This window comes from Arthrobacter sp. P1_B4, from assembly GCF_056406555.1.
Window position 1 is genome coordinate 56799 of sequence record NZ_JBFTZW010000007.1, and the last position, 48564, is coordinate 105362.

Sequence of the window (48564 nt, forward strand, 5' to 3'; positions counted from 1 at the left end):
TTCAGGCCTGCCGCGGCCACGGCGTCCTTGGCGCCGCCGACGTTGGCCAGGAGCGGCACGAGGTGGCCGTCCGCCGTCGTGCCGGTCCCGTCAAAGGCGGCGAGCAGCGAGGCGGTGGCGGCCCAGTGAGCTGCGGCCGCGCGCTGGGACTCGTCCGGGTTCGCGGTGATGAGCCCGGCCGCGCCGTCCACGTACACCTCGGTGCCGTCGGCGAGTTCGTCGACCCCGACTGCGGCGACCACGGCGGGCAGACCCAGTGACCGGGCGATGATCGCGGTGTGGGACTGCGGTCCGCCGCCGGCGGTGACGAGGGCCAGGACCTTTTCCGGATCCAGGGTGGCGGTATCGGCCGGGGCCAGGTCCTCGGCGATGAGGATGAACGGGGTGGCGGACACGGGAATGCCCGGCGCGGGGACTCCGCGCAGTTCCGCCACGATCCGGGAGCGGACATCCAGGACGTCCGTGGCGCGCTCGGCCATGTAGCCGCCCAGGTTGTGCAGCATTTCCGAGACCGAGGCGCCGGCTTCCCAGATCGCCCGCTGCCCGGAGGTGCCGCGGCCGATCAGCTTGGCGGCGGATTTGAGCAGCATGGTGTCAGTGGCCATGAGGGCCGTGGCCTCGAGGACGGCCTTGCCGTCGCCCGAGACGGTCTCGGAGCGGGCCTTCAGTTCGTCGTGGACGGATTTCGCCGCGGCTTTCAGCGCCGCCGTCGCGTCCTCCGCCGTGACGCCGGCGGGAAGCTGCTCTCCGGCGGGCGGTTCGCTGATCGGTTTGGGCATCTGCCGGACGGTGCCGATGATGCGGCCGGGGCTAACGCCTACTCCTGGGAAGTTCTGCACTGAAGGTCCTCATATTCTGTCGTAGGCCAGTGGCCACTAAGCCGGTAAACCAGGTGCCGCAGCGACCCTGCTGATCATTTGCGCCTGCGGCTGACGGCTACGGCAGCGGGCGGGTCACGGCACCTGAAAAAATTGTATGTGATGCAGTTCATATAGCGTTGCTATAGGTGCTAGGGTAGCGGTTATGAGTATCGATGGCCAGCTACCACCCAAAGCCCGGCTGCTGCGTGCGGCCGCCGAGCTGCTGGCCAACTCCGGCGGATCCGCAGTCTCGACCCGCCAGATCACGCAGCTGGCCGGTGTCACGGCACCGACCCTCTACCACCACTTTGGTGACAAAGAAGGGCTGTTCGACGCCGTCGTCGCAGCAGGTTTCGACGAATATGTCGCGGGCGAACGGGACTTCGCGCCCTCTGGCCAGCCTCTGGAGGACATCCGGAGGATGTGGGACAACCATGTCCAGTTCGGGCTGAAACAGCCGGAACTGTACCTCGTCATGTTCGGCAATATCCGCCCTGAGAGCCGCCCGGCCATCGTCGCCGATGCCGAGGCCCTCATGGAGGAAATGCTGAACAAGGCGGCTGTCTCCGGCCAGCTCAACGTCCCGCCCAAGGAGGCGGCCAGGTCCATCCTGGCGGCCAATGTGGGCATGACCCTCATGCTGATCGCGGAAAAGGTGCCGGAGCGGAACCTCGAGCTCTCCGCCATGACCCGCGACGCCATGATCTTTGCGGTGTCCACCGAGCAGGCCCGGGACAACGGTTCTGTGGACAGCGGAAAGTCCTCAGTGGTTGTGGCGGCCATCGCATTGAACGCAGCCCTCCAGGCGTCCCACTCGGACCAGCTCTCCAGCTCGGAACTCAAACTCTTCCTCGAATGGCTCCACCGAATCTCCAACAGCTCCACCAGCTAGCTCGGCGAAATTATCGGACCATCCTGCAATGCAGCGGGAACGACGGTTAGGAACTCACATGGCAACAGAGACAGTTGCGAAACCACGCACCAGCATGCGCGTACACGTCCAGAAATTCGGGACGTTCCTGTCCGGAATGATCATGCCCAACATCGGCGCCTTCATCGCCTGGGGCTTCATCACGGCGCTCTTCATCCCGGCCGGCTTCTTCCCCAATGCGGAGCTCGGCAAGCTTGTCGGGCCCATGATCACGTACATGCTCCCGCTGCTGATCGGCTACACCGGCGGCCGGATGGTCTACGGCGTGCGCGGCGGCGTGGTGGGCGCGGTGGCCACCATGGGCGTCATCGTCGGTACCGACATCCCCATGTTCATCGGCGCCATGATCCTTGGCCCGCTCACTGCCTGGATCATGATGAAGCTGGACAAGATCTGGGAAGGCCGCGTCAAGCCCGGCTTCGAAATGCTGATCGACAACTTCTCGGCAGGCATCGTTGCCGCCGCCATGGCGGTCGTCGGCATGCTGGTGGTCGGCCCGATCGTGAAGGCCTTCAGCAATGGCGCCAGCGCCGTGGTCGAATTCCTGGTCACCAACGGCCTGCTGCCCTTCACTAGCATCTTCATCGAGCCCGCAAAGGTCCTGTTCCTCAACAACGCCGTTAACCACGGCATCCTCACCCCGCTGGGCACGCAGCAGGCGCTCGAGCAGGGCAAGTCCATCCTGTTCCTGCTTGAAGCCAACCCCGGTCCGGGCTTCGGCATCCTGCTCGCCTTTTCCTTCTTCGGCAAGGGCCTGGCCAAGGCGTCCGCGCCGGGCGCAGCCGTGATCCAGTTCGTCGGCGGTATCCATGAGATCTACTTCCCGTACGTCCTGATGAAGCCGATGACGATCTTCGCCGCAATCGGCGGCGGCATGACCGGCATCTTTACGCTCGTGGTCACCGGTGCCGGACTCCGGTCCCCGGCAGCCCCGGGCAGCATCATCGCGGTCTACGCCTCCACGGCACGCGACAGCTACGTCGGCGTGACGCTCTCCGTCCTCTTTGCCACCACCGTGTCCTTCCTGATCGCCTCGGTGGTCCTGAAAGCCAGCAAGGCGCCCGCCGAAGACGACCTCGATCAGGCCACCCACCGGATGGAGGCCCTGAAGGGCAAGAAGAGCTCGGTGTCCGCAGCCCTGATCGGTGAGGGCGTGGGCGCCAGCGGCGTCGCCGTCCTCGCCACCCCGATCAAGAACATCGTCTTTGCCTGCGACGCCGGCATGGGCTCCAGCGCGATGGGCGCCTCGGTGCTCCGCAACAAGATCAAGGCCGCCGGATTCACGGACGTCAAGGTCACCAACTCCGCGATCGCCAACCTGACCGACACGTACGACGTCGTCATCACCCACCAGGACCTGACCGAACGGGCCAAGCCCGCGACCGCCAGCGCCGTACATGTCTCTGTGGACAACTTCATGAACAGCCCGCGGTACGACGAGATCGTGGAACTGGTCGAGGCCAGCAACACGGAAGCCGGCACCACGGACGCGGCCCCTGCCGCGGCCGCCGCCGGCACCGCCCCCGCGGCCGCCGAGGCAGAAGCCGAGGAGGGTCCCGCCGGCATCCTGGTGGCCGAAAGCGTCGTCCTCAACGGCCATGCGACCACGCGGGACGCCGCGATCGACGAGGCCGGGCAGCTTCTGCTGGACCGCGGCGCCGTCGACTCCGGCTACGTGGACGCCATGCACGAACGCGAGGAATCGGTCTCCACGTACATGGGCAGCTTCCTGGCCATCCCGCACGGCACCAATGCCGCGAAGGACCACATCATGAAGTCGGCGGTCTCCGTTATCCGCTACCCGAACGGCATCGACTGGAACGGCAAGGAAGTGAAGTTCGTCGTCGGTGTGGCCGGCGTCAACAACGAACACCTGCACATCCTGTCCTCAATCGCCAAGGTCTTCACCAACAAGGCCCAGGTGGCCCAGCTCGAGGCGGCCACCACGGTTGACGAAGTGCTGGCCCTGTTCGGAAAGGTCAACTCCTAGTGAAGGCTGTTCATTTCGGAGCCGGAAACATCGGGCGCGGCTTCGTGGGCCTGCTGCTGCACGACGCAGGGTACGAGGTGGTGTTCGCCGACGTCGCGGACGCCCTCATCACCGAGCTGGCCGCCGCGGACAGCTACGAGGTCCACGAAGTGGGAGAGAACCCCGCAGTCCGTACCGTCAACAACTTCCGGGCGCTGAACTCCGGCACCCAGGAGGCCGACGTCGTCGCGGAAATCGCGACGGCGGACATCGTCACCACCGCCGTGGGGCCGCACATCCTGAAGTTCGTGGCGCCCGTGATCGCCAAGGGGATTGCTGCCCGTGCCGCCGGGCTGGCGCCGCTGCAGGTGATGGCGTGCGAGAACGCGATCAACGCCACGGACATCCTGAAATCCGAGGTCGTTGCCCAGTGGGATCCGGCCGCGGGCGCCCTGGACGCGGCCGCCGTGTTTGCCAACACGGCGGTGGACCGGATTGTGCCGAACCAGGAGGCCGGGCAGGGCCTGGACGTCACGGTGGAGACGTTCTATGAGTGGGTGATCGACCGTACCCCGTTCGCCGGGAACGAGCCGGTGGTCCCGGGCGCGACGTTCGTGGACGATCTGGAACCGTATATCGAGCGGAAGCTGTTCACCGTCAACACGGGGCATGCGGCGGCGGCCTACTTCGGATTCGAGGCCGGCCTGGGCAAGATTTCCGAGGCCATGGCCGACCAGGACGTCGCGGCCGATGTGCGCGCCGTCCTGGACGAAACCAAGGAGCTGCTGGTGGCCAAGCACGGCTTCAACCGGGCCGAGCAGGAGGCGTACGTGGAAAAAATCCTGGGCCGCTTCTCGAACCCGCACCTGCCGGACACCGTCACCCGGGTGGGCCGTGCCCCGCTGCGCAAACTCAGCCGGCATGAGCGCTTCATCGGTCCCGCTGCCGAGCTGGCCGAACGCGGAATTGTCCCCGAGGCGCTTCTCGGGGCCATCGCCGCGGCCCTGCGCTTCAGTGATCCGGCCGACGCCGAGGCCGTGGAGCTGGCGAAAATCCTCTCCGCGTCCACGCCGGACGAGGCCACGGAGAAGATCACTGGCCTGCCGGCGGACCACCCGCTCTTTGCCGCCGTGTCCTCCCTCATCGAGGAGGCCAAAGCGGTCGTCTAGCCGCTCCAGCCCAACGACGCTCCCTCAGATCGCGCGGGTTTTTGGGCGACGCTCCCTCAGATGATTGTCCGATACACGGACCCTCCCTCACTTCTGGTGAGGGAGGGTCTGTGTTTTTGACGCGAAAAGTGAGGGAGGGACGGATGTTGACCATTAGGTTGCCTAACTGTTAGGCTACCTAACTATGAACGCCAGTGAATCGGCTGACCCCGGCCTCCTCGCTCTCGCCGAGGACTTCCGCGAGGCCCTCCGCCACAGCATCTACCTCGTCCGCCGCTTGGACGCCGACGGCGAACTCAGCGCCGCCCAGCTCAGCATGCTCAAGATGCTGTTGGACGCCGGGACCGCCGCAGGCGGTGTGCGGGTGGGCGAAATCGCCCGGAACCTCGGCGTCAAGGTGCCCAGTGCCACCGAGCAGATCATCAAGCTCGAACGCGCCGGCCTCGCCCGGCGCGAGCCGGACCCCGACGATTCCCGCGCCGTCCGGGTCACGCTCACGGACGCCGGCCTCGCCGCCGTCGCGTCCGCCAATGAGCGCCGCAACACCGTCATGGCGGGCGTTCTCTCGTCCCTTTCGGACGAAGACCGCGCCGCTCTCGCGGCCGCCCTCCCGGTTATCGGCAGGATCAACGCGACGCTCCTGGCCTGATCTTCACCCAACAATTCCAATCACTTAGGAGTGCCCCCATGCACGGCCAGCCCGCCGACACCCTGCCGGCAGCGGAAGTAACCCTCGAGGCCGAGAAGGCCTCACTGCTCAAACAGCCCAAGGCAGTGTGGGCCACGGCCCTCGCGGCAGTGTTCGCCTTCATGGGGATCGGGCTGGTGGACCCCATCCTGCCGGCGATCGCCAAGAACCTGGACGCCTCGCCGAGCCAGGTGTCGCTGCTCTTCACAAGCTATTTCCTGGTGACCGCAGTCGCCATGCTGATCACCGGCTACGTCTCCTCCCGGATCGGCGGGAAGCGGACGCTCCTGATCGGGCTGGCGGTCATCGTCGTGTTCGCCTCCCTGTCCGGCACGTCGGGCAGCGTGGCTGAGCTCATCGGCTTCCGCGCCGGCTGGGGGCTGGGCAACGCCCTGTTCGTGGCCACGGCGCTGGCCGTGATTGTCGGCGTCGCAAGCGGCGGCGCCGGCACGGCGATCATCCTTTACGAGGCCGCGCTCGGCCTGGGCATTTCCCTCGGCCCGCTCCTGGGCGCACTGCTGGGCGGCTGGCAGTGGCGCGCCCCGTTCTTCGGCACGGCTGTGCTGATGGCCTCCGCATTCATCGCGCTGATTGCCCTGCTGCCCAAGACGCCGCTGCCCGAGCGGAAAGTCCGGCTCCGGGATCCGCTGCTGGCCCTCGGACACAAGGGGCTGCGGACGACTGCGGCCAGCGGCCTGTTCTACAACTACGGCTTCTTCACCGTCCTCGCCTTCACGCCGTTCATCCTCGGCATGGACGCCTACGGGATCGGCGGGGTGTTCTTCGGCTGGGGTGTGGCCGTCGCGGTCTTCTCAGTGTTTGCCGCCCCCGTGCTGCAGAACCGCTTCGGAGCGGTCCGGGTCCTCACCGGCACCCTGGTCCTGCTGATGCTCGACCTTGTGGGACTGGGCCTGGCCGCCGGGCACTCGGTGCCGGCCGTCGTCGTCCTCGTGGTCATTTCCGGGGCGCTCCTGGGCATCAACAACACCATCTACACGGAGTTGGCCATGGGCGTGTCCGACTCGCCGCGGCCGGTGGCCTCGGCCGGCTACAACTTCGTGCGCTGGATGGGCGGCGCCCTGGCACCGTTTGCCGCGGCGCAGCTGGGCGAGCACTTCGGTCCGCAGGTGCCCTTCTTCGCCGGCGCGCTGGCCATGGTGGCCGCCATTGCCGTCGTCTTCGGCGGACGCCGCTACCTGGCGGCGCACGAGCCGCACGTGGTGTAGCAACGCCCGGTGTTGTGCAGAACCCGCTGAGGTGACAAAGAACGCCCATGCTTCCGAGGAAGCATGGGCGCTCTTTGTCGGAACGCTGAAGGCGCGGCGGGCCTGACAGAAGCGCCGGCTCAGGCCCTGGCGGACTCTTTCGCGGATTCCTTGGCGGCTTCCTTTGCGGATCCCTTGGGTACGAACAGGGTTTCGGCCTGCTCCAGGGACATGCCGTTGGTCTCCGGGACCTTGAACATGACGAAGAAGAAAGACGCCGCCGCGAACAGCGCGTACATGGCGTACGTCAGCGGCAGGGAGGCCGCGGCCATGACCGGGAAGCTCAGGGTGATGGCGAAGTTGGCGATCCACTGCGCGGCCGCGGCCAGGCCCAGGGCCCGGGCGCGGATCCGGGACGGGAAGATCTCCCCCAGCAGTACCCACACCAGCGGGCCCCAGGAGGCGCCGAAGCTGATGACGAAGACGTTGGCGGCGACCAGCGCCGCCGGCCCCCACGCACCCGGCAGCGAGATCGCGTCGCCGGACCCGGTGGCCGAGCCGAAGGCCAGCGCCATGGTGCCCAGCGAGAGGGCCATGCCGATGGAGCCGGCCAGCATGATCGGACGGCGACCGATCCGGTCCACCAGGGCGATTGCCACGAGCGTGACCAGGATGTTGGTGACGGCGGTGGCCACGGAGATGGTGAGCGAATCCTTTTCCTGGAAGCCCACCGCCTTCCACAGCGTGGTGGAGTAGTAGAAGATCACGTTGATGCCGACGAACTGCTGCAGCACGGACAGGATGATACCGATCCAGACCACCGGCTGCAGGCCCAGGGCCTTGCCGCGCAGGGATCCCTTCTGGCCGGCGAGCTTGTCCTCGTCGATGGCCTTCTTGATGTCGCGCAGGTGGCGGTCTGAGTCATCGTCCGGGGCGATCGAATTGAAGACCCTGAGGGCCTCCTCGTCCTTGCCCTGGAACACCAGGAACCGCGGCGATTCGGGCAGGGTGAAGGCGATCCAGCCGTAGACGACCGCGGGGACGGCGGCGGCCATGAACATCCAGCGCCAGGCTTCCAAACCAAGCCACAGGGCCTGGTCCGCGCCGCCGGCCGACGTCGCGAACACGGCGTCGGAGAGCAGGGCGGCGAAGATGCCGGTGGTGATCGCCAGCTGCTGCAGCGAGGCCAGGCGGCCCCGGACGTGGCGGGGGGAAATTTCGGAAATGTAGGCCGGCGCGATCACCGAGGCCAGGCCGATGCCGAGCCCGCCCACCAGGCGCCAGAAGATCAGGTCCCAGACGCCGAACGCGAACCCGGTGCCGATGGCGCTGACGAGGAACAGCAGCGCGCCCAGCTTCATGGCCGGGATCCGGCCGTAGCGGTCGGCGATCTTGCCGGCCAGGTAGGCCCCTGCCGCGCAGCCGAGGAGGGCCACGGCGACGGCGAAGCCGGTCACAGCCTCGCTGAGGGCGAACTCGTCCTTGATCGCGTCGACGGCGCCGTTGACGACGGAGGAGTCAAAGCCGAAGAGGAAGCCGCCGACGGCGCCCGCTACGGCCAGCCAAATGACCCTTTTTGGGATCTTGGCGGCGGTCTGGTCATGGGTGGTGGTCATACGGCTCCCTTGGCAGTTCGCGGTCCACGGCCTTCGCCGCAACTACCCAGTCTTGCACCCGACCCGGCGTGCCCCCTGTCACAACCACCGGAAAGTGAGACGAAACATACACTTTGCCGCTGCTGCGGCTGAGGACAGACGACGACGGCCGGCAGTCCAGAAAGACTGCCGGCCGTCGTCGTGTTCCAGACCTCGGGATCGCCTAGTGGGCGGCGGCCACGGCGCCCTCCCGGGCAACCGCCTTCGGGTCCGTGAGCTTCTTGTTCGGCAGGGCGAACGTGATCAGGAAGGCGATGCCGGTGAGCACGGCGGCCGTGAGCATGACGGCGTCGATCGACTGCGCGAAGCCCTCGACGATGGGACGGGTGAGCGTCGGGTTGGCCGTGTGCAGCCAGCTGGTGTCGTTCAGCGAGTCGTTGCTGGCGCCGTTCTTGAAGAAGTCGTAGAGCTGAGCGTTGGCCGGGTCGGCGGCCACGGCCGGATCCTTGAGCACCTTGAGGTAATCAGCATTCTGCGCGGCGTCCTTCATGCCCGTGGCGATCTTGTCCGCCGCGAGGCTGAAAAGCATCGAGATGAACACGGCAGTGCCAACAGCGCCGCCCATGGAACGGAAGAACGCGGCGGAGGAAGTGCCCACGCCCATGTCCTTCGAGGGCACGGAGACCTGCATGGCCAGCGTCAGCGGCTGCATGCAGAAGCCGAGTCCCAGGCCAAAGAACACGGCGATGGCGCCGGGGACCCACAGTGGGGTGTCCACGCCGAGGGAGAGGCCCATGACGACGGCGGCCACCGTCAGCGTAGCGGTGCCAAGGATCGGGAAGATCCGGTAGGTGCCCGAGGCCGAGATGGTCCGGCCCGCTGTGATGGAGCCGGTGAGGATGCCCACGGTGAAGGTGATCATCATGAGGCCGGCCTCGGTGGGGGTCAGGCCCTTGACCAGCTGCAGGTACATGGGCAGCATCGCGATGGCGCCGAACATGCCGATGCCGATGATGAAGTTCAGCAGCGAGGACAGGCCGAAGGTGATGTTCTGGAACAGCCGGAGCGGGATCAGCGCGTAGTCGGCGGCGTGCCGTTCGGCAAGCAGGAACGCGATGATACCCACGACGCCGAGCCCGTAGCAGAGGTAGGAGTTCGCGGAGCTCCAGCCCCAGGTGCGGCCCTGTTCGGCCACGAGGAGGAGCGGCACAATGGCCAGCGTGATGGCCGCGGCGCCCCAGTAGTCGATCTTCTGCTTCACGTGCTTGGCGGGGAGGTGCAGGTACATGAACACCACTGTGAGGGCCGCGAGACCGATCGGGATGTTGATCAGGAACACCCAGCGCCAGCCGTCGATCCCGAGGATGGTTTCGGTGCCCGCGAAGGCGCCGCCGATCACCGGGCCCAGGACGGAGGAGATGCCGAAGACCGACATGAAGTAGCCCTGGTACTTGGCCCGGTCCTTGAGCGGCACGATGTCGCCGATGATGGTCAGGGCGAGGGCCAGGAGGCCGCCGGCGCCCATGCCCTGGATGCCGCGGGCAATGGCGAGTTCGGTCATCGAGTGGACCGAGCCGGCATAGAGCGAACCGGCGAGGAAGATCACGATGGCGATGAGATACAGCGGGCGGCGCCCGAAGATGTCACTGAGCTTGCCGTAGAGCGGCGTGCTCACCGTGGAGGTGATGAGGTAGGCGGTGGTGGCCCAGGCCTGCAGGGAGAGGCCGTCGAGGTCATTGGCGATCGTGTAGATCGAGGTGGACACGATTGTCTGGTCCAGCGAAGACAGGAACATGCCGAGCATGAGTCCCACCATGACGGTGATGGTCTGACGGTGGGTCAGGACCTCTCCCGCGGCGCGCACGGAGGTGGTTTTGGACATGACTGCTCCAAGGTGAAGTGGGGGATTAAGCGGATAGTTGCTTTCAGTAACTATGTTACTGGCTGAATTGTTCCCGCCACTACCTCGGGGAGAAGAAAGTCCTTACCGTTCGACCAGGATCCCGTCCGGATCGCACCAGATCATCACGCCCGGGCGGATGGCCACGCCGTCGATCTCCAGGGGCACGTCGATTGCCCCGGCGCCGTCCTTGGCGCTCTTGCGCGGGTTGCTGCCCAGTGCCTTGACCCCGAGCGGCAGCGCCGCGATGGCGAGCCGGTCCCGGATGGCACCGTTGATGACGACGCCGGCCCAGCCGTTCGCGACGGCGCTCGCCGCGATCATGTCCCCCATCAGTGCCGTGCGGAGGGAACCGGCGCCGTCGACCACCAGGACGGAGCCGTGGCCGGGAGTGGCCAGCACGGTCTTGACCAGCGCGTTGTCCTCAAAGCAGCGAATGGTCCGGACCGGTCCGCTGAAATGCGTGTGCCCGCCCAGGGACTGGAACTGCACCGACACGGATTCCAGCTCCCCGCCGCGCTCGTCGTAAAGGTCTGCAGTATTCAGGGCGGAAGCGTTCACAGTGACTCCTTGCGTGTTTACGGGATGACATGGCAGAGCGGGTTGGCAGTGTGTTTCATGATCGAGACTCGCACATTGCGCCCAGATCCGCCGAGTCCCGGTAGTCTGGCTGCGCACTGATACATATGCCTGAGCATCAGTTCCAGGGGGAGCCATGAGCATGTCCGATACCACCGCGCCGGCGCTCGCCGAACCCGAACGCCGCGTCCGGCCTGTCTGGACGGCAGGGGTGGTGCTGGTCAACGTCGGCATCAACGCGGCATTCTTCGGCCCTCTCCAGGTGCTCCTCGGCCAGCAGGCGGCAGCCTTTAGCGAACCGGACAAGGAAGCCATCCTCGCCCTCGTGACGGGTGCGGGGGCGGCCGTGTCCCTGGTGGCCAACCCCCTCTTCGGCGCCTTCAGCGACCGGACCACCGCGCGCCGGGGGCGGCGGGTGCCGTGGGTGCTCTTCGGTGCCGTCCTGGGTGCCGCGGCCCTGATCGCGCTGGCGGGCGCCCCGGGCGTTGCCGCCATGACGCTGCTCTGGTGCCTCGTCCAGGCCGGCTGCAACGGCGCCTATGCGGCCATCACGGCGGCCATCCCGGACCGCGTGCCGGTACCCCAGCGCGGCATGGTCGGCGGCCTTGCCGCCATGGGCCAGACAGCGGGAATTCTGGCAGGGGCGGCGATCGCCGCCGCCGTCGCCGGAAACTTCGCCGCGGGGTATGTTGTCTGCGCGGTGGCGCTGCTCGCCGGCGTCGTGCTCTATTACTTCAAGAACGACGACGTTCCGCTGCCTGCGCAGGCCCGTCCGCCGTTCAGCCTGGGCGGCTTTGTGCGGGGTTTTTGGATTTCCCCGGCCCGCCATCCGGATTTTGCCTGGGCCTGGCTGACTCGGCTCCTGGTGAACATCGGCAACCATATGGTCACCCTCTATCTGCTGTTCTTCCTCAACGACGCCGTCCGCGTCCGCGAAACCCAGGGTATCGAGCCCGAGTTTGGCGTCCTGATCCTCACGGGCCTGTATGCGGTCATGGTGATCATCACCAGCGTGGTCGGCGGCCGGCTGAGCGACCGCCTGGGCCGCCGGAAGCCGCTGGTCATCATCTCATCCGCCGTGATCGCCGCAGCCTCCCTCATTCTTGCCTTCGCCCCCACCTGGCCGGGTGCGCTGATCGGCGCGTCCGTGCTCGGCATCGGCTTCGGCTGCTATCTGGCGGTGGACTTTGCCCTCATTACCCAGGTGCTGCCCACGGCCCTGAACCGGGGCAGGGATCTTGGCGTCATCAACATTGCCAACTCGCTGCCGCAAGTGCTCGCCCCGCTGATCGCCTACCCCTTTGTTGCCTTCTGGGGCGGCTATGTGGCGCTGTACGTGGCGGCCGCCGTGATTGGGCTTCTGGGGGCCGTGTTCGTGGTGAAGATCAAGGGCGTGGACTGACCCGGCCGCGTTCCGTACAGGGGGCTTCGGCGCCCCGGTCTACTCGCCGGGCCCCCGGATTCGTGGCGTATAGTGGACGGCAATTGCCGCGGCAGCGCGGTGGGCGGATCGCGCCCGGCTGCCGAGAAAAACGACCCCCCGGAACGCTGCTGATGCCTGATTTTCACTCAGATCTTCCACCGATGGCCCCTCCACCCACTCTGCCCCGGCAGCGGCTCCGTTACGTGCGGATCCTTGATGTCGCCGCGGGGTTTGCCCGCAAAGGCCTGGACTCCGTGGTCCTGTCCGAGGTGGCGGCCAAGGCGGACGTGCCACTGGGGACGCTGTACCGCTACTTCCCGTCGGCCACCCAACTGGTCCTGGCGCTGTACCGCAAGCAACTGGGCGAACTGCTCGCGGGGAGCTCGCCGGCGGCCGGCAAGGTCGCGGCCCAGGCCCTCGCGGGAGTGGTGATGGAGATCTTCCACATGCGCCTGATGCAGCCCGCCGTGGAGCAGTCCCTCAACCGGGCGGTCTACGTCAAGGACAACGACACAACGCGGCTGCTGCGCGAGATCGATGCGACGGCCGAGAAGGCAGTCACTGCGGCGTGCGGCGACCCGGCAGTGGCCCGGGTCCTGCTGCTCACGGTTACGGGCCTGGTCCAAGCCGTCCGCTGCCGCCGGCTGTCCCTCTTCGAAGCGGAGGAGGACCTGAAGAAGGCCTGTTCCCTCCTGCAGCGGGCCCCGCAGGCCGCGTAACTGGTCTAGACCAGCGGCCCGGAATATGCCCTCCCGCGTGTGATCCGGGTCACATATTCTGGAGGAGAAACGTTTCACCACGGGGCGGTAACGCTCCCGGCGGGCGTAACGGGCGCGATGCCCTGTTTACCATTGCTGGACCGGAGCCGGCTGACGCCAGCAATTCGGGGAAACACCGGCGACCGCCACCTCTGGTCGCCGCCGCCCCTGCCAGACCAACTTGAGCATCCTTGCTTGAGCTTCCATGAGCCGTGCGCCCACGGTGAGCCCCAGGAGACAACGACGTGTCCACTGAAACGATCATTCCCGCCGATTCCACCTCCCCGGCTGAGGCAGTAGCCGTGCTCAGCGACGAGGAAATCTTCGCATCCCACGAGGGCGGCAAGCTGTCGATTTCCAGCACCGTCCCGCTTGCCAGCAAGCGCGACCTCTCCATCGCCTACACACCTGGTGTCGCCCAGGTCAGCCGCGCCATCCACGCCAACCCGGAGCTCGCCAAGACGCTCACGTGGGCCCAGCGCCTCGTGGTGGTGGTCAGCGACGGCACGGCCGTGCTGGGGCTGGGCAACATCGGCGCCAGCGCCTCGCTGCCCGTGATGGAGGGCAAGTCCGCGCTGTTCAAGGCCTTTGGCGAACTCGACTCCATCCCGCTGGTCCTCAACACCACGAACGTCGACGAAATCATCGAGACTCTTGTCCGGCTGCGCCCCAGTTTCGGCGCCGTCAACCTTGAGGACATCGCCGCGCCCCGCTGCTTCGAGCTCGAGGAGAAACTCATCGAGGCGCTAGACTGCCCGGTCATGCACGATGACCAGCACGGCACCGCCGTCGTAGTCCTCGCCGCCCTGACCAACGCCGCCAAGGTGACCGGCCGGACCCTCGACAGCCTGCGTGTGGTGGTCTCCGGCGCCGGGGCCGCCGGGATCGCGGTCGCCGAAATCCTGCTGACGGCCGGGATCGGCGACGTCGTCCTCCTGGACTCCCGCGGCACCATCAACAAGGACCGCGCGGACATCGCCGCCGATCCGGCCAGCAAGAAGGCCCAGCTCGCCGCCCGCAGCAACCCGCGTGGCGTGACAGGCGGCCCGGGGGAGGCGCTGCTCGGCGCCGACGTGTTCGTCGGGGTCTCCTCTTCGAAGCTGGACGAGGAGCACCTCAAGCTGATGAACCACAGCTCGATCGTGTTTGCCCTGTCGAACCCGGACCCGGAAGTCCTGCCGGAGGTCGCGGGCAAGTACGCGGCCGTCGTCGCCACCGGACGCAGCGACTTCCCGAACCAGATCAACAATGTCCTGGCCTTCCCCGGCATCTTCCGCGGCGCCCTCGACGCCGGCGCCCGCCGGATCACGCCGGCCATGAAGCTCGCCGCGGCCCGGGCCATCGCGGAACTGGCCGAGGATGACCTTTCCGCGGACTACATCGTGCCCAGCCCGCTGGATCCGCGCGTGGCCCCGGCTGTCTCCGCGGCAGTCGCCGCGGCGGTGGCCGCCGAGTAACCGGACCGCGTCAGAAAACATCCGACACCGGACGACGACGGCGGCGCTTCCCTGAGGGGAGCGTCGCCGCTGTCGTTCGGCGGGAAACCACCAGCACTCCGTCCGGGATCCGGAAAACTCGAGCCGGAGGGCCAGCTCTGTCCGGAATGGGACACCGGCAGAATAGACGTGGCCGACGGCATCAAGTCGCTGGAAATCACCGCCCCGGACGGTCTGGAGATCATTGCCGTCTGCGTCAAGGCCGGCTCGGCCAAGCAGGGCCTCGGCGCTCAGATCGACTACTTCTATTCCAGCCAGCTGTCCGTGACAATCTCGCACTACTCGGGCAAGGACATCTCGCACTACTCCGTCATGTAGGGGGAGCCGTCCGGAAGTTAGGCGCCGGCATTCCCGGGCCCGGGGCTGTCAACGGCAGCCCCGGGCCCGGCCATAGACTGGTGCGATGAACCCCGAGATTGTCGTGACAGTGCTCTGCGGCCTCGCCATCGTGGTGGGCGTTGCCGGGACGATCATTCCCGTTCTGCCCGGCAGCATCCTGATCGGGGCGAGCCTGCTGGCCTGGGCTCTGTGGGGCGGCGCCGGGACCACCGGTTGGGTGGTCTTCGGGATCGGGATGCTTTTCGTTCTGGCCGGCATGGCCGCCAGCACCGTCCTGACCGGCCGGAAGCTCAAGGAGCACAGCATCCCGAGCCGTTCCGTGGTGGTGGGCCTCGTGCTGGGCGTGGCCGGCATGTTCGTCATCCCCGTGGTGGGGCTCTTTGTGGGCTTCGCCGCCGGGCTCCTGCTCAGCGAGCTGCAGCGGACCCGTGTGTTCGGCACCGCAGTGGCCTCGAGCTGGGCCGCGCTGAAGGCCACGGGCCTGGGCATGATCGTGGAATTCGGCCTCGCGTGCCTCGCCGCGAGCACCTGGGTGATCGGCCTCTGGGTGGCCTCGGCGGCCTAGCAGCGGCCTGCCGGAGCCTACTACCATGGGGGAATGAGCGCCGGACTGGGCGAATCCGCCCCCCAAATTCCCGACGGCCGCATTCCCGCTGGCCAGCTTGCTGACGGCGAAAGTCCCGACGGCCAGCGCAGGCCGTACACGGACACCCGCGACCTGACGCCGTTCCGCAAGGTAGTGGTACGGACACCCGTCCGCGGCCTGGCCGGCACCGTGGGCGGCGCGGTGGCCGGACTCATGGCGGGCCGGGCACCCGGGACGCTGGCCGCCGAAGGCGGGGTGCCCCGGCTGGGCAGGGTAGGGGGCCGGACCTCCGCCAAGAGGATGAAAGCCGTGCACTCCGCCGTCTTCGGCAGCACCGATCCTGACCGCCTGATAACCCTGGCCCGTTCCTACCCCGGCTGGGCAGGGGTGTGCTATCTCATGGCCGGGCTGCTGGCGTACGCCCACGGCGGGCACCTGCGCGCGTCCGAACTCCTGCAGCACGGCCTGAGACTGCGGAACGACGAGGACGCCAACCGCTACGCCGGCGAATACCTGGCCGGCGTGGTCACCAGGGTGGAGGTGGCCGAGCGGATTGAGGTTCCGGTGCTCTTCTCCGAGGAGGCCGTGTTCCTGGCGCTGTCCCATTCCCTGCGCGAGACCGGCCAGACGGAGGCGGCGCTGGCGGCGCTGGCCGGCCTGCCGCCGTCGTTGCCGCTCGCCCTGGCGCGCTGTTCGCTGGAGGCCGAGCTGGGACGCGACGTCGACGTGGTGGCAGAGACCGAGGGCCTGCTGAACGCGGATGATCTGTCCGCGGCCCTGCTGCTGGTGCGTGCCCGGTCGCTGCGCAGGCTCGGCGCCTACACCGCATCCCGGTCTGCCCTGCAGGAAGTCCTGCGGCGCCGGAAGACTGACTTCACCCTCCGCAGCGACGCGCTGACGGACACCGCCCTGCTCCTCCTCGAGGCGGGCCGCAAAACCCTCGGCGGCCGGGACTGGCAGCGCCACAAACCTGCACAGCTGGAGGCCGTGAAAGCCATCCGCAAAGACGCCGAAATGCACGAACTCTGGGACCGCGAATACGGGCGCGCTGACGACGACTGACAGGCTTCCACGCCCGATCGCGGCCAAATCCACGTATCCACTACTCTTGCGGGCCCCTGGGGCGCGGAGTACAAACGAGGCATGAGAGATGCGGTGGAGCGCTGGATGCAGCACTACATCACAGCGTGGACGACGAACGATCCGGAGGACATCCGGGCGCTGTTTACCGAAGACGCCATCTATGCGACCAGCCCCCAGGAAGCCGAACCGTGGCAGGGCCGGGACGATATCGTGGAGCACTGGCTTGCCGGGCGTGATGAGCCGGATGACTGGATGTTTGAATGGAAGCTGCTGGGGGTCGACGGCGGCCGGGCGTTTGTGCAGGGCCTGACGACCTATCGCGGCAACAGCCGGAGCTATGACAACTTGTGGGTCATCCAACTGACCGCGGACGGCCGCGCGTCGTCCTTCACCGAGTGGTACATGCAGCGCAAGTAGCCCCAGGGCGGATTCGCGCCCTCACCCGTGCGTCATGGCTGCGCTGAGGGCGGGCACAATCTGCTCGGCGAGCAGCAAGGCGCCCAGGGCCAGCATGATGATCCCGCTGGCCAGCGTCACTTGGCGCGCTGCGCCCGGCCTGGCCTGCAGCAGTTTCCGCGCCAGGAGTGCCACACAGCTGTAGATGACGCCCACGAGCAGGATGAAGGTCAGCCCGAGCAGACCCGACTGGACCGGGACCGGCCACGCGGCGTCAGGGCTGACGAACTGCGGCACCAGGGCCACGAAGAACAGCAGGCCCTTGGGGTTGATTCCGCTGATGCCCATGCCCTGGAGGAAAACCCGGAACTGGCTCGCGGGTGTGGCGGCACCGGGAGCAGCGGTGCCGGTGCTGAAGCTGGCCCCGCGCCAGGACCGCAGGGTGCTGAAGCCCAGCCACAGCAGGTAGAGGGCGCCCGCCGCGGTCAGCCAGCCCAGCACGCCGGGCATCCCGGCGAGCAGTGCCGCCAGGCCCAGCACCAGCAGCGCCGTGTGGAGGGCGTAGCCCCCGCAAAGACCGGCGACGGCGGGCGCGAAGCTGCGCTGCCGGAGCCCGGCCGCGATCGAATAGGCCCAGTCGACGCCGGGGGTGCATGCCAGGGCGACGGCGACAACCAGGAAGGCGAGGAAAAGCTGGGGGTTCATGGCGGGCTCCAGGAGTGCGGCACCCCGTGGCGGGTACAAGAAAAACTCTAGGCAAATTCGGCCCGGAAGTGCTCGCTTATTTACTGAAGAATCGCCGCTTTTGGGTAAGATAATTGCGTGATTGACGCCATTGACAGAAGTATTTTGCGCTACCTCAAATCGGACGGCCGGATGACTGCCACGGCCCTGGCGGCCAAGGTGGGGTTGACCGTGGCTCCGTGCCATCGCCGGCTGCGGGATCTGGAGGCCGCCGGGATCATCCGGGGCTACCGGGCGGATATTGATCCGGCCGCGGTGGGGCTCGGTTTCGAGGCGATCGTGTTCGTGACCCTGCGCCAGGTGGACCGTTCCACCATGGAGATCTTCGAGAGCCGGGTGGCCGGCAATCCCAACATCGTCGAGGCCCAGCGGCTCTTCGGGTCGCCGGACTACCTGCTCAAGGTCATCGCGGAGGACCTGCCGTCCTACCAGCGTTTCTACGACAGTGAACTGACCTCGCTGCCCGGCGTCGAGCGCCTGACGTCAACGCTGGTCATGAAGAACCTGAAGGCCAATGCCGGGCCGCCGGTCTAAACGCGGCCGCCTGCTCAGGCGCCGAGCAGTCCCGTGGTCCGGTAGGGAATGACCTCGCGCAGGAACATGCTCGTTGAGGTCCGGACGATTCCGGGGCACAGCCGGATTTCCTCGGACACGCGGTAGAGATCGTCCGGGCTCTTGGCCACCACCCGGATCAGGAGATCGGTATCGCCGGCCGGGGCATGGCATTCGAGCACTTCCGGGATGTTGCGCAGGGCGGCGATTGCCTCGTTGAGGTGGCTCTGGTCCAGTTCCGCGCTGACCGCGGCCGCCACGCCGCGGCCCAGGGCGGACGGCAGCACCCGGCTGCTGTTCGGCCGGAGCGCGCCCGACGCCGACATCCGCTCCAGGCGGGACTGGACGGTGCCGCGGGCCAGGCCCAGCTTTTGCGCCAGCACCATGACCGGCACGCGGGGATCTTCGTCCAGCGCGGCGAGGATCCGCCGGTCCGTCGCGTCGAGCTCCTGCAAAATGACTACTTCCTGTTCGCGGCCCGGGCTGTGGTTGATCAGATTGACTACTCTGGGGCCGGTCCGTTGCATCAACTGTAGGGCTTCTGCTCAAATGGTGACAACAAGGGGACGAGGCCACCGCCACGATCCCGAAGGCTACGGACATCCCGGCACACCACCCGGACCCCGGACGAGGCTCCCGCAAGGAACCAGCCGCTGATTGACTCTTGTTCACGCATCGTCTTTCCGCACAACGCACTCGCGGCAAGAGCCCCTGAGCCACCGACGTCGGATTTCCCGAAGTCATCGGTAGCTGAGGGGCTCTTGTGCTGCTCCGCATAGGCTAGTCACATGACCTCAGCTGGCCGCTTCGCCCCCAGTCCCTCCGGCGAACTGCATGTGGGCAACCTCCGGACGGCCATCCTGGCGTGGCTGTTCGCCCGGTCCGGGGGGCGGCGGTTCCTGTTGCGGGTGGAGGACCTGGACCGTGCCCGGGCCGGCGCCGAGGCCGAGCAACTCCGCGACCTGGCGGCGATCGGCGTGAGCTGGGACGGCGGCGTCGTGCGCCAGACGGAGCGTGAGCACCTGTATGACGGGGCGATCGCGGAGTTGACGGCGGCCGGCCTGACGTATGAGTGCTTCTGTACCCGCCGCGAAATCCAGGAGGCCCCCTCGGCACCGCACGCTCCGCTGGGCGCCTACCCGGGAACGTGCCGGAACCTCAGCGGCGCCGAGCGCGAGGCCAAGCGGGCCGCCCGGCCGCCGGCTGTCCGGCTCCGCTCCACCGTGGCCGAGGCGACGGTGTGGGACGTGCTCCACGGCAGTTACACGGGGGTGGTCGACGACTTCGTGCTCCGGCGCAACGACGGCGTGACGGCCTACAACCTGGCCGTGGTGGTGGACGACGCCGCGCAGGGCATCGACCAGGTGGTCCGCGGCGATGACCTGCTGCCGTCCACGCCGCGCCAGGCATATTTGGCGTCGCTGCTCAATATGCCTGTTCCGGAATATGCGCATGTGCCGCTGGTACTGAACGCCGACGGTGCCAGGCTGGCCAAGCGCGACGGCGCCGTCACGCTCGCCGACCTGGCGTTGGCCGGGGTGGGCGCGGACCAGGTCCGGGACACTTTGCTGGACTCCCTTGGCCTCCCGCCGGGCCGCCTCGACGATGTCCTCGCCGCCTTCGACCCGGCCGCCCTGCCCCGCGAGCCCTGGGTGTGGCCCGGGGTGCCGGGAGCGCACAAGGGGGCGCATCCGGGAACCGGCCTGCGGGCAGGGACGGACAGCCGCGGCGCGTAGGCTGGATTCATGACCGAGCCCGCACACCCCCAGCCCCGCTTCACTGTCGAGACAGCCAAGGTCCTGGCCGAGGTGGCCCACAACCGCCAGAAGGACAAGCTCAAGCGGCCATACCGGGAGCATGTGCTCGCCGTCGGGGACGCCCTGGCGGACTTCGACGACGACATCCGGATCGCCGGGTACCTCCACGACATCGCCGAGGACACCCCGATGACGCGGCAGGCGCTGCTGGACATGGGGGTCTCCGAGCGTGCCGCGGACATCATCGAACGGGTCACGAAGCGCCTGCATGAGAACCCGGACGACTACCAGGCCGGCATCCGGTACATCGCCGAGGACCACGACGCCACGCTCGTGAAGATTGCCGACAACGCGCACAATTCGCTGCCCGAACGGGTCAAGGCGCTGGCCGAAAAGTGGCCGGACAAGCCCCCGGTCACCCGCTACGACGATGCCCGCCCGGTGCTCTACGCCGCCGTTCCTGTCGAGGAAACCCGGAAAATCCTGGCCCGGATCAATCCCTGGCTGTTGAACGAACTCGACGACATGCTCGACGAGGCGGACGACACGGACTACGAGTTCCTCTCCTATGACGTCCCCGCAGCAGACACGGCAGCAGACGCTGCAGCAGCAGACGCGGAAGCTGCGCCGGGCGATGCTCCGGCCGGCGATACCGGGTCCGCACGGGACTGAGCATGCGCGCCTACGTCCTCACACGCTACGGCGGCCCGGACGCCATGGAACTCCGGGATGTTCCGGATCCCCAGCCAGGCCCGGGCGACGTCCGGATCAAGGTCGCCGCGGCCGGGCTGAACCCGGTGGACTTCAAGTTCCGCCGGGGCGCGCTGCGGCCCATCAGCCATGTCCGACTGCCGATCGTTGCCGGCTGTGAACTCGCCGGGACGGTCGACGCAATCGGACCCGGGCCCAACCGCTTTTCCATCGGCGACCGCGTCTACGCCCGGGTGGACAAGGCCAGGCTTGGAGCCTTCGCCGAGCTGGTGTGCGTGCAGCAGGAATTAGTGGCCGCCATGCCGGCGTCGCTCGGATTCGCCGAGGCCGCAGGACTGCCGCTGGCCGGGCTCACTGCGCTGCAGGCCCTCCGCGATGAACTTGCCGTGGGCCGCGGCACCCGGCTCTTCATCTCCGGCGGCGCCGGCGGGGTGGGAACACTCGCCATCCAGCTCGCCAAGTATCTCGGCGCCCAGGTCACCACCACGGCATCGGCCCGCGGCGAGGCGCTCGTGCGCCGCCTGGGGGCGGACGCCGTCATCGACTACAACCGGGATGACTTCTCCGCGGTACTGCGCGGGTTCGACGCGGTCCTGGACCTGGTCGGCGGCGTGACCCTCAGGGATTCCTTCCGCATTCTTCGGCCCGGCGGCAGGGTGGTATCCATTGCCGGCGTTCCCGAGCCGCTCACCGCGACGAAAGACCTCGGCTCGCCGCCGATGATCACCGCCGCGTTCTGGCTGATGAGCATGGGCATCCGCCGCCGCGCCCGCAAGGCGAAAGCCAGCTACCGTTACCTGTTCATGCACCCCAGCGGGGATGATTTGCGCACCCTGGCGGCCCTCGTCGACGCCGGCCACGTGCAGCCGGTCATGGACCGCACCTACCCGTTCGCGGAAATTGGGGGAGCCTTCGCCGCGCTCGAACAGGGCCATGCCAAGGGCAAGATCGTCGTCACCCTCTAGCGGCTCCCGGCTGGCGGGCCCGCCACAGCAGGCCGATGTAGACCAGGTCAAAGACGCTGCAGAGCACCCCCACGCCCAGGATCAGGGGCGAGTTGCCGTACCAGCCCAGCGCGATCGTAGGCGCGAGGGTACCGACCCACTTGGCCACGGCGATCAGCAGGGTCTGGCCGCGGGTGCCGGCCCGGGCGGCGAACATGGCGATGAACAACCCGGACATCAGCAGGTTCTGCAGGAACGCCGCGTAGCGGGCCGCGTCGTCCCAGCCGAACTGGACGACGAACAGCAGCTGTACCGCGAAGGACGTGACGCCCAGCAGGAGCGCCCAGCCGATAAACAGCCGCCGCGTCACCCAGGCCGGCAGCTCGGAGCGGCCGAACTTCAGGAAGGTGTACACAATCACGACGTCGGCCAGGCCCCACGCGATATTGAAGACCCCCTGGGCGGTGATTCCGGTCGCGATGGAGCGCGTGGCGTAGATGGCCTCCCAGGCGAAATTCAGGGCCAGCGCGGCGGCCGGGATCGCGTAGCTCCGGTCCTTGAAGCCGATCCGGATGGCATCGACGTAGACCACGGTCCAGGCCAGGCCGCTCACAACCATCAGAAACAGGATCACGGTCCCTCCTCGCATGCGCAGGCGTCAATTTGTGCCGACACAGCGAGCATATCGATGGCTGGCAGAGGCCGCTCAGCGGAAGGTCAGGGAGCAGCAGACGGCCCCGTTGCAGCGTGGCCGCAACCTTTGAAGTTCTAGGCTTGCGGCCAGGACGAAGACGTCTGTTTCCCATGAGGAGTAACCATGACTGTTTATGTCCAGCCCGGCCAAGAAGGATCCAAGGTCCAGTTTAAGGACCGCTACGAGAACTGGATCGGCGGCGAATGGGTGGCTCCTACTACCGGCCAGTACATCGAGAACGTCTCCCCGGTGAACGGCAAGCAATTCACTGAGGTGGCCCGAGGCGCAGCCGCCGACGTTGAGCTGGCGCTTGATGCCGCCCATAAAGCCGCTCCCTCCTGGGGCAAGGCCTCGGCCACCGAGCGCGCCGCCGTCCTGAACAAGATCGCCGACCGCATCGATGCGAACCTGGAGATGCTCGCCGTCGCCGAATCCTGGGACAACGGCAAGCCGATCCGCGAAACCCTCAACGCGGACATCCCGCTCGCGGCGGACCACTTCCGCTACTTCGCCTCCGCCGTCCGGGCCCAGGAGGGCAGGCTGTCCCAGCTCGACGACGACACCACGGCCTACCACTTCCACGAGCCGCTCGGCGTCGTGGGCCAGATCATTCCCTGGAACTTCCCCATTCTCATGGCGGTCTGGAAAATGGCTCCGGCCCTGGCCGCCGGCAATGCCGTCGTCCTCAAGCCCGCGTCTAATACCCCGGCCTCCATCCTGGTGCTGGCCGAGCTCATCGCGGACCTGCTGCCCGCCGGCCTGCTGAACATCGTCAACGGCTTCGGCTCGGAGGTCGGCAAGCCGCTGGCCTCCAGCCCGCGTATCCGCAAGATCGCCTTCACCGGCGAAACCTCCACCGGCCGGCTGATCAGCCAGTACGCCAGCCAGAACCTGATTCCGGTCACGCTGGAGCTCGGCGGCAAGAGCCCGAACATCTTCTTCAACGACGTCGCCGACACCAACGATGCCTTCTACGACAAGGCCCTCGAGGGCTTCACCCTGTATGCCTTCAACCAGGGCGAAGTCTGCAGCAGCCCGTCGCGCGCCCTGGTCCAGGACGGCATTTACGATTCCTTCATGGCCGACGCCGTGGCCCGCACGCAGCAGATCATCCAGGGCAACCCGCTGGACACCACCACCCAGATCGGTGCCCAGGCGTCTGTAGGCCAAATGGAGAAGATCCTCTCCTACATCGACATCGGGCTCCAGGAGGGCGCCAGGATCCTCGCCGGCGGGAACCAGGCACAGCTCGACGGAGACCTGGCCGGTGGCTTCTACGTCCAGCCGACCATCTTCGAGGGCAACAACAAAATGCGGATTTTCCAGGAGGAAATCTTCGGTCCTGTCGTGTCGGTGGCGCGGTTCAGCGACTACAACGACGCCATCAGTATCGCCAACGACACCCTCTACGGCCTCGGCGCCGGCGTCTGGTCCCGCAACGGCAACGTCGCCTACCGCGCCGGCCGTGAGATCCAGGCCGGCCGAGTGTGGGTCAACAACTACCACACCTACCCCGCCGGTGCCGCGTTCGGCGGGTACAAGTCCTCCGGCATCGGCCGCGAGAACCACGCCATGATGCTGGACCACTACCAGCAGACCAAGAACCTGCTGGTCAGCCACTCAGAGAACAAGCTCGGCTTCTTCTAAAGCCGCTCAAGGGGCCGCCGCTACAGCGGCGGGCCCTTGACGCACCCTTTCAACGACGGCACCACGAAGGACTCACAAATGACGAGAATGTTGATTATTGGCCCGCCCGGATCCGGCAAAGGCACCCAGGCGGAACGGATATCCGAGCGCCTCGGCGTCGTTGCGATCTCTACCGGCGACATCTTCCGAGCCAACGTCAAAGGCGGAACGCCGCTGGGGCTGGAAGCAAAGCAGTACATCGACAACGGCGACTTCGTCCCGGACAGCGTGACCAACAAGATGGTGCGGGACAGACTGCTGCAGGAAGACGCCACGTCAGGCTTCCTGCTGGACGGCTACCCGCGCACCACATGCCAGGTTGACGAGCTGGACGACATTCTGGCGTCCGTAGACCAGGTTCTTGACGTCGTCCTGCAGTTGTCTGCCGACGACGAGGAACTGGTCTCCCGTCTCCTGCACCGTGCCAAGGAAACCGGGCGGAGCGACGACAACGAGGCCGTGATCCGCCACCGGCTGGACCTGTACCACGGGCAGACGGAAGCTGTGGTGGCGAAGTATGCCGAGCGCGGCATACTGGCCCAAGTTGACGGCTTGGGCGGGATCGACGACGTCACAAACAGGGTGATACGGAGCCTGGAACATCCCGTTCAGACCTCCGTCGTGAGCGGACGCTAGCACTGACGACGACGACGGCGCCGCCCACCAAAGTGGGGGGGCGCCGCCGTCGTATTTGCGCGGGGATGGCCCGGTCTACTGACTCATTTCTTCAGTGACTGGGCGATCTGGGTCATGACCGTGTTGTCTGCCAGGGTGGTCGCGTCGCCAACTTCGCGGCCTTCGGCGACGTCCTTGAGCAGGCGGCGCATGATTTTGCCGGACCGGGTTTTGGGCAGTTCCGGGACCACGAGGATGATCTTGGGCTTGGCGATCGGGCCGATTTCCTTCCCCACATGGTTGCGGAGCTCCTGGACGGTCGCGTCGCCGGWGTCCGTGGCGTCGGCGCGGAGGATCACGAAGGCGACGACGGCCTGGCCGGTGGTCTCGTCCGCGGCTCCGACGACGGCGGCTTCCGCCACCGCGGGGTGGGAGACGAGGGCGGAYTCGATTTCGGCGGTGGAGAGGCGGTGGCCGGAAATATTCATCACGTCATCSACGCGGCCCAGCAGCCAGAWRTCGCCGTCCTCGTCCTTCTTGGCGCCGTCGCCGGCGAAGTACATGGTCTCGAAGCGGGACCAGTACGTTTCCTTGAACCGCTCCGGGTCGCCCCAGATCCCGCGCAGCATGGCAGGCCAGGGTTCGCGGATCACGAGGAAGCCGCCGTGGCCGTTGGGTACGGATTCGCCGRSYTCGTCCACGACGTCCACGGCGATGCCCGGCAGCGGGACCTGGGCCGAGCCGGGCTTGGTGGCCGTGACGCCGGGCAGCGGGGCGATCATCTGCGCCCCGGTCTCGGTCTGCCACCAGGTGTCCACGATCGGCGCGGGCTGCTCCTTGCGTTCGCCGTTYTTGCCGGCGTTGCCGCCGATGACCTCGCGGTACCACATCCAGGCTTCGGGGTTGATGGGTTCGCCGACGGAACCGAGGACMCGGATCGAGGAGAGGTCGGACTTGGCCGGGATGTCCTTGCCCCACTTCATGAAGGTGCGGATCGCGGTGGGGGCGGTGTAGAGGATKGAGACCTTGTACTTCTCCACGATTTCCCACCAGCGGCCCTGGTGCGGGGARTCCGGGGTGCCCTCATACATGACCTGGGTGGCGCCGTTGATCAGCGGGGCATAGGCGACATAGGAGTGCCCGGTGATCCAGCCGACGTCGGCGGTGCACCAGTAGACGTCGGTCTCCGGGTGGAGGTCAAAGACCGCCTTGTGCGTGTAGGCGCCCTGGGTGAGGTAGCCGCCGGTSGTGTGCAGGATGCCCTTGGGCTTGCCCGTCGTGCCGGAGGTGTAGAGGATGAAGAGCGGATGTTCGGAGTCGTGCCCGACGGCGGTGTGCTCGGCGGACGCGGCGCCGACGGTGTCGGCCCACCAGTGGTCCCGGCCCTCGTGCCAGTCCACRKCCKSSCCGTTGCGCTTGACCACCACGACGTTCCGCACGGTGTGTCCGGTGCCGTCACCCTCGTGGGACAACGCGTCGTCGACGGCCGGCTTCAGCGCGCTGGGCTTGCCGCGGCGGTACGTGCCGTCGGCCGTGACCACGAGCTTGGCCTCGGCGTCGTCGATCCGGGAGCGCAGGGCTTCGGCGGAGAAGCCGCCGAAGACCACGGAGTGGATCGCGCCGATCCGGGCGCAGGCCAGCAGGGTGATGACGGCCTCGGGAATCATGGGCAGGTACACGGCCACCCGGTCGCCCTTGGCCACGCCSAGGGACTCGAACGCGTTCGCGGCCTTCTTCACCTCCTCGGTCAGCTGCGCGTAGGTGTAGGTGCGGGTGTCGCCGGGCTCGCCCTCGAAGTAGATGGCCACCCGGTCCCCGTTGCCGGCCTCGACGTGCCGGTCCAGGGCGTTGTAGGCCGCGTTGACCTCGCCGCCGACGAACCACTTCGCGAACGGCGGRTCGGACCAGTCCAGCGCCTGGGTGAAGTCCCTGGACCAGCTCAGCAGCTCCCGGGCCTGCTTCGCCCAGAACGCGGGACGGTCGGCGTCGGCCTCSGCGTAATCGGCGGCGGTGACCACTGCGTTCGCGGCGAACTCGGCGGACGGCGCGAAACGGCGGTTCTCCTGCGACAGGTTTTCGAAGGCATCGCCCTGGGTCATCTGCGTGACSATGGAGCCGGGTGTCTGCTGGGACATGGTGAACCTCATCATTCATCGATCCGGGCTGCGCGGCCGTGCCCGTCACCGTCGCGCCGGGCCGCTTGCGCGACGTCGGGCGGCGGCAGACGGCGGCAGAGCCGCCAGCGCTGTCTGGAATCAACACTAATACTTGGATCCGACCAAACGTGCGCCCCGTCACAAACAGCTCCGTGAGCGGTGTTCGTTAAGCGCCGAGTGGTCTGTCCCCGGCGCCGGACGGCGGGCCGGGGCAAGGGTCCGGGATTCGGAAATCTGGGGAATTCTGCTGCGTCCGCCCTCGGCTTGTCAGCTAGTGATCGGCCATTCACTTGGCTAGGCTGAGATGAAGTTGTGACATCCGATGGAGGCGACTGGACCGCTGGCGGTCCTGTCCTTGCCTGCCGTTAGACGGCGCTGTCCAGGGCGCCGCCATGCTAAGGAGATACGGAATGAACGAGCAAGACAACGGGCAGCTCCGGGCGCCCGCCCAGAACCAGGGTGGAACGGCGCAGCCGGGGCCCGCCGGGTTCGGGGATGCGCCACGCTTCACGGTGGACAAGAAGACCGGGAAGAAGAACGAAGCCGTCCTCGGCCCGTTCACCATCCGTGACCTCACCGTTTTCGGCGCCACACTGCTTCTTTTCATCGCCTCACTGATTCCGATGTTTGCCTTCGCCTACAACCTCTGGAACCTGGGCAGCCTCTTCTTCCTAGGCCTGGGCATCGTGCTGCCGCTCATTGTCACCGCGTTGTTCGTGGCCCGCCGCCTCAGCCCGTCGACCAAGATCCGGATCGGATCCCTGTCGATCGACCAGTTCGCGTCCGTTGTAGCGTCGTTCACGCTGGCCTTCTTTTTCCTCGCCGCCGCCGGGGCGTTCGTGCCGAGCATGCTTATCGCGCTCCTGGGCGCTTTGGGGCTCTTCGCCGCCACGGTGCTGGGCCGCTGGATCCCGTTCTTTGCCGGCGACTTCCTGGGCCGGGAGGACGCGCCTGCCCACGTGGTTGCCCGCGAAGCTGTTGTCCCGGTGCGAAAGCCCCGGGCACCGAAGGCGCCGAAGCAACCGAAGCAGCCGAAGGAATCCAAATTGACCAAGGACGCTGCGGGTGCGGGCGCAGCCGGGGCGGGTGCTTCTCTGGCGGCCGCATCCGGCCCGGTTGCGTCCCGCCCGGTCGCTTCCGGCGAGGCCGATTCCGGCGCGGCCGCGGGCTGGGCCAAGCGCCCGGCAACCGGCAGCCAGGCTGCCACGCCGGCGGCAACCACACCTGCCGGGACCCCTGCCGGGGCATCTTCGGTGGGTGCGGCGTCCGCGGCAGCCCCCAGCGCTGCGGTCTCCGGTGCACCGGAGACCCAGATCTCGGGCGTTGTGCCAGCCGCCGGCCCGGCTGCCCCGGCATCTACGGATTCATCGACGGCCCCGACGCAGGCCCCGGCTCCGGAGTCTGCTCCGTCCGCCGCGGACAAGACCCGGACCGCCGGCGTCCCTGCTGCCGCCGCCGCCGGTGCCGCCGCCGCTGGTGCCGCTGCACAGACGGCTCCCGCCGCGGAACAGACCCAGGCCGCCGGCGTGCCGGCCGCCACCGGCGGCAGCGCCCCCACTACAGTCAACCCCCAGGTCCGGCCGCAGGAACAGGCCCGGCCGCAGGAACCCATCGGCGCAACCGTTGATCCCGCCAGCCGGCCCGCGGAGGACGATGTCCACCCCGTTCACGAGGCCTTCTGGTTCGCCGTCGCGCAGCCCCGCACCGCCATCGATGTGCGCACCGGTGCCCCGGCGTTCGTCATTGAACCCGGCGGCTGGGTCCTTGCCCTGGAGGACCGCGGCAACGAGTTCCTGGTCCAGCACACCGACGGCCGGCTCGGCCTTTTGCGGGACCTCAGCAACATCGAACGCGGTTAGTCCGCCGCCGTGACCACGGAATCCGGCAGCCCGGAATCCGGCACCCCGATCCCGGGGAGCGCCAAGCCGGGTGCGCCGCGGGCGTCGGGGGAGTCAATGCTGGCGCTCAAGCGCCGCGCGCGCCGGATCAACCGGGAACTCGCGGAGCAGTACCCCTACGCCCACGCGGAGCTGGACTTCCGCACGCCGTTCGAGCTCGTGATAGCCACCGTGCTGTCCGCGCAGACCACGGACGTGCTGGTCAACCAGATCACGCCCCTGCTGTTCGCGCGCTACCCGGATGCGCGGCGGATGGCGGAGGCGGATCCGGCCGAGCTGGAGGCCATTATCAAGCCCACCGGCTTCTTTCGTGCCAAGGCCAGAAATCTCCTGGCGCTGTGCACCCGGCTGGTGGACGAGTACGACGGCGAGGTGCCGGGCCGGCTCGCGGACCTGGTGACGCTGCCCGGCGTCGGGCGGAAAACCGCGAACGTCGTGCTGGGCAATGCCTTCGGCATTCCGGGCATCACGGTGGACACCCACTTCGGCCGGCTGGCCCGGCGCTTCAGCTGGACCGAGTCGGATGATCCGGTCCGGATCGAGTCGGACGTCGCGGAGCTGTTCGAGCCGAAGGACTGGACCATGCTCTCGCACCGCGTCGTCTTTCACGGCCGCCGCGTCTGCCATTCCCGGAAGCCGGCGTGCGGGGCCTGCGCGGTGGCCAATTGGTGCCCCAGCTACGGCATGGGGGAAACCGACCCGGAGAAGGCAAAGAAACTGCTGAAGTACGAACTCGCCCCGGGCCAGGAGCAACTGCTGGCCCGGCTGCTGGCCGAGACGCACCGCGCCGCGGAAATCCGGATGGACTCGCAGAGGAAACAGCCGTGACCGCGCGCCAGGACCTCGTCGACCTCGTTGCCGCGGTGGAGGCGGGCACGGCGCCGGCCCCGGATCCGCGCTGGCGGGAACTCGCCGTCGAACCCGGCGAGCGGATCCGTAGGGCAGCGGTGCTCATGCTCTTTGGTGCGCTGGACAATGTCCCCGCAGTGTCCGAGAAGTTGCTGGCTCCGGCCGATTTGGACGTGCTGCTGCTGCAGCGGGCCCAAACGCTGGAGGACCATCCCGGGCAGGTGGCGTTTCCCGGCGGCGGCATCGATCCAGGTGAGTCCGTGGTGGGCGCGGCCCTCCGCGAGGCGGAGGAGGAGACTGGGCTGAACCCTGCGGGGGTGGACGTGCTCGGCGTGATGCCTGAACTGGCCCTGCCCCGGGGCAATTTCCTGGTCACACCGGTCCTGGCCTGGTGGGCTGCCCAGTCGCCGGTCCGGGTGGTCGACTACGGTGAATCCGCGCAGGTGTTCCGGGTCCCGGTCAGGGACCTGCTGGACCCGGACAATCGGGTGATGGCCACGGTCAGCCGGGCCGGCCAGACATTCCAGAGCCCAGCCTTCACCGTCAACGGCGTCGTGGTGTGGGGTTTTACCGGGATGATCCTGAACCAGCTTTTTGAACAGCTGGGCTGGGCCGTGCCGTGGGACCGCGCGCGGCTCTACGGAATTGATGTGTGAAGCCCGCACGGCGCCGGCCTGCCGGCCGGGCAGCAACGGGGTTGCTGCCGCCTAGCCGGCAGCCACCGGGCTGCCCGCCAGAGGAGCCATCGCCCGTCCTCCCGACCTGCTGGAGGCGACCCGCCTGTGAGCGCCGGAATGATCCACAACCAGGCCGGTCGCGGCGTTCTCGCGCACGGCGTTGATGCCCGCCGCTGCGCTCTTGATGGAGCTGAAGAGCGGGGACACTGCCACTACCGTGCCATCCGCCGCCGTCAACCTGAAGAAATAAGCCTTGTCGCCAGCTTGCGCGATCTCAAAAATGCCAGCCAAACCTGTGCCTCCCCAATATCCTTGCGTCTTTGCAATAGCCGGCGGATCGTACGGGAAATCACCGGCCTTTCCGAGAGTAGCCCGGTGACGGAGCACACACAACGCTACCGACGGGTACGTTACAGGCGGTGACTTCGGTCACTCATTTGGCGTTGTCGTACGAGTCGACGACGGCCACGCTGACCGGAAATTCCACCGGAATGCGGCCGAACAAGAGCTCTTTCGCGGCATTTGCGGAGTCTTCGATCGCTTTGATGCAATCTGCGACCGCACTTTCGGGGCAGTGCACCATCACCTCGTCGTGGAGGAAGAACACCAGTTCGCCGGCAGCTGCGCCTTCCGCCCGTATGGCGCGAAGCCGGCGTCGCAGTTCCGCGAGCCAGCATGCCGCCCAGTCGGCGGCCGAGCCCTGGACCACAAAGTTTCGGGTGAAGCGGCCGCGAGAGCGTGCGATCGAGTCCGCCCGGCGCTGTTCTTCCGCGGTCGTGGAGTGCTGGCTCTGCAGCCAGCGCTCCGACGGCGGCGGGCTGCTCCGGCCCAGGCGCGAAGTCACGGTCCTGCCGGCTTCGCCGTCGCGGGCAGCCTGCTCGACGAAGCCCACGGCGCGGGGGTAGGTGCGGGCCAGCTGGGGCATCAGCCGGCCGGACTCGCCCGTGGTCGCCCCGTAGATGGCCCCAAGGAGGGCCACCTTCGCCTTCGCCCGGTCGCCGCCGAAGCCTTGGGCGGCAATGCCGGCATAGAGGTCCTTGTCCCGGGCGGCTTCGGCCATTTTGGAATCCTGGGCCAGCGCCACGAGCACGCGCGGTTCCAGTTGCGAGGCGTCGGCAACGATCAGTTTGTGGCCGGGATCGGCGTGGACCGCGCCGCGGACCTGGCGCGGGATTTGCAGCGCCCCGCCGCCCCGCGACGCCCACCGGCCCGAGACCACGCCGCCCACCACGTACTCAGGCTGGAACCTGCCGTGCTTCACCCAGGTATCAAGCCACGCCCAGCCGTTGGCCGCGTGAAGACGGGCCAGTTTCTTGTAGGCCAGCAGCGGCACGATCACGGGGTGGCTGGATTCTTTCAGCTCCCATTGGCGGGTGGTTTTCACTTCGATGCCGTTGCGGTGCAGGGCGCGCATGAGCTCCTGCGGGGAGTCCGGGTTCAGCGCGGGCGACTTCAGCAGCAGCCTTAGTTCGGCCGTGAGCGATTCGAGTTTGGCCGGACGCTGACCGGGAGCCGGGCGGGGTCCGAGGTGTTCCGCGAGAATCTGCTCGTGGAGTTCCTCCCGCCACGGGACGCCGGTGTGCTGCATTTCGGCGGCGATCATGGCTCCGGCGGATTCCGCCGCGAGCAGCAGCTGGAGCCGTTGGCGCCGGCCGGCGTCAGGGACGATGACCGTGCCGGAGGCGGTTCCGGGCGCAGGTCCCGCCTGGCGAAGGGCCTCCTGCTGCGCGGCGTACTCAGCCCGGAGAGCCTCAAGGGATTGGCCGGGACGCTGGCCGGAGGCCGGGGCATCAAACAGGGCCCCTTGTTCCGGCGGCGGGGCAGGAGGCTGCAGCCCCCGCGGTGGCTGGTGCAGCTCGTCGTCCTGGGTCAGCTTCTCCGCCGCCTGCGCGTAGCCGGTGTGGGCGGTGAACTCCGAGTGGGCCAGGATCGAACCGCACAAGGTGAGGTCGTAGCAGCGCTCGAGTTCCACCCCGGCGCGCAGCAACGCGGGATACCAGTCCTGAGTACGGTGCCAGATCCAGCGCGGGTGCCGCTCCTCAAGTTCGCGCACAATTCCGGCGAGGGCGCCGGGCCTGACCACGCGGGGTTCCGGATCGGAGGGTTCGGGGGCGCCATCGGCCGTGAGGTGCTGCAGTGCCGCGCCGTCGGCGTGGGCAGCGAGCAGCAGATACATAGGGTCAATTCTGCCCTGCTCCGGGACGTGGTCCGTGCTCGGTCGCCGGCCGCGGTGCAGGAAAGACGCCGGAGTTGTCCACATAGCCCACGACGGCGGTTCCGCTGCGGTCCCGGCCCGGGCACAGTGGCAGCATGAACAGGCACCAGCACCGTGGTCCAGGCTCACCGCCACCGCCGCCGCGGGCGCATGAGCCCTGGACCCCCGGGGATTCCGCGGAAATCCTGCTCGTAACCGGCGCCGATGTGCTGCGCGGCGAGGTGGAACGCATCGTCGCAGCAGCCGGGGGCCAGCTGCGGACGGTGCAGGACGTTGCCGAGGCCGCGCCGTTCTGGGACGCCGCGGCCGCCGTGCTGGTGGGCAGCGACATCCGCGGGTTGCCGCCCCGGCGGAGGCCCCCGGCTGTGATGATCGGCCTCGAAGGTGACGGGGAAGGGTTATGGCATCTGGCCGCCGCCGTCGGGGCCGAACGCGTCGCGGTGTTGCCGGACGCGGCCGCCTGGCTGGCGGAATACCTGAGCCGGTCCCGCGCCCCGGAAGCCGGCGGACTGGTGCTGGGTCTCACCGGCGGCTGCGGCGGTGCCGGGGCCACGACCGCCGCCATCTGGATCGCGCAGGCCGCCGCCGGGGCCGGGATCCGGGTGCTGCTGATCGACGGCGACCCCCGGGGCGGGGGCCTGGAACTGGCGCTGGCCGCCGAGGAAACCCACGGGCTCCGCTGGCCGGATCTGGCCGGGGTGAGCGGCAGTATCGACCCCGCCCAGCTGGAGGAGTCGCTGCCGATCGCCGGTGGATTCTCCTTCCTATCGTGGCCGGGAACCCGTGACAAAGCCGCCGGGGTGGACGCGACCACCGTGGCCGCGGTTCTTGACGCCGCCCGCCGCGGTTGCGAATTGGTGGTGCTGGATATCGGCCGGGAACGGGAAGCTTTGCGGGCGTTCGCCGGCGAATGCGACCGGATCATCGTCGTGGCGCCCGCCCGGCTGCGGGCCGCCGTCGCCACGGCCTGGCTGCTGCAGGAGCTTCCACCCGTGGACACTGCGCTCGTGGTCCGGGCCAGTCGCGGCGCCGCTTTGGATGCGCCGCTGATCGCCGGCTCCGTGGGGCTTGTCCTTCAGGGCATCATGCCGGACATCAGGGATCTGGCCGGGGCAACGGAACTCGGCCGCCTTCTCGAAACCGGCCGGCACCGCGCCGTCCGCCGGTTCGCGGCCGGACTCCTTGAGCTGAACGGCGGAGGCGACTCATGAGTGCCCACGCGGCCGCAGAACCGGCCGGACCGGAACGTCCGGCCCGGCGGGCACCGGGTCGCCGCCGCTCGCAGGGATTTCTCGACCAGACGCTGCTGGAGTCCGTGCGCGAGTCCGTCATGGCCGATGCCTCCCCGGTGACCCCCTCAAGGGTCGCGGCTGCGGTCCAGGCGAGCGGGCGGTTGCTCGGCACGGCCGGCGCCCTGGCCGCAGTGGAGAGCATCAGCGCGGAATTGAACGGCCTGGGCCCCCTGCAACCACTCACCCGCGATCCCGCCGTGACAGACATCTTTGTCAACGGGCCGGACTCGGTCTGGTTGGACCGCGGCAGCGGTCTGGAAAAGGTGCCGGTCGTCTTCTCCGGGGAACCGCAGATCCGCGCCCTTGCCGCGAGGCTGGTGGCAGCCGGTGGCCGCCGCCTGGACGACGGTTCGCCATGCGTCGATGTCCGGCTCGACGGCGGCTACCGGGTGCACGCGGTGCTGCCGCCCATTTCCACGGCCGGGACACTCCTGAGCGTGCGGATCCGCCGGGCCACGGTCTTCTCCATGCCAGAGCTGAAGCGCGCCGGCATGTTCGGGGCCGGGACGCCCGGGAGCCTGGTCCAGTCAGTACTCGAACGCATGGTGGCGGCCAGGCTGAGCTTCCTCATCAGCGGGGCCACCGGTTCGGGGAAGACCACGTTACTGGCGACGCTGCTGGGATTGTGCCACCCCGGGGAGAGACTCGTCCTGATTGAGGACGCCGCAGAATTGAATCCCGTCCACCCGCACGTCGTCTCGCTGGAATCCCGGCACGGAAACCTGGAAGGCGGTGGTGCCGTCGACTTGGGCGAACTGGTCCGCCAGGCCCTCAGGATGCGGCCGGACCGGCTGGTGGTGGGCGAATGCCGCGGCGCCGAGGTCCGCGAGCTGCTCTCGGCGATGAACACCGGACACACCGGAGGCGGCGGGACCATCCACGCGAATGAGGCGGCGGCTGTGCCTGCCCGGCTGGCGGCCCTCGGCGCGCTCGCCGGCATGGGCCAGGACGCTGTACGGCTGCAGGTCGCCAGCGCCATCGACGTCGTCGTGCACGTCGAGCGGACTGAATCGGGCCGCCAAGTGGCGAGCGTTGGAATCATGGAGGTCCAAGACTCGGGCCTGGTTGTCGCCGCCGCACTGGAGATCCAACAGCGCGAGCTCCGCTTCGGCGGAGCCTGGCCGCTGCTGGCGCGCCGTCTCGGCCTGGATCCCGGGTTGGCCGGGGCGGACCCCTCCGAACTGCAGGCGGCCCCGCCGGCAGGACGGACGCCGGGTTCCGGCCGCGAATCCCTCCAGCCCTGGCCGCGGCGATGACCGTCTTCCTCATCGTCGTTTCGGTCCTGGCCGTGTGGTTGGCCTTTCCCACCCCGCGCGCGGCCGGCCATCGTACCTGCAGGGCCTTGCACGCCGCGGGCACGCGAGCTCCCGCGGCCTACGGGTCGCCGGGATCACGCCCAGGACGAGCCGTCGGGGGCATGACCCGTTGGCGCGGCGGGGGATCCGCCGATGCCGGGGCCGTCCCCATGACAGTCCTGGTCCAACAGTTGGCCGCGCTGCTGAAGGGAGGGCGCATCCCCGCCCGGCTGTGGGATGAACTGTGGGCCCTCTACGGCGGTGACGCCGCGCGGGACGGGCCGGCGGCCCAGGCGGCAGTTCACAGCGCCGGCCAGCCCCGCGGCGCAAACGGCGCCGGAACGGTCCTCGGCCCGGAGTCCCGCAGGATCCTCGCAGCCGCGCGTGCCGCCGCCCGGCGCGGGTCCTCCGTGGCCGCGGCCATCCGCCGCGAGGTCTCCGCGGTTTCTGCCGGTGCGGGCGCCGTCATCACGGTCACCGGGGGTGCCGTCGGCATCCGGGCCCGCCGCGACGTGCGCGTGTGGGGCGAGCTCGCCGCATGTTTTGACACCGCTGAAGCCAGCGGTTGCCCCCTGGCCGATGTCCTGGCGCGCTTTGCCGCCCACCTTGAAACGGAGGACGACGCCGAGGCGGCTCGGCAGACGGCCTTGGCGGGGCCCCGCGCAACCGTTCGTCTGCTGACCTGGCTGCCCCTGTCGGGCCTGGGCCTCGGCCTGTTGCTCGGCGTGGACCCGGTAGCCACACTGCTGGGAAATCCTTGGGGCCTGGCGGCGTTGGCCGCAGGCGTGGCGCTGACCGCCGTCGGCCGGTTGTGGTCCGCAAGGCTCGTCCGCGCCGCGGCGGAAGCACCAACGTGACGCCGCGGTCGTCGCCGTGAGGCCCGAACTTGCCGGTTTCGTGATGGCAGCGAGCCTTGCCGGGGCAGCCGCCGTCGTCCTCGCCCGCCCGGGCCGTGTCCGCCGGCGGCTCCGGCGCCAGCTTCGGGCGTCTGCTGGCGGGGCCGCCCGGCGCCCGACGGTCCACGACGCCGGCCGGCACGGCCTCCAGGGCCTGCGGGACACCGCCATGATGCTGGAACTGATCGGCGCCATGCTGGATACGGGAGCCGGACTTGGCCGGTCCCTCGACCTAGTGGCCGCCCTCATGCCACCGGAACTCGGGCGGCAGCTTCGGCCGGTTGTGTCAGCCCTCGCAATCGGTGCGGACTGGGGCACGGCATGGCGCAGTTCCGGTGCCCGGGCGCCCCAACTTCAGGCCCTGCGCGACGCTCTTTCCTTCGCTGCGCTTACCGGCGCCCCCTCCTCAGCGCTCCTCTATGCCCAGGCTGCCCGGCTTCGCCGCGAACGCAACAGGGCCGCCGAGCAGCGCGCGGCCGCGCTCGGGGTGAAACTCGTGGTGCCGCTGGGCCTGTGCTCCCTGCCGGCGTTCGTCTGCCTCGGCGTCGTGCCCGTGCTCCTCGGGCTGCTTCCGGCGTGATGCCGGCAGCCCGGGGATCACCCCGGGCCCAAGGTTTATTCAAGTTGCTGGGGGATACCTTTGGGGCAGGCACCGTCGGAGTATGAGCGGTCTCGTGCGTCGGCTTCTCACAGCACCTCCTTGGCGCCTCGAATCCCGGGGTATCCGGGGTCTCGTACTAACTGGGAGCCATGCCAGGGGGGCAGATCAATGATTCGACTGTATAAAGTGGGCGTGATTGCAGCGCTCAACCTACTAGTGTTGACCGGTTTGGCGGTCGGTGCCAGTCCGGCGTCCGCCGCAGTACCGACCTGTCAGCCGGGAGCACCCCAACCGACCAACCAATACCCGGGCAAGACGGTGATTGCCACGAACTTCGAGTCCGGAAGCCTCACCACCGCAGGCTTCGCCGCCGCATTCACCGCCGGGACAGGAACGGCCGCTGTCTCCTCGGCCCAGCAGCACTCGGGCCGTTGCTCAGCCTATGTTCACGTCACCACGGATGCCGGGTCGGTGGCCAATTTTTCCGCACCACTTCCTGCCGGAAACAACGAGGTCTATGCCGACGGCTGGTTCAACATCACCAAAGAGGGCGTCGCCGGCAACAACGTCCCGTACTTCCGCTTCTTCAACGGGACTACCCGGTTCATAGACGTCTACCGATCCAACGGCGGCGTCGGCCCAATGTGGCTGCGGGTCGCGGCGCCCGACGGAACCCTCCGCTACACCCCGATGAAAGTCAATGTCCCTCTCGGCACTTGGCACCATATCGTCACGCACGTCGTCGCAAATGGGGCCTCTTCCACGGTCGAGGTGATCTTCGACGGCAAACTCCTGTATTCCAGCAAGCAGATCGCCACGGGCTTTACCGCGGTCACCAAGATGCAACTCGGTGCCGAACACCGGCGGCAGGCAGGCGACAGCTTCATTGACGACGTCGTTATCAAGGCCGGAAAGGCGGCCGCCCAGCTGCCCGGAACGTTTGCCCCGATTGCCCCACAACGATTCCTCGACACCCGGAAAACGGTGCCGGTGGGTGCCGATAAAGCCGTTTCCTTCCAGGTTGCAGGGGCTAATGGGATCCCGGCAAATGTCGCGGCGGTCGTCTTCAACCTGACCGTCACTGAGGCTAAATCCATTGGTTACATCACCGCCTACCCCTCCGGGACAACAAAGCCGGATGCATCCAATGTGAACTTCCGTGCCAACCAAAACGTGCCTAACCTGGTAACGGTCAAGGTGGGTGCGGACGGAAAAGTGGCGCTGTTCAACAGATCCTCCGGCACGACCCACCTCATCGCCGATGTCACCGGCTACTACGTCACGGGGACGCCGGCGACGCCGGGTGCCTTCCAAAGCCTCGCGCCAAAGCGGCTGCTGGACACCCGGTCCACGGCGGCGCTTGCAGGGGATGCCACGGTGTCCCTGCTGGTTAGGGGCACCAACGGCATACCGACAACTGCCTCCGCCGTGGTCTTCAACCTCACCGTGACGGAGCCAACAAGGATCGGATACATTACGGCCTATGCCTCGGGCTCGAAGCGTCCGGACGCGTCCAACCTCAACTTCAACGCAGGGCAGACAGTGCCGAACCTGGTCACGGTCCCCATCGGTGCAGACGGAAGAGTCACGCTGCTCAATCGTTCCTTCGGACGTTCGCACCTGATCGCRGACGTTGCCGGCTACTACCTCGGCGGCACGCCGACGGCCACCGGTGCGTTCAAGGCCACGGGCCCATCCAGGATCCTCGACACACGCCCCGCAGCGGCTGTGCGCCCGGACTCCACAGTGTCCTTCCAGATTGCCGGGACCACGGGAATCCCCGCGAACGTCCTGGGGGCTGTCTTCAACCTGACGGTCGTGGCGCCCCCGTCCATCGGCTACATCACCGCCTACCCGTCCGGCTCGACCCGTCCGGACGCGTCCAACCTGAACTTCTCGGCCCGACAGACTGTAGCGAACCTGGTCTCGGTCCCCGTCGGCTCAGACGGAAAGGTGACGTTGTTCAACCGTTCATCGGGGTCCTCACACCTCATCGCCGACCTCGCGGGATACTTCCTCCCCTAGGAACGCGCGGGTGACCCGCACCAACTGAACCCGAGAGGCTGTCGTCGCAGTACGGACCGCAGCCCCTCGGGTTCAGCCCTGTCTCGGTCCGGGCGAAACGCCGGCGGGCCGGGCACTGCGTTGGACGTCCGTTGGCCGCCCGGAAAGGGCCAGACACTTCTCCTCCACAGGCCGCCACCACGGCAAATTCGGGCACGTTTTCCACTTAGCTGCCATCGGGGCTTATGGCGCGACGTGCAAGCCGGGAGAGTCGAATCAGCCGGCGATCACGCCGGTGTCCCGTGGAAGGAAAGCAGATGTCAACAAATCAGGACACCCCCGCTGCACGTCGCATTGAAGCAGGGGAGGGCGGCGTTGCGGAGGTCTATGAGATCTACCCCGGCGCCAGCTCGGTTGTTCCCGTTCAACCGCGGGGACGCACAGGGCCGCCGGCCTCGCAGGCGGGAATGGCTACCGCTGAATATGCCATCGCAACGCTGGCCGCCGTGGGCTTTGCCGGGGTCCTCGTGTTCATCATGCGCAGCGATGAGGTCCGCGGGTTCCTCCTGAACCTCATCCGGACGGCGCTCACGTTGCCATGAACGGACTCTGGCGCCCCCGGGGGAGCGGCGGCCGGAGAGCGTCGCCGCCAACGGCGGAGTGCCGCGGGGCCGTCACGGCTGAGTTCGCCGTCGCGCTGCCCTCGGTCGTTCTGCTGCTCTCCCTTCTGCTCGCGGGTTCGGCGGCCGGGGTGACGCAGCTCCGCGTTGAGGAAGCGGCCCGCGGCGGTGCCCGGGCGGTGGCGAGGGGAGCCGCGGCCGGCGAAGTCGGTGAGATTGTCCGCCGTCTCGCCGGCGACACGGCGGACTCAGAGGTGACGCACGACGGTGAGTGGCACAGGGTCACCGTTTCCGGCCGCGTCCCCGGGGCCGTTGGCTCCCTGGTTCCCTGGGCCCTCAGCGCCAGCGCGTGGGCGCGTGCGGAGGCCCCCGGCGCGGCACAACGGCCCGGGCTGGATGAGCCCGGACTGCATGGCGTCTCCCGTTCTCCGTGGCAGGGCGGCACATGATGTCACCTGCACCTGCACCTGCGCCTGCACCTCCACCTGTCCGTGCACGTGCCCGGGCCCGCGGGCCGCGACACCGGGGCACGGATCCTGCCCACGCCCGGCACCTGTGTACGTCTTCAGAGCGGGGGTCGGGGACCGTCCTGGCCCTGGGACTCGGGCTGGTGGTCATCATGGCGTTGGCCCTGCTGCTTCTCTTGGCCGAATCGGCCGTCGCGGCATCGAGGGCTGCGGCGGCCGCCGATCTGGCGGCGCTGGCTGCGGCGGATGCCGCGCGGGGCATCACGTCCGGCGAGCCCTGCGCTGTGGCTCGAGAGGTCGCGCTGAAGAACAGCGCCACCCTGGCTGCCTGTGCTGAAGGACCGGACGACACCGTTCAGGTGCGCACGGAGTTCAGTGCCGGACCGTTCCTCGGGGCGGCCACGGGACTGGCCAGGGCCGGACCGCCCCCTGCGGCCGGGAACGGGCCAGCACCGTGAAAGATGCACCAACTCCGGCGGTCGCCAGAAGCCGCGCATCCGTCTGCGGCCTGGCGTGCCGCCCTGCCGACGCCCGGCTCACACGAACGTACCGCCCCGCCGCCCCGGCTCCCACGAACCCGCCGGCCGCCGCCCTCGAACCTGCCTGACGGCCGCCGCCCACGAACCGGCCGCTGAGACGTGGTCAGGCGCGGAGCGGCTGGGCGGGCTGATCGTCCGGGGCCCCGGCCGCGGCGGCCGTTGTGCCGGGGTTGCCGGCGTGCATGAGGTCGGTGGCGTCTTGGAGCAGCACATCGATCAGTGTGACGGCGGCGTCCTTGTCGAGCGGGTTGTTCTTGTTGCCGCACTTGGGTGACTGGACGCAGGAGGGGCAGCCGGACTCGCATTCGCAGGCCTTGATAGCGTCGCGCGTGGCGGTCAGCCACAACCTCGCCTTGTCGTAGCCGCGTTCGGCGAAGCCGGCCCCGCCGGGATGGCCGTCGTAAACAAAGATGGTGGGCACTCCGGTGTCGGCGTGGATGGCCGTGGACACTCCGCCGATGTCCCAGCGGTCGCTGGAGGCCACAAGCGGAAGGAGTCCGATGGCGGCGTGCTCGGCAGCATGCAGCGCTCCGGGGAACTGTGCCTCGATCAGCCCCGCGCCGGTCAGCGAGCGGTTGTCCACTACAAACCAGACCGCCTTCGTAAACAGGTCCCTGGCGCCCAATTCCAAGGGTTCTTCGCCGAGGATCTCGTTCGAAATTAACGCTTTGCGCTGGAAGGAGACCACCTGGGTTGTCACTTTCACATCGCCGAAATGCACGGCCACGTCGCCCCATTGGGTGGTGCGTTGCGTTTCGAGGACCTCGATCTGGGTCACGTCCCGGGCGGTCGTGTAGTAGTCCGGGTTCGCCCGCCGCACCACCACACAGTGGTCGTCCTCGTTCAGGTCTTCGACCACGTAGCTGTCGCCCTGGTGGACATAGATGGCCCCTGTGTGGGCCTGGTAATGGGTCTGCGGCGAATCCATGGTGCCGAGCAAGGAGCCCGTCTCCGCGTCCACTATGCTCACCGGACCTCCGCCGTCGGCCCGGAGGTTCACCATGGCTGCGGCATTTTGCGGATGGGTCCAAAACCATCCTGCCGGCCGTTTGCGCAGGTAGCCCTGCAGGACCAGGCGGTCCAGCAGCTTCTCAGCGGTGGCCCCGAAGAGCTCCAGTTCGGCGAACCCGAGGGGCAGTTCCGCGGCGGCCGCGCACAGGTGCGGGCCCAGAACGTATGGATTGGAGGGATCGAAGACCGTGGCCTCCACCGACACGTCGAAAATCGCCTCGGGGTGGTTCACCAAGTAGGTGTCCAGCGGGTCGTCGCTGGCCACGAAGGCTGCGATCGCGTCCTGGCCGGCGCGGCCGGCGCGGCCGATCTGCTGGAACAACGACGCGCGGGTGCCCGGCCAGCCAGCGACCAGGACTGCATCGAGACCGGAAATGTCAATGCCCAGCTCCAGCGCGGACGTGCTCGAGACGCCCAACAGTTCACCCGAGCGCAGCGCCTTTTCCAAGGCCCGCCGCTCCTCCGGCAGGTAGCCCGAGCGGTACGCGGCCACACGCTGCGGCAGGCTGGGATCCACCTCGTCGAGGAGGCGTTTGGCGATGGAGGAAATCGACTCTGCCCCGCGCCTGGACTTGATGAACGCAATGGTCCTGGTCCGGGAGGACACCAGGTTGGCCAGCAGGTCGGCGGTCTCGGCGACTGCCGTCCGGCGCTCCTTGGCGCCGTTTTCGCCCCGGAGTTCGGTCAGTGCCGGCTCCCAGAACGCCACGGTGGTGGAGCCGTGGGGCGAGCTGTCTTCGGAAACGGCCTGCACGGGTGCGCCGATCAGCCGGCCGAAGGACTGCCCGGGTTCAGACGCCGTGGCGGACGCCGCGATGAACACCGGTCCGGGATGCGAGCCGCCCGGGCTGTAGTAGGCACAGATCCGACGCAGACGGCGCATGAGGTTTGCCACATGGGAGCCGAAGACGCCGCGGTAGCTGTGGGCTTCGTCCACGATCACGTAGCGGAGGCGCCGGAAGAACCTGGCCCACCAGGCATGGTTCGGGAGAATGCCGAAGTGCAGCATGTCCGGGTTGGCGAGGATGAAGTTCGCGTGGTCCCGGATCCACCGCCGGGACGCGGGATCGGTGTCGCCGTCGTAGGTTTCGGCCCGGACTGTGGGGAGCTTGAGTGCCCTGATCGCTGCCAGCTGGTCCGCGGCGAGCGCCTTGGTCGGGGACAGGTAGAGGGTCACAGCCCCGTCGTCGTGGATTTTCCCGGGATCGGACAGGACCCTGAGCTCGGAACGGTGGATCGCGTCCAAGGCCGGCAGCTGATACGCCAGGGACTTTCCTGACGCGGTGCCGGTGGCAATGACCACGTTCTCTCCGCCGTGGGCCAGTTCGGCGGCCCGGACCTGGTGAAGGTAGGGCTCGTGGATGCCCAGGGAACCGTAAGCTGCCACGAGATCCGGGTGGGACCACTGTGGCCATGGTGCATTGACGGCCTGGCGGGCGGGGATCGTCCGCACATGACGCAGCTGTTCCGGGTCCGGACCTCGGCCCAGCAACGGAATCAAGGACTCATGCGGGTTCACTCACATATTCTTTCATCCGCCCTCAAATCGCCCCCGCCCGGCACGCAGCCCGGCACGCGCTGCGGCTTCGGCGCTGCGGCTCGGCCCGGCACACGCGTTGCCCCGGGCGCAGGCCCGCCGGACGCCCGGCGCTCGCGGCACCTCAGCCCACGGACAGGTCGGCCCCTTCATCGGACGTCGACAACATCAGGACGTGGCACACCTCGCGCCAGCCGAGGTGCGAATAGAGTTTTTGACCGTCCAGCGAGGCGAGCAACAGCCCGGAGTCGACGTCGTGTTCAAACGCCTGGGCTGCCAGGGCCTTCATGATGAAGCTGCCCAGCCCCCGCCGCTGGTAGGCCTCTGACGTCACGATGTTGTCGAAGATGGCGGTATGCCCCACCACAAACACGCGTCCGCTCGCGGCGACGTCCTCGCCGGCGCTGACCACCGCGTGGTGGACGCCGTCGGTCCGGGACGTCTCGAGCTTGAGGTCGTCGTCCGAAAGCCAGGGGTCCTCCGAATCCTGGGTCTCCATGTCCACGATCATCATGGTTTGGGAGGCCGAGGTGACATGCAGCCCGTTCCGCTGCCCCAGCATGGTGTATCGGGCCGCATCGTTGGTGAGGATGGTGAGGACCCGGGCCGGCGCTTCGGCCGTCTTTGCCGCCAGCGCCTCGAACTCCGCGTCGGACGGATCGTAGGCGAAGTACTCCCATTCGTGGGTGGTGTCACCGCGAAAGGCCGCGGGGAACCTGCCCTCCCTGCGCGTCTCATATCCGCGGCAGCCGGCCCATCCGGCAACCCAGATTTCCAGCAGGTGAGTGGTGTCTTCAACCATGGCGTCAAGACTCATGTGATGAGCGTATTCCAGCAGTGCCACAAGCAACAGGGGCCGGGTCGGGGGAAGCCGCTTGCTTATCCAATTGTGACTGTCGCCCGGCCGCCCGCCCCAGCCAGTACCCTTAAAAGCGTGGCTTTGAACAGGATTGTGCTCTTTTACGGATTTACCCCCCTGCCTGACCCGGACGCCGTCCGGCTCTGGCAGCGCGCCCTGTGCGAAAAACTCGGACTAACCGGCCGCATCATCCTTTCCAAGGACGGCATCAACGCCACAGTCGGCGGAGAACTGAACGCCGTGAAGCAGTACGTCAAAACCACGCGCGAGTACAAGGGCTTCCAAGGCATCGACGTGAAGTGGTCGGATGGCGGCGCGGCGGACTTCCCGCGGCTCAGCGTCAAGGTGCGGGAGGAAATCGTTTCCTTCGGCGCCCCGGGCGAACTCAAAGTCGATGCCGGCGGAGTGGTGGGCGGCGGAACCCACCTCAAACCCGAGGAACTCCACGAACTCATAGAAGCCAAGAAACAGCAGGGCGACGAAGTCGTGTTCTTCGACGGCCGGAACGGGTTCGAGGCCCAGATCGGCAAGTTCAAGGACGCCGTCGTTCCCGATGTCGCCACCACCCACGACTTCATCAAGGAACTCGACTCCGGCAAATACGACGCCCTCAAGGACAAGCCGGTTGTCACCTACTGCACCGGCGGCATCCGCTGCGAGGTGCTGTCGAGCCTCATGGTGAACCGCGGGTTCAAGGAGGTCTACCAGCTTGACGGCGGCATTGTCCGCTACGGCGAGGCCTTCAAGGACCAGGGACTGTGGGAGGGCTCCCTGTATGTGTTCGACAAGCGCATGCACGTTGAGTTCAGCGGGGATGCCAAGACGATCGGCGAGTGCGTCCGCTGCTCGGCACCTACGAGCAAGTTCGAAAACTGCTCGAATCCGTCCTGCCGGACCCTGACGCTCTATTGCGCCGGGTGCGCCGCGAGCCCTGACACCCTGCGGTGCCCCGAGGGCTGCGCCGCCTGAGGCACGAACCGGACATTTGGCCGGCCGGGAACCCTCAGATGCGGCTCACCCGGTACGCAAAGTTTGCCGGTGCGTTCGCATCCACATTGATGGAGAGCGACGCCTCCGCGGCTAGTTGCACCACGTTCACCCTGGACGTCCCGCACCGGAGACTCAGGTCCACGAGTTCGTTTTCACCGTTCTCGATGGAAAAGGACACGCGGCGGGTGCTCCGGCAGGCGAGGGTCAGGGCGTAAGTACCCTTGGGCAGCTGGGCTGTAGTCTCTTTGCGCTCCTCGTCGGCCTCCAGCGTCCCAAAACCCGTCTGGAAGACCTGTCCCTCGGCGTCGGGCAGTACGGTGTCGACCCAGTTATCCAGTTCCTCGCCCGTCACCGGCTCGTTGAGATGGGGGTCCTGGGGCAGGGCGGCGTCAGTGGTCGGCGGGGCGGCAGCCGAGGTCGATTCATCGTCCCAGTGGTCGGCGCTGTATTCATAGGCGCAACCGGACAGGACCGTGCCGAGAAATACCGCAACTGAAAGCACCACGGCGGCCGCCGGGGTGCGCCGTCGCGGCACCTTGCTCGCCGGCACAGTTGGCATACTTTGAGATTAGGGCGGCCCGGAATCAAACGCCAGAGGCCAAAGGTCCGGGTCGGACAGGCCTTTAGGGGCGCCGGGCAGGTCGCCGAGGACCGGGCTGCGGCGGGTGCTACTCGGACGACGCCAGGTGGTACGCGTAGAGAAGCGGGGCATCCACACTGGACGTGCTGAGCGTGACCTTGCCCGCGGCGGGCACTTTGATGCGGGCGGTTTCTCGGCTGCCGTTGCAGGCGGCTCCGGCTTCGGCGAGCTGGCTGCCGTCCAGGCTGACGGCGAAGAACGCCTTCCCGCCGCCGTCGCAGGTCATGGTCAAGGTGTAGGTGCCGGCAGGCACGCCGGACGCGGTCCGGACGATCGGATCCCGGTTCAGGATTTTGCCGGCATCCTCCAGCACTGTTCCCGGGGCGGAGGGCAGCGCGGTGGCCTGCCACGCCGGGACATCGGCGCCCTCAATCGAACCGGCCGGGGAACATGCCGCTGCAGCCAGTACGACGACGGCGGCGGCCACGCCGCTGAGCGTCCGCCGGGCCAGACGGGCAGCCGGGACGTGGGAGGAAGGGAAAACCATGCCTCAAACTTACCGTCTCGCAGGCTCCCCGCCGGCCGCGCCGACATCCCGGGCACCCTCTCCCTGCGGTCCTTGACTTTGACGCTGCGTCAAAGTTTAGAGTCGAAGCGATGACCGGAAGCGACGGCCGGAAGCGATGGCCGGCAGCGGCCGGTCGGCACGGTCACAGCGGAGGTCCAGGGAACGCGGGCCTCGAAGGAGCAGAAGGGTGGAGGCATGGACTGGTCCGTTCAGCAGATCGCGAAGTTGGCCGGCACCACCGGCCGAACTTTGCGTCACTACGACGACATTGGCCTGCTCAGGCCGAGCCGCACCGGCAACAACGGCTACCGGTACTACGGCCAGGAATCCCTGGTCCGTCTGCAGCGGATCCTGCTCCTGCGCGACCTGGGGCTCGGGCTGCCGGCGATCGCGGACGTGCTCGGCAACGAGGCGGACGCGGAGCATGCACTGGGCAGGCACCTGGCGTGGCTGCTGCAGGAACAGGACAGGCTGGGGCGGCAGATTGCCGCGGTCCGTCACACCATTGAGGCATTGCAAACGGGAGGAAAGATCATGGCGGAGGAAATGTTCGACGGTTTCGACCACACCAAGTACCAGGAGGAAGTCCAGCAGCGGTGGGGCAAGGACGCCTATGCGAAGTCCGACGCCTGGTGGCGCAGCATGGGGGCCGGGGAGAAGGCTGCCTGGACGGAACAGTCCCGGCAGCTCGGTGCCGACTGGAGGGCTGCTGCGGCGTCGGGAGTCCCGGCGGACAGCGCGCAGGCCCAGGACCTGGCCCGGCGCCACGTCGAATGGCTCAGGGGAATCCCCGGCACGCCGGCGTCACCCGCAGCGGGCGGCAGCCCGGCGGCAGGTCGCGACATCAAGGGGTACGTGACGGGGCTCGGCGAGATGTACGTGGCCGATCCCAGGTTCGCGGCCAACTACGGCGGTGCCGACGGCGCCGCCTTCGTCCGGGACGCCCTGAAAATCTACGCCGAAACCGAGCTCTAGCCGGACCCGCACGCCCCAGCCCCAGCCCCAGTGCTGACGGGGGCCAACCCAGGTCCCACGCCCGTGCGCGGCCCCGGGACTAAACTTGTCCGGTGACTTCCTCAGCGCAAGGCCCCGCCGCACCCTCTCGTTCAACGCAGGCTCCCGCAGCCCCGTTCACGGCCGGCAACACCCCGGACGCTCCGCGCAGCGACCTCCCCGGCCTGCTCGAGGCCCTGGCCGCGGACCTGCGTGCGATTGGCTACACCGTGGACGGGGTTGCGGAGCTGCTCGGCGAGGCCGCGCACTCGGCCCTGGGCCGGGACCAGCTCATCCCGGCCCTGATCGTCACCGGGCGTTCCCTCGGGGAGCCGGCAACGGCGGCGCTCGCCGGCGTCGTGCGTCTCTGGCTTCTGTCTGAACCGCAGCCCGCGGCGAGACTCGACGCCGCCCTCCCCGGCATCCGTACCAAGGGCCTAACGGAACTTGGGCTCGTGGAGCCTGCGGGCGGGGACCTGGTCCAGGCCAGGGTGGACCTCAGGCCGTACGGCTGGGACCCGACCGTGGGGGAATACGGGACCAGTGCCGGCGGAGCAGACCTCTGGGTGGCCAGCGACCTCGCAGCCCACCAGCGCGCCGGCGTTCTTCGTCACGACCACGTCCTGGGGATTGGGCAGGCCTCCACCACCCTGGTCCAGGTCACCGCCCGCCGCCATGTTGCCAGGGCCCTCGACCTCGGCACCGGCTGCGGCATCCAGACCTTCCACCTGCTGCACCACACCGAGCACGTGACCGCCACGGACATCTCCGAACGCGCCTTGGCGTTTGCCCGGTTCAACCTGCTGCTCAACGCCGCCGAGCTGCACCTGGACCCGGCCGACCTTGACGCCCGCGTCAGCCTGAGACTCGGATCCCTGCTGGACCCGGTCGCGGGGCAGGAGTTCGAACTGGTGGTTTCCAACCCGCCGTTCGTCATCACCCCCCGCAGCCTGGGCGAGACCGCCACGGACCAGTTCACGTACCGCGACGGCGGCCTGCCGGGGGACGAGATTGTATCCTCGCTGGTCGGCGCACTGGCCTCGGTCCTTGCCCCGGGCGGAACGGCCCAGCTTCTGGGCAACTGGGAGATCACGGCCGGCGCCGGCTGGGCGGACCGGCCCCAGAGCTGGGCCGGCCCGGCCACCGACGTCTGGTTCATCCAGCGCGAGCAGGTGGGCCCCGAGCAGTACGCCGAGACCTGGCTGCAGGACGCCTCGGAAAGCCGCGACCGCCGGCTCTACGAGGACTCGTACGCGGCCTACCTGGACGACTTCGCCTCGCGCGATGTGGCCGGAATCGGCTTCGGCATGATCTGGCTGCGGAGGCCTGCCGACGGCGCCCGGCGGGTGCTGTCGCGCTTCGAGGAGATCACCTACCCGATCGAACAGCCGGTAGGGCCACACCTGGGCGCCGCCGTCGAGCGTGCCGACTGGCTGGCCGGCCATGATCTGGCCGCCGCCCACCTGCTGGTCGCGGAGGACGTCACCGAAGAACGGCACCAGCGCCCCGGTGCGGAACACCCCGGCGTCATCCTGCTGCGGCAGGGTGCCGGGCTGCGCCGCACCAACCTGCTCAGTACCGAGCTGGCGGGCCTGGTCTCAGCGTGCGACGGCGACCTGTCCGTCGGGCAGATCATCGGCGCCCTCGAGGCGCTGCTGGGCGGCTACGAGGGGTTTGACAGCGCGGAGTTCCGCGCCGGCCTGCTCGAGGAAGTCGGGAACCTCGTCCGCGACGGCTTCCTGCTGCCTGCCTGATACCGTCGCGGCCGCGCCCGCCAACGGCGGTTCCGCCGCGGCCTTGGCCGGCAACGCCGCGTCCGCCGCGTCCGCCGCGGCCC

46 protein-coding genes (1 of these 46 cut by a window edge) are annotated in these 48564 nt (G+C 68.1%); 32 read left to right on the forward strand and 14 right to left on the reverse strand.

Annotation, left to right across the window (positions count from 1 at the left end; genetic code table 11):
• On the reverse strand, positions 1 to 839 hold the beginning of the coding sequence (gene ptsP / locus AC1D1W_RS05190; protein WP_476943124.1) for a phosphoenolpyruvate--protein phosphotransferase. It extends 847 nt beyond the left edge of the window; 839 of the gene's 1686 nt are visible here — the first part of the coding sequence; its start codon is at positions 837 to 839; the stop codon falls past the left edge of the window.
• A gap of 184 nt (positions 840 to 1023) precedes the next feature.
• Here ptsP and AC1D1W_RS05195 point away from each other — a divergent pair, with 184 nt between their 5' ends.
• From AC1D1W_RS05195 to AC1D1W_RS05215, 5 genes are all read left to right on the forward strand, one after another.
• Complete coding sequence (locus AC1D1W_RS05195; protein ID WP_028277575.1) at positions 1024 to 1752, forward strand: TetR/AcrR family transcriptional regulator; 729 nt, start codon at positions 1024 to 1026, stop codon at positions 1750 to 1752.
• Between the two features lie 58 nt (positions 1753 to 1810).
• Positions 1811 to 3781, forward strand: coding sequence for a PTS mannitol transporter subunit IICBA (locus AC1D1W_RS05200; protein ID WP_243178064.1), 1971 nt, complete (start codon positions 1811 to 1813; stop codon positions 3779 to 3781).
• Positions 3781 to 4929: a mannitol-1-phosphate 5-dehydrogenase gene (locus AC1D1W_RS05205; protein ID WP_476943125.1), complete on the forward strand. Its 1149-nt coding sequence runs from the start codon at positions 3781 to 3783 to the stop codon at positions 4927 to 4929. The genes AC1D1W_RS05200 and AC1D1W_RS05205 overlap by 1 nt, the downstream gene beginning before the upstream one ends.
• A gap of 184 nt (positions 4930 to 5113) precedes the next feature.
• The gene (locus AC1D1W_RS05210) at positions 5114 to 5578 is read left to right on the forward strand and encodes a MarR family winged helix-turn-helix transcriptional regulator (RefSeq protein WP_476943126.1); all 465 of its coding nucleotides are present in this window, start codon (positions 5114 to 5116) and stop codon (positions 5576 to 5578) included.
• Positions 5579 to 5616: 38 nt separating this feature from the next.
• A complete protein-coding gene (locus AC1D1W_RS05215) occupies positions 5617 to 6843 on the forward strand; it encodes an MFS transporter (protein ID WP_028277571.1) in 1227 nt (408 codons plus the stop codon).
• A 119-nt stretch (positions 6844 to 6962) separates the two neighbouring features.
• Here the strand turns inward: AC1D1W_RS05215 and AC1D1W_RS05220 are convergent, their stop codons facing one another.
• The 3 genes from AC1D1W_RS05220 to rraA all read right to left on the reverse strand — a co-directional run bounded on the left by AC1D1W_RS05220 (position 6963) and on the right by rraA (position 10878).
• On the reverse strand, positions 6963 to 8438 hold the full coding sequence (locus AC1D1W_RS05220) for a sugar porter family MFS transporter (RefSeq protein ID WP_243178060.1): 1476 nt from the start codon (positions 8436 to 8438) through the stop codon (positions 6963 to 6965).
• Between the two features lie 202 nt (positions 8439 to 8640).
• The gene (locus AC1D1W_RS05225; RefSeq protein WP_243178059.1) at positions 8641 to 10299 is read right to left on the reverse strand and encodes an MDR family MFS transporter; all 1659 of its coding nucleotides are present in this window, start codon (positions 10297 to 10299) and stop codon (positions 8641 to 8643) included.
• 102 nt (positions 10300 to 10401) lie between these two features.
• Positions 10402 to 10878, reverse strand: coding sequence for a ribonuclease E activity regulator RraA (gene rraA / locus AC1D1W_RS05230; protein WP_028277568.1), 477 nt, complete (start codon positions 10876 to 10878; stop codon positions 10402 to 10404).
• 154 nt (positions 10879 to 11032) lie between these two features.
• Between rraA and AC1D1W_RS05235 the strand changes: the two genes are divergently transcribed.
• From AC1D1W_RS05235 to AC1D1W_RS05265, 7 genes are all read left to right on the forward strand, one after another.
• Positions 11033 to 12298, forward strand: coding sequence for an MFS transporter (locus AC1D1W_RS05235; RefSeq protein WP_028277567.1), 1266 nt, complete (start codon positions 11033 to 11035; stop codon positions 12296 to 12298).
• 182 nt (positions 12299 to 12480) lie between these two features.
• Entirely contained in the window at positions 12481 to 13038 is a 558-nt protein-coding gene (locus AC1D1W_RS05240) for a TetR/AcrR family transcriptional regulator (RefSeq protein WP_439954085.1), read from the forward strand.
• Between the two features lie 302 nt (positions 13039 to 13340).
• On the forward strand, positions 13341 to 14534 hold the full coding sequence (locus AC1D1W_RS05245) for an NAD(P)-dependent malic enzyme (protein WP_476943142.1): 1194 nt from the start codon (positions 13341 to 13343) through the stop codon (positions 14532 to 14534).
• Positions 14535 to 14702: 168 nt separating this feature from the next.
• A complete protein-coding gene (locus AC1D1W_RS05250) occupies positions 14703 to 14891 on the forward strand; it encodes a hypothetical protein (protein WP_476943127.1) in 189 nt (62 codons plus the stop codon).
• 85 nt (positions 14892 to 14976) lie between these two features.
• Positions 14977 to 15477: a DUF456 domain-containing protein gene (locus tag AC1D1W_RS05255; RefSeq protein WP_243178055.1), complete on the forward strand. Its 501-nt coding sequence runs from the start codon at positions 14977 to 14979 to the stop codon at positions 15475 to 15477.
• 33 nt (positions 15478 to 15510) lie between these two features.
• Positions 15511 to 16560, forward strand: coding sequence for a hypothetical protein (locus AC1D1W_RS05260; protein WP_243178054.1), 1050 nt, complete (start codon positions 15511 to 15513; stop codon positions 16558 to 16560).
• Between the two features lie 81 nt (positions 16561 to 16641).
• Positions 16642 to 16998, forward strand: a complete 357-nt coding sequence (locus tag AC1D1W_RS05265) for a nuclear transport factor 2 family protein (protein WP_028277562.1) — start codon at positions 16642 to 16644, stop codon at positions 16996 to 16998.
• A 21-nt stretch (positions 16999 to 17019) separates the two neighbouring features.
• On the opposite strand, the gene AC1D1W_RS05270 is transcribed toward AC1D1W_RS05265, so the two are convergent.
• Positions 17020 to 17682, reverse strand: coding sequence for a LysE family translocator (locus AC1D1W_RS05270; protein ID WP_028277561.1), 663 nt, complete (start codon positions 17680 to 17682; stop codon positions 17020 to 17022).
• 117 nt (positions 17683 to 17799) lie between these two features.
• Between AC1D1W_RS05270 and AC1D1W_RS05275 the strand changes: the two genes are divergently transcribed.
• Positions 17800 to 18255 carry an Lrp/AsnC family transcriptional regulator gene (locus AC1D1W_RS05275; protein ID WP_079555658.1) on the forward strand — a complete coding sequence of 152 codons (456 nt, stop codon included), beginning with the start codon at positions 17800 to 17802 and terminating at the stop codon, positions 18253 to 18255.
• Positions 18256 to 18269: 14 nt separating this feature from the next.
• Here the strand turns inward: AC1D1W_RS05275 and AC1D1W_RS05280 are convergent, their stop codons facing one another.
• Positions 18270 to 18728: an Lrp/AsnC family transcriptional regulator gene (locus AC1D1W_RS05280; RefSeq protein WP_176803545.1), complete on the reverse strand. Its 459-nt coding sequence runs from the start codon at positions 18726 to 18728 to the stop codon at positions 18270 to 18272.
• Between the two features lie 333 nt (positions 18729 to 19061).
• Between AC1D1W_RS05280 and gluQRS the strand changes: the two genes are divergently transcribed.
• From gluQRS to AC1D1W_RS05295, 3 genes are read left to right on the forward strand one after another with little or no spacing between them, the layout of a single operon-like run.
• On the forward strand, positions 19062 to 20009 hold the full coding sequence (gene gluQRS / locus AC1D1W_RS05285) for a tRNA glutamyl-Q(34) synthetase GluQRS (protein WP_476943128.1): 948 nt from the start codon (positions 19062 to 19064) through the stop codon (positions 20007 to 20009).
• A 9-nt stretch (positions 20010 to 20018) separates the two neighbouring features.
• Positions 20019 to 20702, forward strand: a complete 684-nt coding sequence (locus AC1D1W_RS05290; RefSeq protein WP_243178052.1) for an HD domain-containing protein — start codon at positions 20019 to 20021, stop codon at positions 20700 to 20702.
• A gap of 2 nt (positions 20703 to 20704) precedes the next feature.
• Positions 20705 to 21706, forward strand: coding sequence for an NADP-dependent oxidoreductase (locus AC1D1W_RS05295; RefSeq protein WP_476943129.1), 1002 nt, complete (start codon positions 20705 to 20707; stop codon positions 21704 to 21706).
• Here AC1D1W_RS05295 and AC1D1W_RS05300 read toward each other — a convergent pair.
• On the reverse strand, positions 21696 to 22319 hold the full coding sequence (locus AC1D1W_RS05300) for a transmembrane-type terpene cyclase (protein WP_476943130.1): 624 nt from the start codon (positions 22317 to 22319) through the stop codon (positions 21696 to 21698). The two genes, AC1D1W_RS05295 and AC1D1W_RS05300, sit on opposite strands and share 11 nt — an antisense overlap.
• A 183-nt stretch (positions 22320 to 22502) precedes the next feature.
• Between AC1D1W_RS05300 and exaC the strand changes: the two genes are divergently transcribed.
• Positions 22503 to 24026, forward strand: a complete 1524-nt coding sequence (gene exaC / locus AC1D1W_RS05305; RefSeq protein ID WP_476943131.1) for an acetaldehyde dehydrogenase ExaC — start codon at positions 22503 to 22505, stop codon at positions 24024 to 24026.
• 87 nt (positions 24027 to 24113) lie between these two features.
• Positions 24114 to 24701, forward strand: a complete 588-nt coding sequence (locus tag AC1D1W_RS05310; RefSeq protein WP_476943143.1) for an adenylate kinase — start codon at positions 24114 to 24116, stop codon at positions 24699 to 24701.
• Between the two features lie 83 nt (positions 24702 to 24784).
• Here AC1D1W_RS05310 and acs read toward each other — a convergent pair whose 3' ends face one another.
• The gene (gene acs / locus AC1D1W_RS05315) at positions 24785 to 26815 is read right to left on the reverse strand and encodes an acetate--CoA ligase (protein WP_476943132.1); all 2031 of its coding nucleotides are present in this window, start codon (positions 26813 to 26815) and stop codon (positions 24785 to 24787) included.
• Between the two features lie 431 nt (positions 26816 to 27246).
• On the opposite strand from acs, the gene AC1D1W_RS05320 reads away from it, so the two are divergent.
• The 3 genes from AC1D1W_RS05320 to AC1D1W_RS05330 all read left to right on the forward strand — a co-directional run bounded on the left by AC1D1W_RS05320 (position 27247) and on the right by AC1D1W_RS05330 (position 30239).
• A complete protein-coding gene (locus AC1D1W_RS05320; protein ID WP_476943133.1) occupies positions 27247 to 28695 on the forward strand; it encodes a hypothetical protein in 1449 nt (482 codons plus the stop codon).
• A 96-nt stretch (positions 28696 to 28791) separates the two neighbouring features.
• Complete coding sequence (gene nth / locus AC1D1W_RS05325) at positions 28792 to 29562, forward strand: endonuclease III (RefSeq protein WP_476943144.1); 771 nt, start codon at positions 28792 to 28794, stop codon at positions 29560 to 29562.
• Positions 29559 to 30239, forward strand: a complete 681-nt coding sequence (locus tag AC1D1W_RS05330) for an NUDIX hydrolase (RefSeq protein ID WP_028278263.1) — start codon at positions 29559 to 29561, stop codon at positions 30237 to 30239. The genes nth and AC1D1W_RS05330 overlap by 4 nt, the downstream gene beginning before the upstream one ends.
• Before the next feature lie 51 nt (positions 30240 to 30290).
• On the opposite strand, the gene AC1D1W_RS05335 is transcribed toward AC1D1W_RS05330, so the two are convergent.
• Both AC1D1W_RS05335 and AC1D1W_RS05340 read right to left on the reverse strand, forming a co-directional pair.
• Entirely contained in the window at positions 30291 to 30647 is a 357-nt protein-coding gene (locus AC1D1W_RS05335) for a YegP family protein (RefSeq protein WP_476943134.1), read from the reverse strand.
• A 46-nt stretch (positions 30648 to 30693) separates the two neighbouring features.
• Positions 30694 to 32436, reverse strand: coding sequence for a bifunctional 3'-5' exonuclease/DNA polymerase (locus AC1D1W_RS05340; RefSeq protein ID WP_476943135.1), 1743 nt, complete (start codon positions 32434 to 32436; stop codon positions 30694 to 30696).
• Positions 32437 to 32570: 134 nt separating this feature from the next.
• Between AC1D1W_RS05340 and ssd the strand changes: the two genes are divergently transcribed.
• The 8 genes from ssd to AC1D1W_RS05380 all read left to right on the forward strand — a co-directional run bounded on the left by ssd (position 32571) and on the right by AC1D1W_RS05380 (position 40108).
• Positions 32571 to 33686, forward strand: coding sequence for a septum site-determining protein Ssd (gene ssd, locus AC1D1W_RS05345; protein WP_243182268.1), 1116 nt, complete (start codon positions 32571 to 32573; stop codon positions 33684 to 33686).
• Complete coding sequence (locus tag AC1D1W_RS05350) at positions 33683 to 35023, forward strand: TadA family conjugal transfer-associated ATPase (RefSeq protein WP_476943136.1); 1341 nt, start codon at positions 33683 to 33685, stop codon at positions 35021 to 35023. The genes ssd and AC1D1W_RS05350 overlap by 4 nt, the downstream gene beginning before the upstream one ends.
• Positions 35024 to 35184: 161 nt before the next feature.
• Positions 35185 to 35919, forward strand: a complete 735-nt coding sequence (locus AC1D1W_RS05355) for a hypothetical protein (protein ID WP_043437054.1) — start codon at positions 35185 to 35187, stop codon at positions 35917 to 35919.
• A gap of 43 nt (positions 35920 to 35962) precedes the next feature.
• Positions 35963 to 36538: a type II secretion system F family protein gene (locus AC1D1W_RS05360; RefSeq protein ID WP_476943137.1), complete on the forward strand. Its 576-nt coding sequence runs from the start codon at positions 35963 to 35965 to the stop codon at positions 36536 to 36538.
• Positions 36539 to 36877: 339 nt separating this feature from the next.
• Positions 36878 to 38584 carry a hypothetical protein gene (locus AC1D1W_RS05365; protein WP_243182141.1) on the forward strand — a complete coding sequence of 569 codons (1707 nt, stop codon included), beginning with the start codon at positions 36878 to 36880 and terminating at the stop codon, positions 38582 to 38584.
• A gap of 254 nt (positions 38585 to 38838) precedes the next feature.
• Positions 38839 to 39165, forward strand: coding sequence for a DUF4244 domain-containing protein (locus tag AC1D1W_RS05370; protein WP_439954156.1), 327 nt, complete (start codon positions 38839 to 38841; stop codon positions 39163 to 39165).
• The gene (locus AC1D1W_RS05375) at positions 39162 to 39632 is read left to right on the forward strand and encodes a TadE family type IV pilus minor pilin (protein ID WP_476943138.1); all 471 of its coding nucleotides are present in this window, start codon (positions 39162 to 39164) and stop codon (positions 39630 to 39632) included. The genes AC1D1W_RS05370 and AC1D1W_RS05375 overlap by 4 nt, the downstream gene beginning before the upstream one ends.
• Positions 39632 to 40108 (forward strand): Rv3654c family TadE-like protein, encoded by a 477-nt coding sequence (locus AC1D1W_RS05380; protein ID WP_476943145.1) that lies wholly within the window; start codon positions 39632 to 39634, stop codon positions 40106 to 40108. The genes AC1D1W_RS05375 and AC1D1W_RS05380 overlap by 1 nt, the downstream gene beginning before the upstream one ends.
• A gap of 184 nt (positions 40109 to 40292) precedes the next feature.
• Here AC1D1W_RS05380 and AC1D1W_RS05385 read toward each other — a convergent pair whose 3' ends face one another.
• Together AC1D1W_RS05385 and AC1D1W_RS05390 are read right to left on the reverse strand one after the other, a co-directional pair.
• A complete protein-coding gene (locus AC1D1W_RS05385) occupies positions 40293 to 42719 on the reverse strand; it encodes a DEAD/DEAH box helicase (protein WP_243182138.1) in 2427 nt (808 codons plus the stop codon).
• A gap of 142 nt (positions 42720 to 42861) precedes the next feature.
• On the reverse strand, positions 42862 to 43554 hold the full coding sequence (locus tag AC1D1W_RS05390; protein WP_243182137.1) for a GNAT family N-acetyltransferase: 693 nt from the start codon (positions 43552 to 43554) through the stop codon (positions 42862 to 42864).
• 117 nt (positions 43555 to 43671) lie between these two features.
• Here AC1D1W_RS05390 and trhO point away from each other — a divergent pair, with 117 nt between their 5' ends.
• Entirely contained in the window at positions 43672 to 44565 is an 894-nt protein-coding gene (gene trhO, locus AC1D1W_RS05395; protein WP_476943139.1) for an oxygen-dependent tRNA uridine(34) hydroxylase TrhO, read from the forward strand.
• Positions 44566 to 44599: 34 nt separating this feature from the next.
• Here trhO and AC1D1W_RS05400 read toward each other — a convergent pair whose 3' ends face one another.
• Positions 44600 to 45145, reverse strand: a complete 546-nt coding sequence (locus AC1D1W_RS05400; protein WP_043436433.1) for a DUF6023 family protein — start codon at positions 45143 to 45145, stop codon at positions 44600 to 44602.
• Positions 45146 to 45254: 109 nt separating this feature from the next.
• Entirely contained in the window at positions 45255 to 45713 is a 459-nt protein-coding gene (locus AC1D1W_RS05405) for a hypothetical protein (protein WP_476943140.1), read from the reverse strand.
• A gap of 216 nt (positions 45714 to 45929) precedes the next feature.
• Here AC1D1W_RS05405 and AC1D1W_RS05410 point away from each other — a divergent pair, with 216 nt between their 5' ends.
• On the forward strand, positions 45930 to 46709 hold the full coding sequence (locus tag AC1D1W_RS05410; RefSeq protein ID WP_243182134.1) for a MerR family transcriptional regulator: 780 nt from the start codon (positions 45930 to 45932) through the stop codon (positions 46707 to 46709).
• A gap of 92 nt (positions 46710 to 46801) precedes the next feature.
• Positions 46802 to 48481, forward strand: coding sequence for a DUF7059 domain-containing protein (locus AC1D1W_RS05415; RefSeq protein WP_476943141.1), 1680 nt, complete (start codon positions 46802 to 46804; stop codon positions 48479 to 48481).
• Positions 48482 to 48564 lie beyond the last annotated feature (83 nt).

What these genes read in the sequence shown, in the direction of transcription:
- AC1D1W_RS05195 (WP_028277575.1), top strand. Translation starts at nt 1,024, where the DNA reads ATGAGTATCGATGGCCAGCTACCACCCAAAGCCCGGCTGCTGCGTGCG.
- AC1D1W_RS05200 (WP_243178064.1), top strand. Translation starts at nt 1,811, where the DNA reads ATGGCAACAGAGACAGTTGCGAAACCACGCACCAGCATGCGCGTACAC.
- AC1D1W_RS05210 (WP_476943126.1), top strand. Translation starts at nt 5,114, where the DNA reads ATGAACGCCAGTGAATCGGCTGACCCCGGCCTCCTCGCTCTCGCCGAG.
- AC1D1W_RS05215 (WP_028277571.1), top strand. Translation starts at nt 5,617, where the DNA reads ATGCACGGCCAGCCCGCCGACACCCTGCCGGCAGCGGAAGTAACCCTC.
- AC1D1W_RS05220 (WP_243178060.1), bottom strand. Translation starts at nt 8,438, where the DNA reads ATGACCACCACCCATGACCAGACCGCCGCCAAGATCCCAAAAAGGGTC.
- AC1D1W_RS05225 (WP_243178059.1), bottom strand. Translation starts at nt 10,299, where the DNA reads ATGTCCAAAACCACCTCCGTGCGCGCCGCGGGAGAGGTCCTGACCCAC.
- AC1D1W_RS05235 (WP_028277567.1), top strand. Translation starts at nt 11,033, where the DNA reads ATGAGCATGTCCGATACCACCGCGCCGGCGCTCGCCGAACCCGAACGC.
- AC1D1W_RS05240 (WP_439954085.1), top strand. Translation starts at nt 12,481, where the DNA reads ATGGCCCCTCCACCCACTCTGCCCCGGCAGCGGCTCCGTTACGTGCGG.
- AC1D1W_RS05255 (WP_243178055.1), top strand. Translation starts at nt 14,977, where the DNA reads ATGAACCCCGAGATTGTCGTGACAGTGCTCTGCGGCCTCGCCATCGTG.
- AC1D1W_RS05260 (WP_243178054.1), top strand. Translation starts at nt 15,511, where the DNA reads ATGAGCGCCGGACTGGGCGAATCCGCCCCCCAAATTCCCGACGGCCGC.
- AC1D1W_RS05265 (WP_028277562.1), top strand. Translation starts at nt 16,642, where the DNA reads ATGAGAGATGCGGTGGAGCGCTGGATGCAGCACTACATCACAGCGTGG.
- AC1D1W_RS05270 (WP_028277561.1), bottom strand. Translation starts at nt 17,682, where the DNA reads ATGAACCCCCAGCTTTTCCTCGCCTTCCTGGTTGTCGCCGTCGCCCTG.
- gluQRS (WP_476943128.1), top strand. Translation starts at nt 19,062, where the DNA reads ATGACCTCAGCTGGCCGCTTCGCCCCCAGTCCCTCCGGCGAACTGCAT.
- AC1D1W_RS05290 (WP_243178052.1), top strand. Translation starts at nt 20,019, where the DNA reads ATGACCGAGCCCGCACACCCCCAGCCCCGCTTCACTGTCGAGACAGCC.
- AC1D1W_RS05295 (WP_476943129.1), top strand. Translation starts at nt 20,705, where the DNA reads ATGCGCGCCTACGTCCTCACACGCTACGGCGGCCCGGACGCCATGGAA.
- exaC (WP_476943131.1), top strand. Translation starts at nt 22,503, where the DNA reads ATGACTGTTTATGTCCAGCCCGGCCAAGAAGGATCCAAGGTCCAGTTT.
- AC1D1W_RS05310 (WP_476943143.1), top strand. Translation starts at nt 24,114, where the DNA reads ATGTTGATTATTGGCCCGCCCGGATCCGGCAAAGGCACCCAGGCGGAA.
- AC1D1W_RS05320 (WP_476943133.1), top strand. Translation starts at nt 27,247, where the DNA reads ATGAACGAGCAAGACAACGGGCAGCTCCGGGCGCCCGCCCAGAACCAG.
- nth (WP_476943144.1), top strand. Translation starts at nt 28,792, where the DNA reads ATGCTGGCGCTCAAGCGCCGCGCGCGCCGGATCAACCGGGAACTCGCG.
- AC1D1W_RS05340 (WP_476943135.1), bottom strand. Translation starts at nt 32,436, where the DNA reads ATGTATCTGCTGCTCGCTGCCCACGCCGACGGCGCGGCACTGCAGCAC.
- ssd (WP_243182268.1), top strand. Translation starts at nt 32,571, where the DNA reads ATGAACAGGCACCAGCACCGTGGTCCAGGCTCACCGCCACCGCCGCCG.
- AC1D1W_RS05350 (WP_476943136.1), top strand. Translation starts at nt 33,683, where the DNA reads ATGAGTGCCCACGCGGCCGCAGAACCGGCCGGACCGGAACGTCCGGCC.
- AC1D1W_RS05355 (WP_043437054.1), top strand. Translation starts at nt 35,185, where the DNA reads ATGACCCGTTGGCGCGGCGGGGGATCCGCCGATGCCGGGGCCGTCCCC.
- AC1D1W_RS05360 (WP_476943137.1), top strand. Translation starts at nt 35,963, where the DNA reads ATGGCAGCGAGCCTTGCCGGGGCAGCCGCCGTCGTCCTCGCCCGCCCG.
- AC1D1W_RS05375 (WP_476943138.1), top strand. Translation starts at nt 39,162, where the DNA reads ATGAACGGACTCTGGCGCCCCCGGGGGAGCGGCGGCCGGAGAGCGTCG.
- AC1D1W_RS05380 (WP_476943145.1), top strand. Translation starts at nt 39,632, where the DNA reads ATGTCACCTGCACCTGCACCTGCGCCTGCACCTCCACCTGTCCGTGCA.
- AC1D1W_RS05390 (WP_243182137.1), bottom strand. Translation starts at nt 43,554, where the DNA reads ATGAGTCTTGACGCCATGGTTGAAGACACCACTCACCTGCTGGAAATC.
- AC1D1W_RS05400 (WP_043436433.1), bottom strand. Translation starts at nt 45,145, where the DNA reads ATGCCAACTGTGCCGGCGAGCAAGGTGCCGCGACGGCGCACCCCGGCG.
- AC1D1W_RS05405 (WP_476943140.1), bottom strand. Translation starts at nt 45,713, where the DNA reads ATGGTTTTCCCTTCCTCCCACGTCCCGGCTGCCCGTCTGGCCCGGCGG.
- AC1D1W_RS05410 (WP_243182134.1), top strand. Translation starts at nt 45,930, where the DNA reads ATGGACTGGTCCGTTCAGCAGATCGCGAAGTTGGCCGGCACCACCGGC.